Origin of the sequence: Kitasatospora sp. NPDC101183, assembly GCF_044767945.1 — a bacterium.
In the GTDB taxonomy this organism is placed as follows: domain Bacteria; phylum Actinomycetota; class Actinomycetes; order Streptomycetales; family Streptomycetaceae; genus Kitasatospora.
In genome coordinates this window covers 55,967-112,374 of the sequence record NZ_JBIWOW010000020.1, presented here as the reverse complement: position 1 = coordinate 112,374, position 56,408 = coordinate 55,967, and the positions used below count along the sequence as shown (strand labels likewise).

Genomic DNA, 56,408 nt, shown 5'->3' with positions numbered 1-56,408 from the left:
GTACGTCCAGGCCGCGGCGCCGTTGTCGACGTTCAGGGCGCCGACGGCGCTGCCGGCGTAGGCGACGACCTTGTCGGTGATGCTGAGGGTCGGCGAGGAGAGCTTGTCGGCACCGGCCTTGACCGTCCAGCTGATCTTGCCCTGGGTCAGGTCGACGACGCCCACGGTGGAGCAGTCGTAGTCACCGGTGTTGACGGCGATGGCGCCGAGGTTCTTGGCGTTGGTCCCGTACGACGCGGCGCAGTACTCCTTGCCGCCGGAGGGCACGGGGATGTTCCACGCCTCCTTGCCGTCCGTCAGGTTGAACGCGCGGATGCCGGTGCTGTCGACGCGCACGACGGCCTTGTCCGTGCCCCAGAGCGCGAGCATCTGCGAGCTGGTGTCGGAGTTGGTGCCCTTGGCGGCGTTCCAGGCGACGTTGTACGAGGCGCCGCCGCCCTTGGTGTCGTTGCTCGGGCTGGTGACGGGGCCGGCGTCGGTGCCCGCGGAGGTGGTGGTGCCGCCGGAGGCGTTGTTGTTCGGCGACGGGTCCGGCTTGGGCTGGAGCAGGACGACGAGGCCGATCACGATGGCGATGGCCAGCACGCCGCCGATGATCCCGCCCCAGAGCATGACCGGGTTGCGCTGCTTCGGCGCGGGCGGCACCGGCGCGCCGGGGTAGCCGTAGCCGGGCTGCTGCTGCGGGTACCCGTAGGCGGCGTAGCCCTGCTGGTTGGGGTCCGGGGCGCCGTAGCCGCCGGGCACCGGGTCGTACGGGCCGACCGGCGCGCCCGCGGGCGGCGGGGCCTGGCTGGGGAAGCCGGCGGCGGTGGGCGCGTACGCCGCGTAGTCGGCGCCGGCCGGCGGCTGCGCGGGCGGCGTCGGCGGCTGGGCCGGCGGTGCGGGCGGCTGGGCCGGAGCGCCCTGGCCCGGGACGGCGGCGCCGTCCATCTGCGTCATCTGGTCCGCGACGGCGGCCGGGTCGACCCCCGGCCGGCGGCCGAACGAGACGCCGCGATTGTCCTGCGGGCCGCTGCCGGGCGCGTCGCCCGCGCCCGGCGTGGGCTGATCCCCTGCCATCTGATTCCCCGTCATGTCTGGATTCGTCCCCCTGCCGGTACCGTCCTGGTTCCGGCGGGACGGGTGAGATTGGGCACCATGCTAGTGGTGCGTTCTTTTCGGCCATCGCCAGGCCTCTGCCACCCCCTTCCCTTCACCCCGGCCCCACCCCGCCACCACAGGCGCCCGCCTCGACCAGGACCCCCTAGGCTTCAGAAGTCGAAGGGGACGCCCGGCGGAGGGTTCCCCGCCCTGGGAGGGTGGATCATGTCGACGGACACACCGGGATCGCAGTCGTCCCTGCACCGGGCCAACCTGGAGCGGGTGCTGCGCGCGGTGCGGATGGCCGGCTCGCTGACACAGGCCGAGATCGCCCGGGGCACCGGCCTCTCGGCGGCCACCGTGTCCAACATCGTGCGGGAACTGAAGGAGAGCGGCACCGTCGTGGTCGCCGACACCTCCTCCGGCGGCCGCCGCGCCCGCAGCGTCTCGCTCAGCGGGGACGCGGGCATCGTGGTCGGCATCGACTTCGGCCACACCCACCTGCGGGTGGCCGTCGGCAACCTCGCGCACCGGGTCCTGGCGGAGGAGAGCGCCCCGATCGACGTGGACGTCTCCGCCGCGCAGGGCTTCGACCGGGCGGAGGCCATGGTCGAGCGGCTGCTGGAGCAGGCCGGGTTCCGTCCGGAGAAGGTGATCGGCGTCGGCCTGGGCGTGCCCGGCCCGATCGACGTGGAGACCGGCGCGCTCGGCTCGACCGCGATCCTGCCCGGCTGGACGGGCATCGCCCCGGGCCGGGAGCTGGCCGAGCGGCTCGGGATGCCGGTGCACGTGGACAACGACGCCAACCTGGGCGCCCTCGGCGAGCTGGTCTGGGGCGCGGGCCGGGGGCTGAGCGACCTCGCGTACATCAAGGTGGCCAGCGGCGTGGGCGCCGGCCTGGTGGTCAACGGCCAGATCTACTGCGGCCCGGGCGGTACGGCGGGTGAGATCGGGCACATCACCCTGGACGAGGCGGGCCCGGTCTGCCGCTGCGGCAACCGCGGTTGCCTGGAGACCTTCGTCGGTTCCCGCTACCTGCTGTCCCTGCTCGCCCCGACCCTCGGCCCGGACCTCTCCCTGCCCCGGGTGGTGGAGCTGGCGCACCAGGGGGACCTGGGCTGCCGCCGGGTGATCGCCGACGCCGGCCGCCAGATCGGGACGGGCGTGGCGATGCTGTGCAACCTGCTCAACCCGCGCCGGGTGATCCTCGGCGGGGACCTCGCCGAGGCCGGTGAGCTGGTGCTCGCCCCGATCCGGGACTCGGTGGCCCGCTACGCGATCCCCAGCGCCGCCCGCCAGCTGTCCGTCGTCCCGGGCACCCTGGGCGGCCGGGCGGAGGTGCTCGGGGCGCTGGCCATGGTGATGAGCGAGATGGGGGAGTCCGGCGCCCTCGGCCGGGGCTGAGGCCAGGCCGAGGCCAGGTCGAGGTCAGGCCGAGGTCAGGGCCGGGAGCGGACCGTACACACCCCGTCCATCGAACATCCGTACGTCAATCCAGCTTGACCGCCACCCCCGCCGCGACCTCCGGGAATGGCGGTAACCGAACGACGGCACCGGCCGCGCCGCTCGGCGTCCGGCAAGCGGACACTAGACTCGACCGGTCGGCACCGGCCGGACCGACCGGCCAGCCGCCGGACCGGGCAGCGACGCCCGCCGGACCCCCGCGGTCCGCGAACACTTGAACGAGGAGGAACGGGTGGCCCTGCTGACCCGCATTCGGGGACCGCGCGATCTCGACCGGCTCACGCCCGGACAGCTGGCCGCACTGGCCCAGGAGATCCGGACCTTCCTGGTGACCGAGGTCTCCAAGACGGGCGGCCACCTCGGCCCCAACCTCGGCGTGGTGGAGCTCACCATCGCCCTGCACCGGGTCTTCGACTCCCCGCGCGACCGGATCCTCTTCGACACCGGCCACCAGAGCTACGTCCACAAGCTGCTCACCGGCCGCCAGGACTTCTCCCGGCTGAAGATGAGCGGCGGCCTGTCCGGCTACCCCTCGCGCGCCGAGTCCGAGCACGACGTGATCGAGAACTCGCACGCCTCCACCGTCCTCTCGTACGCCGACGGGCTGGCCAAGGCCAACAGGATCCAGGGCAAGGCCGACCCGGTCGTCGCCGTCATCGGTGACGGCGCGCTCACCGGCGGCATGGCCTGGGAGGCGCTCAACAACATCGCCGACGCCAAGGACCTGCCGGTCGTCATCGTCGTCAACGACAACGAGCGCTCCTACTCGCCGACCATCGGCGGCCTGGCCAACCACCTCGCCACCCTGCGCACCACCCAGGGCTACGAGCGCTTCCTCTCCTGGGGCAAGGACGCCCTCCAGCGCACCCCGGTCGTCGGCCAGCAGCTGTTCGAGACCCTGCACGGCGCCAAGAAGGGCCTCAAGGACTTCATCGCCCCGCAGGGCATGTTCGAGGACCTCGGCCTCAAGTACATCGGCCCGATCGACGGCCACGACCTCACCGCCCTGGAGTCCGCGCTGACCAAGGCGCGCGGCTTCGGCGGCCCGGTGATCGTGCACTGCCTCACCGAGAAGGGCCGCGGCTACCACGCCGCCGAGAACAACGACGAGGACCGCTTCCACGCCGTCGGCGTCATCCACCCGGACACCGGCCTGCCGGTCAAGAACTCGGGCAAGGACTGGACCTCCGTCTTCGGCGAGGAGATGGTCGCCCTCGGCCACGAGCGCGAGGACATCGTCGCGATCACCGCCGCGATGCTCCACCCCGTCGGCCTGGCCCCCTTCGCCAAGGAGTTCCCGGACCGGATCTTCGACGTCGGCATCGCCGAGCAGCACGCCGTCACCAGCGCCGCCGGCCTGGCCACCAACGGCCTGCACCCGGTGTTCGCGGTCTACGCGACGTTCCTCAACCGCGCCTTCGACCAGGTCCTGATGGACGTCGCCCTGCACAAGCTGGGCGTCACCTTCGTCCTCGACCGGGCCGGCGTCACCGGCACGGACGGCGCCTCGCACAACGGCATGTGGGACATGTCCATCCTCCAGGTGATCCCGAGCCTGCGGCTGGCCGCCCCGCGCGACGCCGACCAGGTCCGCGCCCAGCTGCGCGAGGCCGTCCAGGTCGAGGACGCCCCGACGGTGGTCCGCTACTCCAAGGGCACCGTCGGCCCCGCCGTCCCCGCGGTCGGCCGGATCGGCGGCATGGACGTGCTGCGCGCGGCCGAGGAGCCCTCCGGCGCCCACCGCGCCGACGTGCTGGTCGTCTCGGTCGGCGCGATGGCCACCACCAGCCTGGAGGTCGCCGACCTGCTGGCCGCCCAGGGCATCACCGCCACCGTGGTCGACCCGCGCTGGGTCAAGCCCGTCGACGAGGCCCTGCCGGGCCTGGCCGCCGAGCACCGCGTGGTCGTCACCATCGAGGACAACGGCCGCGTCGGCGGCGTCGGCGCCGCCGTGGCCCAGGCCCTGCGCGACGCGGACGTGGACCTGCCGGTGCGCGACTTCGGCATCCCGCAGGAGTTCCTGGACCACGCGAGCCGCGGCGAGATCCTCGCCGAGATCGGCCTCAACGCCCCGGACATCGCCCGCAAGGTGACGGCCCTGGTCGCCAAGCTCGACGCCGCGACCCCGGTCGAGGCCTGAGCCCCGGCCCCGTGAGGCGGCGCTCTGTCACAGAACGCCACCAAACAACCTGACAATCGCACCGAAAGGCGGGACCGGCGCCACCCGCGCCGTTCCCGCCCGGTAGGTTGTCAACCGTGCCGACCACCCCCACCCGCCCCCGCCCCGCCGGGCAGGCCCCGAGCCTGGCCGAGCGCGTCCGTACCCGTGTCCGCCAGGGGTACTGGACCAGGCTGGTGCCGGTCCTCGCACTGGTCGCACTCGCCACCCACATCCCCTCCTTCGCCCGGCCCGTCTGGAGCCCGGACGAGGGCTTCCTGGCGACCCAGGCCCGGATGCTCGCCGACGGCGGCGTCCTCTACGACACCGTGGTCGACCGCAAGCCCCCGCTGCTGCCCTGGCTCTACCAGGCCTGCTTCTGGGTCTTCGGCTCCGCCTCGCTCTGGCCGCTGCGCACCCTGGCCGTCGTCGCCCACCTGGTCACCGCGATCCTGCTGGCCTCGATCGCCCGCGGCCGCTGGGGCAACCGCGCCGGAGCCGGCGCCGGGCTGCTCTACCTGCTGGTCTCCATCGGCCTCTCCCCGGAGGACACCCAGGCGGCGACCTTCGAGGTCTTCATGCTGCCCGCCATGGTGGCCGCCTTCCGCTACGCCGAGCGCCGCCGCTGGCTGGCCGCCGGCATCGCCGTCGCCCTCTGCTCGCTCACCAAGCAGACGGGCGGGGCCGTCCTGCTGCCCGTCCTGTGGATGCTGTTCCAGGACACCCGCCGCCGAGGGGTGCGCTGGCCTTCCGCCCTGTTCAAGATCGCCTTCGGCTTCACCCTGCCGATAGCGCTGGTCGCGGTCATCCTGACCAAGCCCAAGGGCTTCCTCTTCTGGGTGGTGACCGGCAGCGGCGACTACGCGACCTTCGGCGGCGCCTGGCTCCAGATGCTCGGCCGGGCGCTCGGCAACTCGGCCATCCTGGTCGCCGCCGGGCTCGGCTTCCTGTTCCCGGTCGCGCGCCGGCTCTGGCTCAAGCACCGCCACCGCCCGCTGCCCGTGGCCGGCGAGGAGCACGGCTCCACCGGGGACCTCTGGATCTGGCTGCTGTCCTCCGTGGTCGCCGTCAGCGTGGGCTTCCACTTCTTCGGCCACTACTACCTCCAGCTGATGCCCCCGCTGGTCCTGCTGGGCACCGGCGCGGTCGCGACCTCCGCCGTCCGCTGGAGGCCCGTCATCGCGTACACCACGGTCGCCGCCACGGCCTTCTGGGGCCTGGCGCTGGCCTGGCCGGGGGAGCAGCTCAACCGGAACAACGAGGTGGCCGCCGCCGTCGCCGCCCAGACCAGCCCCAAGGACACCGTGCTGGTCTGGGGCATGCACCCCGAGCTGTACTGGCTGGCCGACCGCAAGCCCGCCACCCGCTACCTGACGGCCGGCTTCCTCACCAACTACAGCGGCGGCAAGGACGGCAGCCCCAACGTGGGCGAGCAGTTCAGCGTCTCCAACGCCTGGCAGACCTTCGACAAGGAGCTGGCCAACGGCCTTCCCGAGGTCGTCGTGGACGACTCCGGCATCGCCCCGTACCAGCCGGTCATGGTCCCCCGGATCGAGAACCTGCTGGACACCCACTACGAGATGGTCGGCGTCTTCGCCGACACCGTGGTCTACCGCCTCAAGAAGTGACGAACGCCGGAGCCCCGGTGACCATCTCGGTCACCGGGGCTCCGGCGTACATACGGGCTTCGCCTAGGCGGGCACGGAGGCCACGCCGGGGGCGAGGAACGCCTTGCCGTTCACGCGCTCCGAGACGCCCTCGCGGTCCAGGTACGGGGTGATCCCGCCCAGGTGGAAGGGCCAGCCGGCACCGGTGATCATGCAGAGGTCGATGTCCTGCGCCTCGGCGACGACACCCTCCTCCAGCATCAGGCCGATCTCCTGCGCCACGGCCTCCAGCGAGCGGGCGCGGACCTGCTCCTCGGTCAGCACGGTGTCGCCGAAGCTCAGCAGCTCCAGGACCTCGGGGTCGAGGACCTGCTTGCCGTCGACCCAGGTGTAGAAGCCGCGCTTGCCGGCCTTGACGACCTTGCCGAGGTTCTCGGAGACGGTGAACCGCTCCGGGAAGGCGCCGGCCAGGGTCTCCGACACGTGCAGGGCGATGGCCGGGCCGACCAGCTCCAGCAGCACGATCGGGGACATCGGCAGGCCGAGCGGCTCGACGGCCTTCTCGACGGCGGCGATCGGGGTGCCCTCGTCGATGATGTTCTGGATCTCGCCCATGAAGCGGGTCAGGATCCGGTTCACCACGAACGCGGGGCGGTCCTTGCACAGGACCGAGGTCTTCTTCAGCTTCTTGGACACCGCGAAGGCGGTGGCCAGCGAGGCGTCGTCGGTCGAGTCGCCGCGGACGATCTCCAGCAGCGGCAGGATCGCGACCGGGTTGAAGAAGTGGAAGCCGACGACCCGCTCGGGGTGCTGCAGCTTCGAGGCCATCTCGGTGACGGACAGCGAGGAGGTGTTGGTCGCCAGTACGCAGGTCGGCGAGACGACCTTCTCCAGGTCCGCGAAGACGGTCTGCTTGACGCCCATCTCCTCGAACACGGCCTCGATGACGAAGTCCGCGTCGCCGAAGGCGGCGGCCTTGTCCAGCGAGCCCGAGACCAGGCCCTTGAGGCGGTTGGCCTTGTCCTGCCCGACGCGGCCCTTGGCGAGCAGCTTGTCGATCTCGGCGTGGACGTAGCCGACGCCCTTGTCCACGCGCTCCTGGTCGATGTCGGTGAGGACCACCGGCACCTCCAGACGGCGGGCGAACAGCAGCGCCAGCTGCGAGGCCATCAGGCCCGCGCCGACGACGCCGACCTTGCTGACCGGACGGGCCAGCGCCTTGTCCGGGGCGCCGACGGGCCGCTTGGCCCGGCGCTGCACCAGGTTGAAGGCGTAGATGCCGCTGCGCAGCTCGCCGCTCATGATGAGGTCGGCCAGGGCCGCGTCCTCGGCGTCGAAGCCGGCCTGGAGGCTGGCCTTGTCCGCGAAGTCGGCGTCCTTGACCGCCTCGATGATGTCGAGCGCCTTGTAGGCGGCTGGCGCGGCGCCGTGCACCTTGGCGTCGGCGACCATGCGGCCCCACAGGACGGCGTCGTCCCAGGCCTTGCCGCGGTCGATCGCCTCGCGCTCGACCACGACGTCGCCCTTGAGGACCTTGGCGGCCCACAGCAGCGACTGCTCCAGGAAGTCGGCCGGCTCGAAGATCGCGTCGGCGATCCCCAGCTCGAACACGTCCTTGCCCTTGAGCTGCTTGTTCTGGTTCATCGAGTTCTCGATGATGACCTTCACGGCCCGGCCGGCGCCGATCAGGTTCGGCAGGATGGTGCAGCCGCCCCAGCCGGGGACGAGGCCGAGGAAGACCTCGGGCAGCGAGAACGCCGGGACGCCCGCCGACACCGTGCGGTAGTCGCAGTGCAGGCCGACCTCGACGCCGCCGCCCATGGCCGCGCCGTTGTAGAAGGCGAAGGTCGGGACGGGCAGCGCGCCGATCCGCTTGAAGACCTCGTGGCCGCCCTTGCCGATGGCCAGCGCGTCCGCGTGCTCCTTCAGCAGCTCGACGCCCTTGAGGTCGGCGCCGACGGCGAAGATGAACGGCTTGCCGGTGATCGCCGCACCGACGATCTTGCCCTCGGCGGCCTCGGCCTCGACCTGGTCCAGCGCCTCGTTCAGCTTGAGCAGCGAGCCCGGGCCGAAGGTGGTCGGCTTGGTGTGGTCGAAGCCGTTGTCCAGGGTGATCAGGGCCAGCTTGCCGGCCTGCAGCGGCAGGTCCAGGTGGCGCACGTGGGCGGTCGTGACGACCTCGCCCGGGAACAGCTCGGCGCCGTGCTGGAGCAGCTCAGTCGTGGTGCTCATGCTCACTTACCACCCTCGAACTCAGAAGACTTTTCCGCTCCGCTCCAATGGGGGTTCTCCCAGATGACGGTCGCACCCATGCCGAACCCGATGCACATCGTGGTGAGGCCGTAACGGACGTCCGGGCGCTGCTCGAAGCGGCGGGCCAGCTGGTTCATCAGGCGCACGCCCGAGGAGGCCAGCGGGTGCCCGAAGGCGATCGCGCCGCCGTACGGGTTGACGCGCTCGTCGTCGTCGGCGATGCCGTAGTGGTCGAGGAACGCCAGGACCTGGACGGCGAAGGCCTCGTTGACCTCGAAGGCCTGGATGTCGTCGATGGTCAGACCGGCCTTGGCCAGGGCCTTCTCGGTGGCCGGCACCGGGCCGATGCCCATGACCTCGGGCTCGACGCCCACGAAGGCGTACGAGACCAGGCGCATCCTGACCGGGAGGCCGAGCTCCTCGGCGACGTCCTCGGCGGCCAGCAGCGAGGCGGTGGCGCCGTCGTTCAGACCGGCCGAGTTGCCCGCGGTGATGTTGCCGTGCGGACGGAACGGGGTCTTCAGGCCCGCCAGGGACTCCATCGTGGTGCCCGGGCGCATCGGCTCGTCCGTAGTGGCCAGGCCCCAGCCGGTCTCGCCGACCTCGGGGTTGGTGTTGCGGATCGAGATCGGCACCAGGTCGGGCTGGATGTCGCCGTTGGCGTACGCCTTCGCCGCCTTCTCCTGGGAGCGCACGGCGTAGGCGTCGCAGCGCTCCTTGGTGATGTGCGGGAAGCGGTCGTGCAGGTTCTCGGCGGTCATGCCCATGAACAGGGCGGACTCGTCGACGAGCTTCTCGGAGACGAAGCGCGGGTTCGGGTCGACGCCCTCGCCCATCGGGTGACGGCCCATGTGCTCGACGCCGCCGGCCACGACCACGTCGTACGCGCCGAAGGCGATGCCGCCGGCGGTGGTGGTCACGGCGGTCAGGGCGCCGGCGCACATGCGGTCGATCGCGTAGCCGGGGACGGACTTCGGCAGGCCGGACAGCAGGGCGGCGGTACGGCCGATCGTCAGACCCTGGTCGCCGATCTGCGTGGTGGCCGCGATGGCGACCTCGTCGATGCGCTCGACGGGCAGGTTCGGGTTGCGGCGCACGAGCTCCCGGATGCACTTGACGACGAGGTCGTCGGCACGGGTCTCGTGGTAGATGCCCTTCGGGCCGGCCTTGCCGAACGGGGTGCGGACGCCATCGACGAAGACGACGTCCCTCGCGGTACGAGGCACGGGGGCTCTCCTCCCAGGGACCAACAGTTCGAGGTGGGCAGGCTGCCGCCGTCGAAGACCCGGGCGGCGCCGCTCCACCGTCATGCTACCGGTCGGTAACCAGCCTGCCCAGGCCCCTCGGAGGGTTCGGCCCGTGTGTCCCGCGACACGTCCCACCAGCGGGCCTGCCGCACGGGGCGCGAAAGGGGGCGCCACCCGTGCGGGCGGCGCCCCCTCCGGGGCCCTGCGGTGTCCTGCGGCGTCAGTTCTGCGCGGCGGTGGCCGCGGCCGTGTCGGCGGCGGTGGCGAAGGCGGCGGCCATCGCCGGGGCCACCAGGTCGACCTGCCACTGGCGGGCGCCGAGCCGGCGCAGCGCGGCGGCCACGTTCACGGTGCTTCCGTCCGCCGGCGGCTCCCAGGACACCCGGCGGACGTGGTCCGGGGTGATCAGGTTCTCCGGCGGCAGGTTGTGCCGCTCGGCCAGCTCGCTGACGGCCGTGCGCGCGCCGGAGAGCCGGGCGGCGGCCACCGGGTCCTTCTCGGCCCAGGCGCGCGGCGGCGGCGGGCCGTCGTGCGGGGCGGCGGAGGGCGGGAGCTGGTTCTCCGGGACCTCCCGGCCGCGCTGCACGGCGGCGAGCCACTGCTCCAGCTGGCGCCGGTGGACGCGGGGGCCGAAGCCCTGGACGGCCTGGAGCGCGGCGAGGTTGAGCGGCATGGCCAGCGCGGCGTTGACGATCGCGGCGTCCGGGAGGACCCGGCCCGGCGAGACGTCGCGCTCCTGCGCCATGCGGTCGCGGGCGACCCACAGCTCGCGCACCACGGCGAGCTGGCGGCGCCGGCGGATCTTGTGCAGCTGCGAGGTGCGCCGCCACGGGTCGGTGCGCGGGGCCGGGCGGGGCGCGGCGGCGATCGCGGCGAACTCCTCCAGGGCCCACTCGAGCTTGCCCTGGGCGTCCAGCTCCTGTTCGAGTGCGTCGCGCAGCTCGACCAGCACCTCGACGTCCAGAGCGGCGTAGCGCAGCCACGGCTCGGGCAGCGGGCGGGTGGACCAGTCCACCGCCGAGTGCTCCTTGGCCAGGCTCAGCCCGAGCACGTGCTCCGTCATCGGCCCGAGGCCGACCCGGGCGAAGCCCGCGATGCGCCCGGCGAGCTCGGTGTCGAAGAGGCGCTCCGGTCTCATCCCGACCTCGGCCAGACAGGGGAGGTCCTGGGTGGCGGCGTGCACCACCCATTCGGCGTCCGCCAGGGCCTCGCCGAGGGCGCTGAGGTCGGGGCAGGCGATCGGGTCGATCAGCGCGCTGCCCGCGCCGGCGCGGCGCAGCTGGATCAGGTACGCGCGCTGCCCGTAGCGGTAGCCGGAGGCCCGCTCGGCGTCGACGGCGACCGGCCCGGTGCCCGCCGCGAACGCGGCGACGGTGGCGGCCAGCGCCTCCTCGTCCACCACGACGGGTGGGATCCCCTCCTTCGGTTCGAGGAGCGGGACCGGGGCTGCTTCTTCTGGGATGGCTGCTACGGCGTCGGTCACCCACCAAGGGTATGACGGTTTTGAGAACCAGGAGTGTTGTCGGACTGGTCAGACCGCCTTCGAGGCCGTTCCGTGTCCCGACCCGTGTCCTGACCCGTGTCCCGATCCGTGTCCCGATCGGCGCCGCGCTCCGTGTCCGCACCGTGTCCGCTCCGGGACGACTGCGGCGGTCGAGGAGGAAACGTTCCTCCTCGACCGCCGCAGCGGGACCGGACCGGCCGGCTCAGTGGATGATGCCGGTGCGCAGCGCGACCGCGACCATCCCGGCGCGGTCGCCGGTGCCGAGCTTGCGGGCGATGCGGGCCAGGTGGCTCTTGACGGTCAGTGCCGACAGGCCCATCGCCACGCCGATCGCCTTGTTGGACTGGCCCTCGGCGACCAGGCGCAGCACCTCGACCTCACGGCCCGACAGTTCGCGGTAGGCGGGCTGCTGCGGGCCCTGCGCACCGGGGGCGCCGGGAGCGCCCTGCGCACCGGCCGCCCCGGGCATGCCCGGCATCCCGGGGCGGCGCATCCGGCCGGCCAGCCCGGCGCCGAGCGGCAGGCCCGGGCGGCCCGGCATGGCGATGTTGGTGCGGGTGCCGGTGACCACGTAGCCCTTGACGCCGCCGGCCAGCGCGCTGCGGACGGCGCCGATGTCGTCGGCGGCGGAGAGGGCCAGGCCGTTGGGCCAGCCCGCGGCGCGGGTCTCGGCGAGGATCGTCAGTCCGGAGCCGTCCGGGAGGTGGACGTCGGCGACGCAGATGTCGCGCGGGGTGGAGACCCGGGGGCGGGCCTCGGCGATCGAGGACACCTCGATCACGTCCCGGACGCCGAGCGCCCACAGGTGGCGGGTGACGGTGTTTCGGACACGGGGATCGGCGATGACCACCATGGCGGTGGGCTTGGTCGGCCGGTAGGCGACCACGTTTGCGGGGTGCTCGAGAAGGACCGACACCAGGTCTCCTGCGGGGAGTGGCGGACGGAACCCCGAAGGGGGCGGTTCGGAGTGTTCCGCGTTCGGAAAGGGTCACAGTCTGCTTCGGCAGCTACCGTGCCCGGCTTTAGCGAAAGATCACGATCTAGTGAGTAACAATACGGACAAATCGCGCATATGACTGATGCGACATGCCCTGTATTCGCACAAAATCGATCACATTCCTTGCAGAACGGTCACGAACCATCGAGGTATTGACGCAGACCGGGTCCGAAGCCACACTCCGTCAGCCCTGGGGGTGGCGCCCCGGCCCCGCGGTGCCGACCGGGCCGGGCACCACCCGTCAGTGCGACCGGGGGCGTCGACGCGCGGGCATCGGGACCACTCCGCCGAGTGACGTGACCTCCGACGGCGACTGCGCGGCCGAGGGCGCGGGCGGCAGACCGGCGCTGACGCACAGCAGGTCCGCCCAGGCCGCGAGGTGCCGCTCGAAACGGCCGTCAGCCGGGGTCCAGGACGCCCGGATCTCGATCTCCGTCGAGGAGGGGCGGTCCGCCAGACCGCCGAAGTACTGCGAGGCGCAGCGGGTCACCGTGCCCGAGGGCTCCGCGTACCCGGCGCCGTGCCCCTGGAGCGCATCCAGCAGCCAGGCCCAGCCGACCTCGGAGAGCATCGGGTCGCCCGCCATGTCCGGGTCCACCTCGGCCCGGGTCATCGTCACCACCCGGAAGTCTCCGTTCCAGGCCTCCTGCCCGGCCGGGTCGTGCAGCAGCACCAGGCGGCCGTCGGCCAGCTCGTCGCCGTCCACCTCCACCGAGGCGGTCACCGCGAACGCGTACGGGGCCAGCCGGCGCGGGGCCGGTGCGGGGGAGAGCTGCACCTCGGGCCGCAGCCGCGCCCCGTCGAGGGCCTCCACGGCCGCGCGGAACTCGCTCGGCGCCCCCTCCCGACCCGTTCCGCCACCTGCTGCGCCACCCTGCGCGGGGTGCCCTCCGACCGCTGCCATGCCCCGAAGACTAGGTGGAAAACCCCGGTCGACGCCGCAACTTCCGCGTCAGCGGCGTGCCGGAACGGCAAACGCGGCCGAATCCCGCCCCGTCCCCGGGCGATCTTGGTCCCGCGCGGCCGAGGGTGGCCCGAGGAGGAGCCCCGCCGCGCATGCGAAGATTCACCCCGTGAGCGAGACAACGGCAGACATCACGGCGGCCGCCCACGACGGCCGGCCCACCCCCGCGCGCCGCGGCGCCGCGCACGACTCCGCGTTCCTGCGCGCCTGCCGGCACGAGCCGGTGCCGCACACCCCGGTCTGGTTCATGCGCCAGGCCGGCCGCTCGCTGCCCGAGTACCACAAGGTGCGCGAGGGCACCACGATGCTGGAGTCCTGCACCCGGCCCGAGCTGGTCAAGGAGATCACCCTCCAGCCCGTGCGCCGGCACAACGTGGACGCGGCGATCTTCTTCAGCGACATCGTGGTGCCCCTCAAGGCCATCGGCGTCGACGTGGAGATCCAGCCGAAGGTCGGCCCGGTCATCGCCGACCCGATCCGCAGCTTCGCGGACCTCGAGCGGCTGCGCCCGCTGGAGCCGGACGACGTCCCCTACGTCACCGAGGCCATCGGCATGCTCGTCGAGGAGCTCGGCGGGACCCCGCTGATCGGCTTCGCCGGGGCGCCGTACACGCTCGCCAGCTACCTGGTCGAGGGCGGGCCGTCCAAGAACCACGAGAACACCAAGGCCATGATGTACGGCGAGCCCGAGCTGTGGGCCGCCCTCGTGGACCGGCTCGCGGACATCACCTCGGCCTTCCTCAAGGTGCAGATCGAGGCCGGCGCCTCGGCCGTCCAGCTCTTCGACTCCTGGGTCGGCTCGCTCGCGCCGGACGACTACCGCCGCTCGGTGATGCCCGCCAGCACCAAGGTCTTCGACTCCGTCGCCCACTACGGCGTGCCGCGCATCCACTTCGGCGTCGGCACCGGCGAACTGCTCGGCCTCATGGGCCAGGCCGGCGCGGACATCGTCGGCGTCGACTGGCGGGTGCCGCTGAACGTCGCCGCCGAGCGGGTCGGGCCCGGCAAGGGGCTGCAGGGCAACCTCGACCCGGCGGTGCTGTTCGCGCCCACCCGGGTCGTCGAGACCAAGGCCCGCGAGGTGCTGCACGCCGCCCAGGCGCTCGGCACCAGCGGGCACATCTTCAACCTCGGGCACGGCGTGCTGCCGTCCATGGACCCGGACGCGCTCACCCGGCTCGTCGAGTTCGTGCACGAGGCCAGCGCGCGCTGACGTTCTCGTCGTAGCGGTGGGCGGGCCCTTCCCGGGGCCCGCCCACCGGCGTTCTCACTCCTGCCCCTCGGCCTCCTCGTCCGTCTCGGGGGCCGCCTGGGGTTCCGTGGGCTTCGGGGCGGGGCGACGGCGACGGATCACGCGGTAGGCGACCAGCGCCGGTACGCCCAGGACCAGCAGGAACGGCGCCAGGGCGGCGAGGGCCACGGACAGGCCGCGCACGATCGTCACCAGCAGGTCCCAGCCGCCGGACAGGCCGTCGCCGACGGCGGACCAGAAGCCCTTGTCCTCGTCCTTCTTCTTCACGGGCGCCGGCTCGGGCGCCGCGTCCTCGCCGCGCAGGACCAGGGTGACCGTCGAGTAGGACGTCTTCGCGGCCAGCTCCTTCTGCTGCCGCTGCAGCGACTCGAGATCCGCCTCCCGCCTGCTCAGCTCGGCCTCCAGCGCGGTGACGTCGGCCAGCGACTTCGCCTGCCCCATCAGCGCCCGGACCCGCTCCACGCTCGCCTGCTGGGACTGCACCCGGCTCGACACGTCGGCCACCTGCTGGGTGAGGTCGTCGGCCTGGCTGGTGCGGGAGAGCACCTCGCCGAGGGTGGCCAACTGGTCCAGGGAGGACTGGAAGGCGGCGGAGGGGATCTTCAGCTGCACCTGGCCGGAGGGGACGGCGCCGGCGGGGGTCTGGATCGACTCGGAGCCGACGTAGCCGCCCGCGGCGGCGGTCAACTCCCGTGCCTTGGTGAGGGCCTGGCTCACGTCCTTGGTGCGGACGGTGAGCTGGGCGGTGTACGAGATCAGACGGGAGTCGGCCGCGGGCGGTACGGGCTTGGCGCCTGTGGCGTTGGCGCCGTTCGCGGGGGCGGGTGCCCCGGTGGCGGGCGCGGCGGGTGCTGCCGCCGCGTCACCCTTGGCAGCGGCTGCGGCGCCGCTGCTCTCGCTGCGCTCCGCGCCCGCGCCGCAGCCCCCCAGCAGCAGCACCGCCGCGGCCGCTGCGGCCGCCAGTGCGCTCGCTCTGCTTCGTCCCCTCATCGGGCCCTCCCCAAGTCCGTTGGTGTTCATGGCCATTGGACGGGGCGAGGAAGCTGTGGGACCCGCCCGGGAGGTCGCAGCTCGATCACAGGTCGGACGCGGAGCGGACACCGTCGTTGTCAGTGGGGCGTGATACCCATCAGGGGCCGGTTGGGGACGAACGAAGGAGGTGCGCGTGCACAGCGTGCGGTGCGAGATCGACACCGAGTACCGCGGCGTCGAGTGGCTGGCCGATCTCGCGTGGCGGTGGTTCACCGAGGGCGCGGAGCGGCTGGAGGGTGCCGCCTTCCAAGAACTCCTGGACAGCACCGGGCTGCCCGAGGACTCGCTGAGGAGATCCATACCCTGCGGCCCGGGCGGGGCCCTGTGGGGGTTCCTGAGCACGTCCACCGTCAACCGGGCGACCGGGCGGATCACCGGGCGCAGCAGGGTCCTGACGCGGAAGAACCTCCCGCTGCTGCGTCAGTGGCTCGCCGGGGACGTCCAGTTGGCGGAGCTGGCGATCTACCGGTTGGACGAGGAGGGCATGCCGGGCGAGCAGTGGCTGCGGATCGGCGTCGCCCGGGACGACAGCAGCACGGACTGGATCAGGCTCTCGGTCGAGGCGCCGGATGGCCGCTTCGGGTCGTCCCAACAGGCCGTCTGGGCGGGCCTGTTGGGGGACTTCGCGCGCGAGGTCGACCCGTCGTACGCGCAGATCGGCTACGCGCTGTCGATCGGGCGCACCGAGCACGAGGAGCGGGTCGGGCCGCCGCTGCCCTCGATGACGCTGCCGGAGTCGCGGAGGCTGCTGCGCGGGTACGAGTGGCTGATGGTCGTCCCGAGGGAGATCGTCCAGGCGCTCGGCGGCGCCGGGGCGATCGCCGACGCGGGCTTCCACCGGGTGGAGGAACTGCCGCAGGGCGCGGTGCTGCTCCAGGTGACGCCCGGGTTCGAGGACTTCGCCGGGCCGGAGATCGAGCGGACGTGGCGGCTGCTGAGGCCCGCGCTGCGGCCGGGGACGCCGAAGCGGTTCAGCTCGGACGCCGAGGAATGGAGTCCGCCGAGCCGGATCTGGTACGCCGACGCCGTCTGACCAGCTACAGCTCCTCGGGGGAGCGGACGACCTCGATCCCGGCCCGGCGCAGGAGCGCGGCCGTCACGCCGTCCCCGGGGCGCAGCGCGCCGCCGAACGTCCCGTCGTACACCTGGCCGCACCCGCAGGACGGGCTGCGTGCCATCAGCACCGCCCGCCGTGCACCCGACTGCTCGGCCGCCGCGAGCGCGGCCCGCGCCCCGGCCACGAACTCCTCGGTGCAGTCCGCCCCGGTCGCGTCCACCACCCGCGCCCGCCCGTCCAGCACATCGGCCCCGTCCCCGCCCACGATCTCCGCAGCGGGCCGGGGCGTCGGCATCCCACCCGCCCCCTCGGGGCAGACCACGACGCCCCGCCCCTCCGCCACCAGACGTACGGCGGCGGGATCGGTCTTCGCCCGCCCGTCGTAGCGGCAGGGGACTCCGGCCATGCAGGCGCTCACGAGGATGGGTTCCATGGAATCCAGCGTACGGAGTAGGCCGGCGGCATTACGTTGGCCCCGTGGACGAACTGCCGGAGTGGATGTATCCGCCACGGGACGAGGGCTGGTTCGCCGAGGACCTCGACCACCTGCCCGAAGCGCCCAAGCACACCGAACTGATCGACGGCGTGCTGGTCTTCCGAGGCTGGCCGCAGACCTCCTGGCACAGCCGCGTCGGCTCGCGGCTGACCTGTGCGCTGGACGAACGCGTGCCGGACGGGCTCTCGGCGGTCTCGGGCATGACGATCACCCTCGACCGACGCAACCGGGTCGAGGCGGACACGCTGGTCACCCGCGCTGCCTACGACGGCGATCGCACCTGGTTCGCCCCGGAGGAGGTGCCGTTGGTCGTCGAGGTCGTCCTGCCCGAGACCGCGCACCGCGACCACGGGGTCAAGCTCCGAAAGTACGCGGAGGCGGGCATCCCGCACTACTGGGTGGTCGAGAACGAGGGTCGGCAGCCGGTGGTGCACGTGTACGAGTTGGGGCCGGGTGCCGCGTACGTGCCCGCGGGGATCTTCCGGGGTGTGCTGGAACGCCGGGTGCCGTTCCCGATCGCGATCGATCTCACCATGCTGGTGGATTGAGGTCCTCACCGAGCTGGTTGCGCCAGACCCGGAACTCGGTCGGGTCGCAGGCGCCTTCGGTGTAGTACGGGAAGTCGAGGGACACCGTGACGATCTCGTCGTCGCCGGTGCCGTCCGTGGTGAGGGCGATGCAGTCGAAGAGGGCAGGGAAGGGGAAGGGCGAGTCCGAACCGATCCAGGTACCCGGCCCGAGGGCCTCGTCCGTGTCGAAGTTCGGGGTCTTGGCGACGATCGGTCGGCGGATACCGTCGGCGTCGGTGAAACGGACCTCGACGAGCCCTGGCTGCGGGTCGTCGCCGACCCATCGGACAGCCTCGCCCCGTATGAACGTCATGGCGCGGACGGTACCGGGGCGGGGTGGTGGGGGCATCCGGTTTACGGGGCGTGCAGGGGATTGAGGGGTTCGTGTAAAGACCTGGGAGACTGCGGAGCATGTCGCAAGCACGGGTCGTCGTCGTCGGTGGTGGGATCGCGGGGTTGGCTGCGGCCGCGTTTTTGAGCGGTGGGGCCGGGGGGCCTTCGCGGGCTCGGGTGACGGTGGTGGAGGGGGCTGCGCGGGTCGGGGGGAAGGTGTGGGGCGGGGAGGTCGGCGGGGTCCGGGTGGACCTCGGGGCCGAGTCGGTGCTGGCGCGGCGGCCGGAGGCCGTGGAGCTGGCGCGGGCCGTCGGGCTGGGGGAGGAGCTGGAGCCGCCGAGCACAGCGAAGGCCGCGATCTGGACCAGGGGCGCGCTGCGGCCGCTGCCGGGCGGGCAGGTGATGGGCGTCCCCGGTGATCTGGAGGCGCTGGCCGCCTCCGGGGTGCTGACCGAGGCCGGTCTGGAGCGGGCCCGGCACGAGCGGCCCGCCGAGGTCGGCGAGGACGTGGCGATCGGCCGGTACGTGGCCGAGCGGCTGGGCCGGGAGGTGGTGGACCGGCTGGTGGAGCCGCTGCTCGGCGGGGTGTACGCCGGTCGCGCCGAGGAGATCTCGCTGCGCGCCGCCGTCCCGCAGCTGCTGCCGATCGCGCGCGGCGGGGGTTCCCTGGTCGAGGGGGTGCACGCGCTGGCCTCCCGGCCGCAGACCGTCGGCACCCCCGTGTTCGCGGGCCTGCGGGGGGGCCTGGGCACCCTGCCGGAGGCCGTCGCCGCGGCCTGTACGAAGGCGGGCGTGGAGATCCGCACCGACACCCCGGTGCGGGAGCTGCGCCGCACCCCCGAAGGCTGGCGCGTCGTGCTGGACGGCGAGGTGCTGCACGCGGACGCCGTGGTGCTGGCCGTCCCCGCGCCGGCCGCCGCCGCGCTGCTGCGCGCCGACGCCCCGGGTGCGGCCGCCGAGCTGGACACCGTCGAGTACGCGGGCATGGCGCTGGTCACCCTGGCCTTCCGCCGCTCGGATCTGACCGAAGTCCCCGGTGGCAGCGGCTTTCTGGTGCCGCCGGTGGACGGGCGCCGGATCAAGGCGTCGACGTTCTCCTCCAACAAGTGGGGCTGGCTGGAGCGTTCGGCCCCGGACGCGTTCCTGCTGCGCACCTCGCTGGGCCGCCACCGCGAGGAGGAGGCGCTGCAACTGCCGGACGAGGAGCTGGTCGCCCGCTCGCTGGCGGACCTGGAGGAGGCGATCGGCCTGACCGCCCGGCCGTACGACACCTTCGTCTCGCGTTTCGCCGCCGGGCTGCCGCAGTACCCGGTCGGCCACCTGGAGAAGGTGGCCCGCGTCCGGGCGGCGGCGGGCCGGGTGGGGGCCCTGGCGCTGTGCGGCGCCGCGTACGACGGGGTGGGCATCCCGGCGTGCATCGCTTCGGCCGCCGCAGCCGCGGAGGCCGTCGGCCAGCTGTTGACCCCGGAGGCGGGGGACGGTTCCACGGAGAGGACAATGGGCGCATGACTGAGAGCGTTGAGCGGCAGCCGGAGCAGCAGCCGGAAAAGAAGAAGGCGCGCGACCTGAACCAGGTCATCCGCTACACGATGTGGTCGGTGTTCAAGCTCAAGGGCGCGCTGCCCGAGGACCGCAGCGCCCTGGCCGCCGAGGTGGACGAGCTGTTCGCGCAGCTCGCGGCCAAGGACGTGACGGTGCGCGGCACGTACGACGTGTCGGGCCTGCGCGCGGACGCCGACATCCTGGTCTGGTGGCACGCGGAGGACTCGGACGACCTCCAGGACGCGTACAACCGCTTCCGCCGTACGGGCCTGGGCCGCGTGCTGGAGCCGGTCTGGTCGAACATGGCGCTGCACCGCCCGGCCGAGTTCAACAAGTCGCACATCCCGGCGTTCCTCGCCGACGAGCGCCCGCGCGACTACGTCTGCGTGTACCCGTTCGTCCGCTCCTACGAGTGGTACCTGCTGCCGGACGCCGAGCGGCGCGCGATGCTCGCCGAGCACGGCCAGATGGCGCGTGGCTACCCGGACGTGCGGGCCAACACGGTGGCCTCGTTCGCGCTGGGCGACTACGAGTGGCTGCTCGCCTTCGAGGCGGACGAGCTGCACCGGATCGTCGACCTGATGCGCGACCTGCGTCCGTCCCGGGCGCGGCTGCACGTGCGCGAGGAGGTGCCGTTCTTCACCGGTCGGCGCCGCCCGGTGAGCGAGCTGCTGAACGGTCTCGTCTGAGCCGTCGACACGCCTGAGGCCGGCCCCCGTTCAAGGGGGGCCGGCCTCAGGCGTGTCGGGGGAGCGGGCCGGCGAACTCGCGCAGCACGCGGGCGTAGTGGCTGCCGAGGTCGACCCGGGTGACGTCCTCGTAGCGGATCTTGGTCGGCGCCCGGTGCCAGCAGGCCTCCGGGTCGACCTCGTGCAGCCGCAGCGAGGCGGGGCGCAGCGCGGCGACGGCGCCGAGGCGGAAGGCGTCCGGGGCCTGCCGCTCGGCGTGCACGGCGAGCAGGCCGTACTCGGCGCCGGCGGCGTCGAGCAGCGCGGGCACGTCGTCCAGCGGCAGGTCGGCGCCGGGCGGGCGGACGGGCCACAGGCCCCGGCGGCGCAGATGGCGGACGGTCAGGGTCTCGGGGCCGCCCTGGTCGCGGACCTTGCGCAGGTCGGCGGTGCGTACGGCCGTCCAGCCGTCGAGGCGGTGGTCGGTGCAGGCGGCGAGCAGCGTCCAGACCGGGCCGCTGCCGAGGACGAAGCCGTCCAGCCGGTCCGCCCGGGGGATGGCGCGGTGCAGCCGTACGAGTCGGCCCTCGGTCAGGGCGCGGTCCAGTGCGGCGCGGTGCTTGTCGTCCATGCGGGGGAGTCTGCCCTGTTCAGGGGCCTTTTCGCAGCCGGTTTCGCAGCCGGCTTCGCGGGCGGCGGACTACAGGCGGACTACAGGCGGTGCGGCCGCAGGGCGGCGCGCAGTCGGGCGTCGGGCAGGACGGCGGGGCCGTTCATGGCGACGGCGGTGAGCAGGTCGCGCTCCTCGTCGTCGGTGAGGCCGTGCTGGCGGGCCGGGCGCAGCTCGCGCAGCACCTCCTGGCCGACGGGGGAGGCCCAGCGGGTGTACGGGTACACGTCGACCCGGGCCATCAGCAGGGTGCCGGAGGTGAGGATCAGCGGCAGCGAGAACCAGGCGAGCGGGGCGATCAGCTCGCCGCCGGTGAAGCCGCACAGCGCCATGGCGGCGGCCAGCAGCAGCAGCGTCAGCAGCAGCGCGTGCCGCACCTGGCGGACGACCACGACGGTGTTGCGCTGGACGAGCGCCGGCGTGGCCAGGCCCGCCAGCGACAGCCGGGCGCCGATCTCCCGCACGGTGGGGTGCTCGCCCATCGCGCGGCGCAGCTCGTCCGTACGGCACTGGCCCTCGGGGCCGACGGCGGCGACGACGGCGCGCTCCAGGCGGCTGCGGCCCCTGGGGTCGACGACGGTCGTCCAGCCGGTGTGCGCCAGGTGCAGCCGGCCGCGCCCGGCCATCAGGACGAGGGCGAGTTCGACGACCCGGTCGGGGCCGCCGGCCAGGTACGCGGTCTCGTACAGCCCGATCCCGACGGCTTCGGGTGGGCGCAGCGCGTCCTGGTCGGCGAGGGCGTCGGCGGTGGCGGTCATCCGCACCAGCCTCAGGCAGGAGAGCACCGCCGCGACACAGGCCGGGATCAGGAACAGCAACCACATGGCCTTGTTCTATGCCCGGGCGGACGGCCCGGGGAACGGCTTCCCGGGCCGCGATACCGAACTGTGACCGTCGGCGGTGCTGTTTGTCGTGCCGCCGTCAGGAGCCACAGCCGCCGCCGCAGCTGGAGCCGCAGCTCGACGAGGACGACCCGCAGCTGGACGAGGAGGAGCCGCAGCTGGAGGACGAGGACCCGCAGCTGGACGAGGAGGAACCGCAGCTGGAGGACGAGGAGCCGCAGCTGGACGAGGAGGAGCCGCCGTCGGAGGAGCCGCCGCACCAGGTGCTGGAGGCGTTGCAGCCGCTGCTGGAGCTGCACGAGGAGCCGGAGTTCCCGGAGTTCGCCGAGTTCGCCGAGTTCGAGGAGGAGAACCCGGCCGCCTTCGCCGCGGCCTGCTGCTGCGCCGCCGCGTCGAGCATCGACTGCTGCAGCCCCTCGTCACCCAGCTCGGTCCCGGCCGCGACGATCCCGCCGAGGGCGATCGCGCCGAGCAGCGCGCCGCCGGCGGCCGCCGGGTAGAGGCCCTGGCTCGGGGTCCAGGCGCGGCCCGGGTCCATCAGCGCGATCTGGCGGCGCCCGGCAGGGGTGATGCGGGCCCGGTCGGTCCGGCTGGTGAGCAGGAAGCCGAGGCCGACGAACAGCAGCACGGCCGGGGTCTCGATGCCGGGGCGGTCGTAGCCGGGCCGGTGGTCGTCGACGAGGAAGGAGAGGACGGCGCAGGCGACGACGGCCGCCATCGCGGCCCAGAGCCACCGGCGCGCCCGGCCCAGGGCGGCGATCAGGTCGGGGCGGCGCATCAGGCCGCGGGCGGCGAGCTCGTCGCCGAGCGCCTGGACGGCGGCGGAGCGCATCACGTCGGCGCGCAGCCCGGCGAGGGAGCGGCTGCGGCTCGGCCCGGCCGCGTCCATGAGGGCCTGCTCGACGGCGTCGTACGGGCGGTCGCGGGTGAGGGTGACGGTGCCGTCGCGGCTGACGACGAGGCGCTCGGCCTGGTGCATCCGGACGAGCACGGTGTCGAAGACCCGGCCGGGGCCGCCGGCCAGGAAGGCGGCGCTGAGCAGCGGCAGGCCGCGCCCGGGCAGGCCGAGCGGGTTGTCGACCCGCAGGGCCCGGCGGCGGGCGAGGAGGACGTGGACGCCGGCGGCGAGCAGCATGGCGGCCGGGATCAGGTAGTAGGTGTCGTGCCACATGGGCTGGTTCCCCCCGAAGCTGGTGCGTGGTGCTAGCCGCGCAGGGCGCGGCGCAGGCGGGCGAGCGGGCCGGGCGGCCGCTCGGGGGCCGGGTGGAGCCACTGCTCCAGGGCCCGGCGGTGGTCGGCGGCGGACGGGCCGCCGGAGGTGAGCGCCCACTCGGCGAAGGCCCGGGCGTCGGCGCGGTAGCCGCCGGTCTGCGGGTGGGTGCGGGCGTAGTCGAGGAACAGCGGGCCGTACGCGCTCCCGAGCAGCCGGGGCAGCTCGGGGGCGACCTTGGCGGCGGTGTCGCGCCGCTTGGCGGCCAGGCCGGTGGACTGGGCGCGGACCTGGGCCGGATCGAAGCCGTCCGGGGCGGGCCCGGCGGCCAACAGGGCGGCCAGCAGCGCGTGCTGGCGCCGGGCCAGGTCCGTACGGTCGGCCTCGGTGGCGGGCTCGCAGCCCCTCGCGGCCGTCGGCGTGGAGCGGACGGCCGCCCGCGGGGTGCTCCCCTCCAGCACCCCGCGGACGGCGTCCAGTTCGCCGGCCAGCTCGCTGGGCGGCGGGAAGGCGGCGTCCCGCTCCAGCAGGACGCCGGGCGGTTCGACGCGGGAGCACAGTTCGGCCAGCACCTCCAGCACCGGTTCGGTGACGGGGTGGGCGTGGGTGTCGTGCCAGACGCCGTCGACGAGGACGCCGCCGGCGACGTGGACGTAGGCGAGGGCCTCCAGCGGCAGCCTGTCGAGCTCGGCGGCCGGGTCGAGGCCGAGGTTGACCCGGTTGGTGTGCAGGTTGGCGACGTCGATCAGCAGCCGGACGCCGGTGCGCTCCACCAGCTCCGAGAGGAACTCGCCCTCGGTGAACTCGTCGTCGGGCCAGGCGAGTTGGGCGGCGATGTTCTCCAGGGCGAGCGGGACGGGCAGCTGCTCCTGGGCGATGCGGACGTTCTCCGCGATCACCCGCAGCGAGGCCCGGGTGCGCGGGACGGGCAGCAGGTGGCCGGCCTCCAGGCCGCCGGCGCGGACGAAGGCCAGGTGCTCGCTGACCAGCGGGGAGCCGAGCGCGAGCGCCAGCTCGCCCAGCTTCGCCAGCCGCCCGGCGTCGGGCCGTTCGGCGCCGCCGAGGCCGAGGCCGACGCCGTGCGGGACGACGGTGACCCCGCGGGCGCGCAGCACCGTCAGGGACTCGGGCAGGTGGTCGGCGCAGAGGTTCTCGGCCACCACCTCGACCCAGTCCAGGCCGGGCTGGCGCTCCACCACGGTGTCGATCTCGCTGCGCCAGCCGAGGCCGACGCCCAGTCGGGCCGGGGTGTCGGTGAGCGGTCGTTCCAGGGCAGGGGAGGTCATCGGTTTCGCCCCCTTCGGAGGGCTGGACGGGAGGGCCGCCAGCGGGTGCGTGGCGTCGTCGCCAGGGCCGCGCGGCCGTGTTGGAGAGGATGTCCCCGGGCACGGCGGCTGCCAAGCCCCGCCCGGTCTTCTCAGAGCATTATTTGAGCTTGCCGCCCGGCTTCCGGAACCGGGCTGTCGGCAACGTAGCAGGTGGGAGGGGTCGGGGGAAAGAAAACCGGAGGCGCTTGGCGGCAGGCGGCCGGTAGCGTGCGAACCCATGACTTCTCTGACGATCCGTGACTTCCGCCCCGAGGACGCCGGGGCCGCCCTCGCCGCCCACCGGGCCGGCCGCGAGCACCTGGTGACCACCGCCGAGACGCTGGTCTGGCGCACCGCCCTGGAACAGCCCGGCGCCCACGCGCGCACCCTCGTCGCCGAGCTGGACGGCCGGGTGGTCGGCTCGCTGCGCTGCGCCGTGACGACCGGCACGACCCGGACGGGCCTCGGCACCGGCAACGGCAGCGTGCTGCCCGCCTTCCGGCGGCGCGGCGTCTTCACCGCCCTGCTCGCCGAGGCCGAACGCCACCTCGCCGCGCACGGGGTGACCGAGCTGCACGGCTGGGTGGACGAGGAGCCCGCCTCGCTGGCCTTCGCCGCCGCCCGGGGCTTCCGGCTCGGCAGCTCCGCCCAGTTCGCCGGGCGGGACCTGGCGCTGCCGCTGCCGCCCGCGCCCGAGACCCCGGCCGGGGTGGAGCTGCGCCCGGCCACCGACTGGACCGAGGACCCGTACCCGCTGTTCGTGATCGAGGCGGACGCCGTCCTGGACGAGCCGGGCGAGGTGACCTCGGACGCCCTGGACTACGAGGAGTGGCTCGACGGGGACTGGTCGCGGCCCGACCTCGACCGGCCCCTGACCGTCGTCGCCGTGGTCGACGGCGAGCCGGCCGCGATGTCCCTGGCGCAGACGGACGGGGAGGGCGGCTACTGGTCGGCCTTCACCGCCTGCCGCCGGGAGTTCCGGGGGCGCGGCCTGAGCAAGCTCGCCAAGCGGGAGTCGCTGCGCCTGGCCGCGGCGGCGGGCCACCGGCACGCGTACACCTCCAACGACCTGACGAACGCGCCCATGCTGGCGATCAACCGCTGGCTGGGGTACGAGCGCTGCGCGGGGGAGCGCAAGGGCATCAAGACCTTGGGGTGAGTGGGATGTTTTCGTTCCGGTGTCCACCGAACGTCCCGAACCCTGAGACGATTGGTCTCGACCACAGGGTGCGAATCGGGACGCTTCGGGAGAGTCTGGGGCACGAACTCCTAGCCGTCGTACAGGTTTTGCCCCACCCTTGACACAACATGGGCATAATCGCGCACATGACGATCAACCGCGCGAACGTCAGCGCGATCGCCGAGGACCTGTACGTATGGCTCCCCCCGAAGCGGGGCTGGGGCCTGGCCAACTGCGGCCTGCTGGCCTCCGGGACGACCGCGCTCTGGATCGACTCCCCGTACGACGCCTCGCTGGCCGAGGAGTTCCTCGCCGCGAGCCGACGGCTGCTGCCCGCCGGGGTGGAGATCGACCGCGTGGTCGTCACCCACGCCAACGGCGACCACCTCTGGGGCGCCGGGGTGCTCCCCGACGCCGAGGTCATCGCCACCCGCGAGGCCCTGGAGCACATCCACTGGGAGCCCACCCCGCAGCAGACGCAGGCGCTGCTCGCCAACAGCGACCCGGACTCCCCGCTCGGCGGCTACCTGCGCGAGCACTTCGGCCGCTTCGACTGGTCCGCCACCGAGCCGGTGCGCCCCGACACCGTCTTCACCGGCGAGCTGGAGCTGACCGTCGGCCCGTACCCGGTGCAGATCTTCAGCCTGCCCGCCGCCCACACCGGCGGCGACCTCATGGTCCACCTCCCGCACCAGCGCGCCGTGTTCACCGGCGACGTGATCTTCTCCTCCAGCCCCGAGCAGCCCGGCGACCACCCCTCGCACTGGGCCGGCCCCCTGGAGAACATCATCGGCGCCTGCGAACAGGCCCTCGCCACCGGCGCCGAGATCTTCGTCCCCGGCCACGGCCCCGTCCTCGACCGCGACGGCGTCCACGGGCACATCGCCTACCTCGCGTACGTCCGCGAGCGCGCCCACGCCCTGCACGCCGCCGGGATACCCGCGCTGGACGCCGCCCGGCGGGTCATCGCCGAGCAGCGCCACCCCGAACTCGGCCTGCCCGAGCGGCTGGTGCTCACCGTCGCCGCCGAGTACCGGCACCTCGACGGCTCCGCGACGCCCGCCATCCTGGACGCGCTGACCGAGGTCGCCGTCGTCGCGCGCGAACTCGCCCAGGACTCCGGCGGCCGCATCCCGCGCCCGCGCACCGGCGCCTGACCCCACCCCACCACCCGGCCCCGAGCGAGCACCCCTACAAGGAACCCGATGACGCTGATCGCGCTGATCGCCCTGGCGCTGGTCGCCGCCGTGTCCGCCGCCCTCCTCGCCCGGGGCCGGGCCCGGGCCACCGCCCGCGCCAAGGCCGCCGACACCGCCCGCGGCCACGCCGAGGAGCGCACCCGCGCCGCCGAGGGCCGGCTCGTCCGGGCCGAACAGCAGCTGCGCGAGGCCCAGGAGGACGCCCGGCGCTCCACCGAGCGGACCCGCCACGCCGAAGAGGCCCACCGGGTCGTGGAGCGGCAGCTGCACGCCGCCCAGGGCGAGACCCGGGAGGCCGAGCGGCACGCCGACGCCGAGACCGCCCGCGCCGACCGGGCCGAACAGGACCTCGCCGAGGCCGGGGAGCGGCTGGCCGCCACCGAGGCGCGCCTCGCCGCCCTGCTCACCGAGATCGGCCACCTCGCCCAGCAGCGCGTCGCCGCCACCGCCGTCCGGCTCAGCCACGCCAGCGCCCCGCTCGTCGGCCCGCTGGACGCCGCCGCCGTCGGGCCGGAGGCCGTCCGCGCCCTGCAGTCCGTCCTGGACGCCGCCCACGCCGCCCTCGCCGACGAGCGCGAGCGCGTCGACGCCGCCGCCCGCGCCACCATGCGCGGCGCCACCTCCCGCATCCAGACGCTGCTCTACCAGATCCAGAACCTCGTCCAGCAGCTCCAGCACGAGAACGACGACCCCCGGCTGCTGGAGCTCGACTTCCGCAACGAGGTCGCGCTGCGCCGCATCCAGACCGTCGCCGTGCTCTGCGAGGCCTGGCCCGGCCTGGCCCGCACCGACTCCCCGCTCGCCGAGGTCGTCGTCGGCGCGCTCTCCCGGGTGCCCGGCTACGCCCGGATCAAGGTCGCCAACCACCTGCGCGAGCAGCGCCTGGCCGTCGTCGCCCGCGCCGCCGAGCCGATCGCCGTCACCCTCGCCGAACTCCTCGCCAACGCCACCGCCTACTCCCACCCCGAGACGGACGTCCCCGTCACCGTCCAGCAGGGCGGGCGCGGCGCGCTGGTGATCATCGACGACAGCGGCATCGGCATGGAGGAGGACCAGCTGCGCCGCGCCCGGCGCCTGCTGGCCGGCCCGTCCGACGTCCTGCTCACCGAACTCGGCAGCCCGCCCAAGACCGGCTTCGCCGTCATCGGCAAGCTCGCCCGCCAGTACGGGTTCTCCTGTCACGTCGAGCCCTCGCCGTACGGCGGCATGCGGACCATCCTGCGCATCCCGGCCGCGCTGGTCACCGTCGTGGACGAGGAGCAGCAGCTCTCCGTCCTCACCCCGCTGCCGCTGCGCGCCGGCACCGGGCCGGCGCCCGCGCCCACCGTCGTCGGCGTCCCCCCGATGCGCGACGCCGGCGAGCGGGAGCAGCCCGAGCTCGACGACGCCCACCACCAGCCCGGGCCGCCCATGCGGGTCGTGCCGGCGGTGTCGGACGACGACGGCAGCGGGCTGCCCAGCCGGCGGCGGCGACGGCCGCTGGCGGCGGGGGAGAACGGGGCCGGCCCGGGCGTACCGGCTTCGGAGGATTCCTCCGCTGCCGCGCCCGCCGCGCCCGCCCGAACCGCCGAACGCGCCGCCGAGAGCTGGCAGGCGCTCCAGCGGGGCACCGGCGCCGGACGGGCCGCCGTCGCGGAGCACGCGGCCCGCGAGGACGAGACCACGAGCACCAGCAGCACCGGCGACACCACCGCCGGCCGCGACACCGGTGACACCACCACCGGCCAGACCTTAGAAGGAGCCGAGCAGTGAGCAGCCCGACCCCCGTCGACGAGATCTCCTGGGTCCTCACCCCCCTGCTGGAACTGCCGGGGGTGCTCCACGCCGTCATCGCCACCGGGGACGGCCTGGTCGAGGGCGCCTCGGACGGCCTCGGACGGGCCTCGGCCGAGCGCGTCGCGGCCATGACCGCGACCCTGCACGCCGCCGCCCGGGCCTTCACCACGGCCTTCACCGACTCCGAACGGCCGGGGCTGGCCCAGACCGTCGTCGAATCCGACCTCGGCTACGCGATCGTCGTGCCGGCGGGGGAGAACACCTCGCTCGCCGTCTTCGCCGGCCCCGAGGCCCAACTGGGCAACGTGGCCTACCAGATGCAGATCCAGGTGGCCGCCCTCGGTCGCGCGCTCGCCAGCCCCACGCGGCAGCGGAACGCGGCCGTCGCGCGGTCATGAGCGCCGTACCCAGGAGGCGGATGGTGCCCGCCTACCTCGCGACCGGAGGTCGTACCCGCCCCGGCACCGAGGGCTTCGAGCGGCTGACCGTGCTCTTCGCCGGCCGCACCGAACCGCCCACCGGGCTGGAACCCGAACACCTCCGGCTCTGGGACCTGCTGCGCCCCGGCGCACTGACCGTGGTGGAGGCCGCGGCGCACCTGAGCCTGCCGGTCAGCGCCACGATCTTCCTCGCGGCCGATCTGGTCGAGGCGGGCTGCCTGCACTCCCGCGCGCCGATCCCGCCCGCCCAGCAGACCGACCGCTCCGTCGTCGAGAGGCTCCTCGTTGGACTCCGTGCTCTCCGGTGACCCGGACGGCCCGCCCGTCGGCTTGCCCGAGGGACGGCCGAACCGGGTGGGCTACCTGCCCGACCGGGACCAGACCCTGATGAAACTGCTGGTCGCCGGCCCGTTCGGGGTCGGCAAGACCACGCTCATCCGCACCCTCTCGGAGATCGCCACCCTCCACACCGAGGAGGCGATGACGGAGACCGGGCGGCCGGTGGACGACCTTGCGGGCGTGCCCGAGAAGGTCACCACCACCGTCGCCGTCGACTTCGGGCGGCTCACCCTGCCCGGCAACGTCGTGCTCTACATGTTCGGCACCCCCGGCCAGCGGCGGTTCTTCCCGCTCTGGCAGGACATCGCGCGCGGCGCGGTCGGCGCCCTGGTGCTCGCCGACACCCGGCGGCTGGCCGACTCCTTCGAGATCATGGACATGATCGAGGAGCAGGGCCTGCCGTACGCCGTCGCCGTCAACTGCTTCCCCGAGTCCCCGCTCCACCAGGTCGAGGTCCTGCGCGGCAGGCTCGACCTCCACCCGGCCACCCCGCTGCTGCTCTGCGACGCCCGCGACCGCGACAGCAGCCTCGACGCGCTGATCTCGCTGGCCGAGCACGTCCTCGACACCCTGCCCGCCGCTCAGGAGACCTCGTGACCCCGGCCGCCCCCACCCCGATCCACGGTCCGGCCTTCGCCGCCGACCCGCAGGCCGTCTACGAGCGGCTGCGCCGCCACGGCGCGGTCGCCCCGGTGGAGGTCGCCCCCGGCGTCGAGGCGCTGCTCGTCACCGACTACCAGGCCGCGCTGGACCTGCTGCGCGACACGGACACCTTCTCCAAGGACTCCCGCGCCTGGCAGCAGACCGTCCCGCCGGACTCCCCGCTGCTGCCGGTGCTCGGCTACCGGCCCACCGCCCTGTTCAGCGACGGCGAGACGCACGCGCGCTACCGCGCCGTCATCACCGACGCGCTGGCGCTGTTCGAGCCGCACCGGCTCCAGCGGCAGGTCGCCGAGGCCGCGCACCAGCTGATCGGCCGCTTCGAGTCCGCCGGCCACGCCGACCTCATCGCCGAGTACGCCCGGCAGTTGCCCGCCTTCGTGCTCACCACCTGGTTCGGAGTGCCCGAGGAGAATCAGGCGCGGCTCGTCGGCGCCATCACCGGCCTCATCGAGTCCGGGGCGCGGGCCGCCGCCGCGTACGCGGACCTCGTCGCCGTCGTCACCGAGATGGTCGCCGAACGCCGCGAACAGCCCCGGCACGACCTCACCACCTGGTTCGTCACCCACCCCGCCGGGCTGGACGACCAGGAGGTGATCCGGCAGATCACCCTCACCATGATCGCCGGGCACGAGCCGACCACCAACCTCATCGGCAACGCCCTGCTGCGGCTGCTCACCGACGCGCGGTACGCGGGCTCGCTGTTCGGCGGGGCGATGACGGCGCACCAGGCGATCGACGAAGTGCTGTGGCACGAACCGCCGTTGGCCAACCTCTCGGCGCACTACCCGAGGTACGACCTCACGTTCCACGGGCGGGAGATCAAGGCGGGCACGCTGATCCTCGTCTCGTACGCCGCCGCCAACTCCCAGGCGGCGCCGCCCCTGGACGGGCCCGAACTGCGCAGCGGCGAGAGCGCCCACCTCGCCTGGGCCGCCGGGCCCCACGCCTGCCCGGCACGGGACCCCGCCCTGCTGATCGCCATCACCGCCATCGAGCAGCTCACCAGCCGCCTCAGCGACCTCACCCTCGCCACCCCGGCCGACCAACTCCTCTGGCGCCCCGGCCCCTTCCACCGCGCCCTCGTCCACCTCCCGGCCCACTTCGCCCCTGTCACCCCCTGACCGGGGGGCGCTCAACGAGGTAAGAATCCACTGTGGGACTTTGGGCCGGGCCCGGCCGGATCGACCGGGCCCGCCCCAAGCTGTGGATATTCGATTCGCGGAAGAGTGAAAACTTTTGGGGGCGGCCCGAGTGCTCGCACTCGGGCCGCACCCAAATCTATGCCACCCACCCACCCCCGGGAGAGCGCCCGCAAGCGGCAAACTCAGTGGAATCGGGCAGCGGAAAAATGAACTCTGAGAATTGGGTGGGGTGGCCCGGCCGGATCGGCCGGGCCACCCAAAAGGACAAAGTCCCCCACTCGCCCGCCCTCGCCGGAAGCAGAGTCCGCGCAGGAAGTCGACCGGGCCGACTTCCTGCGCAGAACAAGGGAGGTGAGGGCAGTTGGGGTTGATGCAGTTCTTCGCTGCCCGCCGGAAGCTTCCGGCGGGCAGCGAAGAACGAACCGACTGGGTTCCGCGAAAACCGCGGAAGCCTCTTGTGGGCCCGAGCGCAACCACCCGGGCCCACAAAAGTACCGAGTTCCCCACCCGCCCACCCTTGCCGAAAGCGCACAGCACCGGCGGCCCCGGACAGTGTTGGCCGGGGCCGCCGGGAGTGGAGCTCTGCACAGGAAGTCGGCCAGGCCGACTTCCTGTGCAGAGCTCCAGCGGGTAGCGGGACGAGTGTGTGGTGGATCAGGGGCGGCAGGTCAGGATGCCGTCGAGGCATGTGGTGGTGAACGAGATCTGGGATTCGATGACGGCGGTGACGATCCCGGTGGCCCGGTGGAGGGTTTCGTGGAAGGGGGCGCCGCTCTGGTCGACCCAGGCTTCGTGGGAGGCGAGGTGGGCGATGGCCCGCGTGGGATTTACACCGCTCGGGTGGCGTTGAGGCGGCATTGGGTGAGGGCGTAGGCGAGGCGGGGGTCGGGGGAGGGCTGCGCGAGGAGGAGTTCGTCGGCGGTGACGAGGGTGGTCCAGTAGCGGTTGGGGTCGCCGGAGTTGGGGTGGGTGGTGGTGAGGGAGAGGTAGGCGGTGGTGAGGTTGCCGGTGGTGAACCAGCGGGTGAGGCCGTGCTGGTGGCCGGCGCGGATGCCGCCGTGGGTGGTGATGGCGGTGGTGAGCAGGTCGATGATCGCGAGTTCGCGGTCGTCGAGCTGCGTGGGGACGTCGAAGACGCCGAGGGCTTCGAGGAGTTCGCCGGTGTCGGCTTCGGAACCGGGGCGGGGGTTGGCGAGGAGGGCGTGGTAGCAGTCGTCGAGGCGGTGGTTGGTCTCGGTGGCCGGGATGGCGAGGGCCGCGCAGACGGCGCGGGCAGAGCGGAGGGGTTGGCGGGTTCGGCGGGCGAGGTTGGCGTACGCCTCGGCGGGGGTGGCGCCGGTGTGGAGGAGGTGCCTGGCGGTGAGGGCGAGTCGCATGAGCGTCGTCTCTCAGCTGATGGGGGCGACGAGCGCCCAGACGAACTTGCCGATGCCACCAGCTCGGGGGCAGCAACCCCAGCGCTCGGAGAGCGCGTTGATGAGGAACATCCCGCGTCCGCGCTCGTCGTCGGGCTTCGACGGCCGGAGGGTGGGTCGGCCGGTGCCCGCGTCGTGGACCTCGATGCGGAGAAGGCCGCCCACCAGGTCGAACCGAACCTCGATGTGGCGGTCGTCGGGGGCGTCGGAGTGCTGGACGGCGTTGGCGAACAGCTCGTTGAGGAGCAGCTCGGCCACGTCGCCGTATCGATCGCCTTCAGAGAGGCAGGACAGGTACGCCCGGAGGAGGTGCCGCGCGATGGGCGTCGAGTCCGTACGGGACTTGAGGCGCGCGGTGAACGAGCGGGGGTGGTGGGACGTGGAGCAGGTTTCGAGCATGGCGAAGTACCTCGGGGCAGGAAGGAAGGAACAGGGCCGCCCCGGTCCCACGCTGACGTGAAATCAGACGGGCGCGAACAGGCCGATGTGCGCCGGGGTCAACGCTCCGGCTCCTAGTGACTCCCCGGCGGTGGCTGCGGTCTGTATGGAATTGATCACACACCGCCAGCGTCGCGGTGACAATGCTGTGGTGCGATCCAGAAGCGATCCCATCCCCGAGGAGCGCCTTGATGTCCGATCAGCTGCGCCACGATATGAGGCAAGCCCGCCGTGCTTCCGGCATGGGCTGGGCTGAGTTCGCTCGAGCCTGCGGGTTCGGTGTGGCGTACCTGCGCAATGTGGAGAACGGCAACCGCCGGGTGACCGAGTCGGTGGCCGTCGCCTACGACAGGGTTCTCGAGGCGGACGGGACCTTCGCCGCTGCTCTTGCCGATGCCGCGCCCGTGGACGTTTCTTGGAACCAAGCCGGGGCGACTCTGGCGGTTCTCACGAGCCTGATGGAGGGAAGACGAGTGGATCGCCGAGGATTCCTTGCTGCCGGCGTTGCCCTGTCAGCGTCGACAGGCAATTGGGCTGCGGCTATAGGGCGCAATCTCCAGGAGCCACGGGCCGTGGAGGTCGACAGCTCGTCCCTACTGGCGGGTCTGGAGGGTCGGCTCAATCTCCTGCGCCATGTCGACGACGAACTCGGCAGCGGCGAGGTCTTCACGGCTGCGCGCAGCGACCTTGCCCTGGTGGTGGCGGCGATCAAGTCCCGGCGTTACAAGGACGATCTCCTGGCACGCTTGTACGCGATCGCCACCGAGGCCGCTCGCCAGGTCGGCTGGGCGGCCTTCGACCAGGGGCGTGTCGGCCTGGCTCAGTCCTATTTCGACGCCTCCCTGCGAGCCTCCGCGACGTGCGGCGATGTGGTCGCCGGCGCCTACACACTGTCCTTCGCCGCCATTCAGTGCTACTCCTCCCCGGGCCTGGCCAACCGGGCGGTGTCGTTCGTGGACACGGCCCGTGCCCAGACGCGTGGCCGGAGCACCCCACGGATGGAGGCGATGCTCGCCGCTCGTGCCGCCCGGGCGTGGTCGAAGGACGGGGCGAAGGAGGAGACCAAGCACCAACTTCACCTGGCACGGTCGGCGTTGGACAAGGGACGGAGGGAGGACGACCCCGGATTCCTCTACTGGGTGGACTACGGAGAGATCGAGATGATCGCCGGCTCGTCCGCTCTCGAGCTGGGAGACCCTGCCGAGGCCCTGCGGCGGTTCGAAGCAGGCATGCAGGCGTACCCGGGTGACGAGCAATACCCCCGCAGTCACGCCATCTACCTCGCCCGCGCTGCGGAAGCGCACCTCGCGCTGCACGACCTGGACGCCGCCGTGGCCAAGGGGCGGCACGCGGCAGCCTGCCTCGGATCGGTCGACTCCGCGCGCTCCGCTTCCCAACTGCGGGGCCTTCGCAAGAAACTGGCGCCGCACGCCGGTCACGCGGGGGTTCGAGACTTCCTAGAGGCTGGGCAGGCGCAGGAGTTCGCGTAGGCGGCGGACGACGACGTCTTCGTCGAGCCCCAGGACCGGGGTGAGGCCGAACTTCCGGGCAGCGGCGAGGTTCTCCTCGCTGTCGTCGACGAAGAGGCACTCCTCGGCGCTGACACCCAGCCGCTCCAGCACGATCCGGAAGGCCTCGGGCTCGGGCTTGCGTACTCCGATCTCCTCCGACAGCACGACCGCGTCGAAGGTGCCATGGAGGTCGAAGCCCGCGTACGGGTCGTATGGGTGCCGGCCGAGGCTGTTGGAGAGCACCGCCGTCCGCACCCCCGCCGCGTGGGCCTGCCGGGCGAGCTGGAGGACGGGGTACGCGGGGAAGGCGTCGTGGAGGTACCTGGCCATCAGGTTGTCCGGCTTCACGCCCATCAGGGCGGCGAACCCCGCGTTCCAGTTCTCCTGACCGATCCGGCCGAGTTCGAGGCGTCGGAAGAGGTCCTGCCCGCGCGGGTCCGACCAGGCGCGCAGGAAGGTTCCGGGGGCGATCCGCTCCCGGTCCTCGAACCAGGTGATGACCTCGACCATGTTCGACGTCAGGACGCCGAAGAAGTCGAAGACCACTGCACGAAACGAAACCGAAGCCGCTGCCGCCCGATCCATCCGCTCAGCGTAGCGGGGCCGTGGATGCTTCCACGGCCCCGCTGTCGCAAAGGGCTACTCGGCGGGCTTCAGGGTCAGGGAGATGCTGTTGATGCAGTACCGCTGGTCCGTCGGGGTGCCGTAGCCCTCGCCGTCGAAGACGTGGCCGAGGTGGCCGCCGCACTTCGCGCAGCGGACTTCGACGCGGCGCATGCCGAGCGTCGTGTCCTCGATGTACTGGACGCGGTCCTCGGCGAGGGGGGCGTAGTAGGACGGCCAGCCGCAGTGGCTGTCGAACTTGGTCTCGGAGCTGAACAGTTCGGTCCCGCAGGCGCGGCAGCTGTAGACGCCGACGGTCTTGGTGTCGGTGTACTCGCCGACGAAGGGGCGTTCGGTGCCCGCCTCGCGGAGGACGTGGTACTCCTCGGGGCTGAGCTGGGCGCGCCAATCGGCGTCGGTCTTCTCGATCTCGTAGCTCATCACGGCTCCTGAAAGCGAAGGTCAGACGTTGGAGGCAACGTTCGCGAGGTGCTTCAGAATTTCGGGGCCGAGGTTGGTGACGTCCCCCGCGCCCATGGTGAGCAGCAGGTCGCCGGGGCGGGCGAGGCCCGCGAGCAGGGCGGGGGCGGCGGCGAAGTCGTGCTCGGGGGTGACGTCGGCGTCGGCACGGCGGGCGGCGTCGATGATCAGCTCGCTGGTGACGCCGGGGATCGGGTCCTCGCGGGCCGGGTAGATGTCGAGGACGACGGAGGCGTCGGCGAGGGCGAGGGCGGCGCCCATCTCCTCGGCGAGCTGCTGGGTGCGGCTGAACAGGTGGGGCTGGAAGACGACGAGGACGCGGCCTTCGGTGGCCTCGCGGATGGCCTCCAGGTCGGCGGTCATCTCGGTGGGGTGGTGGGCGTAGGAGTCGATCACCTGGACGCCGCCGGCCTCGCCCTTGAGCTGGAGGCGGCGGCGCACGCCGGTGTAGGCGCCGAGGGCCTTGGCGAGGTCCGCGGCCGGGACGCCGAGGGCGCGGGCGGCGGCGAGGGCGGCGACGGCGTTGTGGGCGTAGTGGCGGCCGGGCACCGAGACGGTGAAGGTCAGCTCGGCACCGTCCAGCAGGACGGTGACCTCGCTGGTCATTCCGCGCGGGACGACCGACAGGACGCGCAGGTCGGCGTCCTCGGCGGCGCCGACCGTCACGACGTTGAGGCCCTCGCGGCCCGTGACGCGGGCGGTCAGCTCGCGCGCGCCCTCGTGGTCGGCGGAGACGACCAGGGTGCCGCCGGGGACGATCCGGGCGACGAAGGTCTCGAAGGACTCGTGGATCTCGTCGATCGAGGCGTAGTTGGCGTGGTGGTCGAGCTCCACGTTGAGCACGATCGCCACCTCGGGCGCGTACTTGTGGAAGCTGCGGTCGCTCTCGTCGGCCTCGGCGACGAAGATCTCGCCGACGCCGTGGTGGGCGTTGGAGCCGGGCGCGTCGAGGTCGCCGCCGATGGCGTAGGACGGGTCGAGGCCCAGCTCGCCGAGGGCGACGGCCAGCATGCTGGTGGTGGTGGTCTTGCCGTGGGTGCCGGCGACGGCCAGGGCGCGGCGCCCGCCCATGAGCGCGGCCAGCGCGTCGGAGCGGTGCACGACCGGGATGCCGCGTTCGCGGGCGGCGGCCAGCTCCGGGTTGTCGGCGCGGATGGCGCTGGAGACGACGATGCTGCTGGCGCCGTCCGGCACGTGCTCGGCGGCGTGGCCGACGTGCACGGTGGCACCGAGGGCGCGCAGCGCGAGGACGGTCTCGGACTCCTTGGAGTCGCTGCCGGAGACGCTGGCGCCGCGGACCGCGAGGATCTTCGCCAGGCCGGACATGCCGGCGCCGCCGATGCCGATGAAGTGCGGGGCGTGCAGGTCGTGCGCGGCGTCGTTCAAGGCTGGGCTCCGTACGGGCGAGGCTGGGCGGGGGCTGGGTGCGGGCGGGTCGGGCCAGATGCGAATCGTCCTCGCGGACCGGCCGCAAGGACGATTCTGCACCACCGGTGCCGAGAGTCAGGAGTCGCTGGCGAAGAGCCTGAGCACCGGGACACCGACCTTGTGCCGGGCCTGGGAGGCCCAGTCGCGGTGGAAGAACTCCTCGACGAAGTGCGGGGAGGTGAGCACGACCACCTCGTCCGCCTCCTGCTTCCGGACCACCTCGCGCAGGCGCTCCAGGGGCTTGTCCTCCACCAGTTCGCCGATCGCCTCGGCCCCGGCCGCGCGCAGGTGGCGCAGGCTGTGCTCCAGCGATTCGGTGGCCACGGTCGGGCCGCTCTCGGACTCGTCGTGCTCGTGCACCACCTTGTCCAGGTGGCCGAGGGCGACGTCGTCGAGCGCCCGCAGCAGTTCGTCCTGCTTGCCGCGCGGCTGCATCAGGACGACGAAGGACACCTTCTCGTCGCTGTGGAGCGTGGTGACGAGCTCCACGTCCGCGTCGGAGAGAGCCTTCTCGATCATCAGTACCGTCTTGAACACGTGAGTCCCTTCCAGTGGCCGGCCCCCGGGCCCCGGCATCGCATAACGGGATCACGATCAGGGGGTCACGGGGTGTTCCGAACCCGGGTGACGCAGGTAGCGGGTGAAGAGGAATCCTTTCTGCTCGATCAATGAGACCAGCCGCATCCGCTGCACGTCAGGCATTTCCGCATCGTGGATGATCCTCGGCGCGTCGCCGCCCGTGATCAGCGGGGCCAGTGACAGGCACAGTTCGTCCAGCAGACCGGCCGAGGCCAGCTGCCCCAGCAGCCGGGGGCCGCCCTCGCTCAGCAGCCGCGTCCAGCCCCGCTCGACCAGGGCCGCCACGCCCGCCCGCAGGTCCACCGAGCCGCGCCCGGCGAGCACCAGGTCGGCCACCTCGGCGACGGCCCGGCGGCGCTCCTCGGGGGCGTCCTCGACGGTGATCACCACCGTCCTGACCAGCGGTCCGGTGAACAGCGGCGCGGTCAGGTCCAGCTCCAGCGAGCGGGTCACGACGGCGATCGCCGGGGCCGGGGCCTGCCCCGCCGCCGCCCGGGCGGCCACGAACTCCGTACGGGCCCGGGCCGGGCGGTAGCCCTCGGTGCGGACGGTCTGCGCGCCGACCAGCACCACGTCCGACAGGGCCCGCAGCACGCCGAAGATCCGCTTGTCGGCGTCCCCGGACAGGCCCTCGGACACACCGTCGAGCTTCGCCCCGCCGTCCAGCCCGGCGACCATGTTGGCGCGCAGCCAGGGCAAACCCCGATTCACCTGGTCGGGGTACGCGTAGAGGGCGGACAGGCCCCCCAGGGAGGACGGATCGTCGACGGGCCGGTCGAGCGGGTTGATCAGCAGCTGCATGCCCCAAGTCTTCCACCGGAGGTCGTGCCGGGGCCCATCCGGGCAGGCGTACCCTCTACTGATGTGCCCGCAGCCTCCCGCCCCACCGCCGACGCCGATCCGATAGCCGCCGCGAGCCCGGACGGCCCGCCGCAGCCCGGTTCCCCGCAGCCCGGTTCGCCGCAGCCGACGTCCGGTTCGCCGATCGCGCTGACCGCCCGCCGCCCGGTGGTGCCCGCCGAGCGCCTGGTCGCCGAGATGGTCCCGCCGCCGCGCTTCTCCCAGGTGAGCTTCGGGACGTACATCCCGGACCAGACCCAGCCCAGCCAGTACGAGGCCGTGCAGGTCCTGGAGCAGTTCGCGACCACCCTCGGCAGGGGAAACGGTTCCGCACCCAAGCGCGGCTGGTTCCGCCGCAGCGCCCCCGCGCCCACCGGCCCGGCCGGCGTCTACCTCGACGGCGGCTACGGCGTCGGCAAGACCCACCTGCTCGCCTCGCTCTGGCACGCCGCCCCCGGCCCCAAGGCCTTCGGCACCTTCGTCGAGCTGACCAACCTCGTCGGCGCGCTCGGCTTCCAGCAGGCCGTCCGGACCCTCTCCGGGCACACCCTCCTCTGCATCGACGAGTTCGAGCTGGACGACCCGGGCGACACCGTCCTCGTCTCCACCCTGCTCGGCCGCCTCGTCGACAACGGCGTCAAGCTCTGCGCGACCTCCAACACCCTGCCCGAGAAGCTCGGCGAGGGCCGCTTCGCCGCCGCCGACTTCCTGCGCGAGATCCAGGGCCTGTCCGCCCACTTCCGCCCGATGCGCATCGACGGCCAGGACTACCGCCACCGCGGCCTGCCCGCCGCCCCGCCGCCCTACACCGACGAGGCCGTGGAAGCCGCCGCCACCCGCACCCCGGGCGCCTCCCTGGACGACTTCGACGCCCTCCTCGCCCACCTCTCCGCCGTCCACCCCAGCCGCTACGGCGCCCTGCTGGACGACGTCACCGCCGTCCACCTGCGCGGCGTGCACCAGGTCGACGACCAGTCCACCGCCCTGCGCCTGGTCGTCCTCGCCGACCGCATGTACGACCGCGAACTCCCCATCACCGCCTCCGGCCTCCCCTTCGACCAGGTCTTCCCCGAGGACATGCTCCGCGGCGGCTACCGCAAGAAGTACCTCCGCGCCATATCCCGCCTCGTCGCCCTCGCCCGGGACAGCGCCAAGGCGTGACCGCGTAACCTCCGCCCCGGTCGAGCGTTCCCCTGCGTGGGGAAGAGTGGGGAAGAGGGGGACGCATGACCGGAGATCGGGCACGGTACGGCATCGAGGTCGAGCCCGAGGTTCGCACCTGGCTGCGCGGCTGCTCGCTCGCCGAGTACCGCGCGGCCGAGCGTGCCGCGGACCGCCTCGCCGAGGACGGCGAGCTGCTGCCGTTCCCGCTGGCCAGCCACTTGGGCGGCCCCTGCGGGAACTGCGGATCGGGCCGAACCGGGTCACGTACTGGCTCGCCCCCGGGCGAAGGGCTGTGCTCCTGACCGTCTTCCGCAAGACTAGGAACCGCGAGACGGACGAGGTCGAGCGCGCCCGCCGAGCTCAGAAGCTGTGCGAGGCCGAGCACGGTCCGGCCGGCGATCACGAGTTCTACGACAGGGACGAGGAGGAGCGATGAGCAGCGGCTACCACACCCGTTGGGTCGTACCGCCGGAGCACCGCGAGAGCGAGGAGTACCGGGCGGCCGGGCGGCGGATGGCGCTGGCCGAGGCCGTGTACGCCCGCCGTTCCGCGCTCGGGTGGACGGTCGAGCAACTCGCCGAGAAGGCCGGCCTGGACGAGGAGACCGTGGAGAGCATCGAGGAGAGCGGCCTCGACCCGACGCTGCCGCTGATCGAGCGCCTCGCCGCGGCCTTCGACGCCGCCGTGCGCATCGACCCCGCCCGCGAGCCCGCGATCAGGTTCGAGGCGCACGCGGCCTGACCGATCCGGCCACGCTTGTCGGTGGTGGGTCGTACGGTTGATGCGTGCGTCCCATCACGAGTATTGAGCGGTCCGTGGCGCCCTTCGAGGTCGTCAGTCCCTTCCAGCCCAACGGAGACCAGCCGGCGGCCATCGCCGAGCTGGAGCGGCGCATTCGGGGAGGGGAGAAGGACGTCGTCCTGCTGGGCGCCACCGGTACCGGCAAGTCGGCCACCACGGCGTGGATGATCGAGAAGCTGCAGCGCCCCACCCTGGTGATGGCGCCGAACAAGACGCTGGCCGCGCAGCTGGCGAACGAGTTCCGCGAGCTGCTGCCGAACAACGCCGTCGAGTACTTCGTCTCGTACTACGACTACTACCAACCCGAGGCGTACGTCCCCCAGACGGACACCTACATCGAGAAGGACTCCTCGATCAACGAGGAGGTCGAGCGGCTGCGCCACTCGGCCACCAACTCGCTGCTCACCCGGCGCGACGTGATCGTGGTCGCCTCCGTCTCCTGCATCTACGGCCTCGGCACGCCGCAGGAGTACGTGGACCGGATGGTCCGGCTCAAGGTCGGCGAGGAGATCGACCGGGACGACCTGCTGCGCCGCTTCGTCGACATCCAGTACGCCCGCAACGACGTGGCCTTCACCCGCGGCACCTTCCGGGTGCGCGGGGACACCATCGAGATCTTCCCGGTGTACGAGGAACTCGCCGTCCGCATCGAGATGTTCGGCGACGAGATCGAGGCGCTCTACACCCTGCACCCGCTCACCGGCGAGATCATCAGCCAGGACGAGTCGATCCACGTCTTCCCCGCCACGCACTACGTCGCCGGCCCCGAGCGCATGGAGCGCGCGATCAACGGCATCGAGACGGAGCTGGAGCAGTCGCTCGCGCGGATGGAGAAGCAGGGCAAGCTGCTGGAGGCCCAGCGGCTGCGGATGCGCACCACCTACGACATCGAGATGCTGCGCCAGATCGGCACCTGCTCCGGCGTCGAGAACTACTCGATGCACTTCGACGGCCGCGAGCCCGGCTCCCCGCCGAACACCCTGCTCGACTACTTCCCCGAGGACTTCCTGCTCGTCATCGACGAGTCGCACGTCACCGTCCCGCAGATCGGCGCGATGTACGAGGGCGACGCCTCGCGCAAGCGGACCCTCGTCGAGCACGGCTTCCGGCTGCCCTCCGCGATGGACAACCGCCCGCTCAAGTGGGAGGAGTTCCTGGAGCGCATCGGCCAGACCGTCTACCTGTCGGCGACGCCCGGCCCGTACGAACTCTCGCGCGGCGACGGCCAGGTGCAGCAGATCATCCGCCCGACCGGCCTGATCGACCCCGAGGTGATCGTCAAGCCGACCGAGGGCCAGATCGACGACCTGGTGCACGAGGTCCGCAAGCGGGTCGAGCGGGACGAGCGCGTGCTCGTCACCACGCTCACCAAGAAGATGGCCGAGGACCTCACCGACTACATGCTCGGCCTCGACATCCGCGTCCGGTACCTGCACAGCGACGTGGACACCCTGCGCCGCGTCGAGCTGCTGCGCGAGCTGCGCGCCGGCCGGTACGACGTGCTCGTCGGCATCAACCTGCTGCGCGAGGGCCTCGACCTGCCCGAGGTGTCGCTGGTGGCGATCCTGGACGCGGACAAGGAGGGCTTCCTGCGCTCCGGCACCTCGCTCATCCAGACGATCGGCCGCGCGGCCCGCAACGTCTCCGGCCAGGTGCACATGTACGCGGACCGGATCACCCCCTCGATGGAGAAGGCGATCGAGGAGACCAACCGCCGCCGGGCCGTGCAGCAGGCGTACAACAAGGAGCACGGCATCGACCCGCAGCCGCTGCGCAAGAAGATCGGCGACATCCTGGACACCCTCACCCGTGAGGACGTGGACACCGAGGAGCTGCTCTCCACCGGGTACCGCGGCTCCGGCAAGGGCAAGGCCCCTGTGCCGGCGCTGGGTTCGGAGCGCAAGCCCGCCAAGTCCCTGCCGGCAGCCGAACTCGCCGACCTCATCCAGGAGATGACCGACCGGATGCACCGGGCCGCCGCGGACCTGCAGTTCGAGGTGGCGGCGCGACTGCGCGACGAGGTCAAGGAGTTGAAGAGGGAGCTGCGGCAGATGCGCGAGGCCGGGGTGGCGTAGCCGCTCGCGGGCGAACCGAAACCGGTCAAGCCCAGAGGTGTCTCAGGCTTGCCACAAATGGGGAAACCCGAGGGGGGAGAGCGGTCCGCAGGCCCTAGGCTGGCCTGCGGCATCGCACCCTCGGGACGGGCGCGGGCCTTGCAGAAGAGGGGGCCTCAGCCGGGGGACGGCAACGGGGTGTTCCACCGTGACGCCGGGCGGCCCGCCGCGCGGCCGTGCAGAGAGGACAACGCCGTGTCCGTGAACCTGGCCAAGGGCCAGCAGGTCAGCCTCCGGAAGGGGACGGGCACCTCCCTGGCCGTGGTCCGGATGGGCCTGGGCTGGGAGGCCGCCCCCAAGCGGGGCCTGTTCGGCAGCCGTACCCGCAAGATCGACCTGGACGCCTCGGCGCTGCTCTACGCCGAGCGGACGCCCTCGGACGTGGTGTTCTTCCAGCACCTGGAGTCCACGGACGGCTCCGTGCGCCACACCGGGGACAACCTGGAGGGCGGCTCGGGGGACGCGGACGACGAGGCGATCCTCGTCGACCTGCTGCACGTGCCGGCGCACATCACCCAGGTGGTGTTCACCGTGAGCTCGTACACCGGCCAGACCTTCGCGGAGGTCCGCAAGGCGCACTGCCGGCTGGTCGACGAGACGACGGGCGAGGAGCTGGCCCGCTACGAGCTGGCGGGCGGCGGGCCGCACACCGGGCAGATCATGGCGAAGGTGTTCCGCGACGGCGAGGGCGGCTGGATGATGCAGGCCATCGGCGCCCCGGCGAAGGGGCGGACCTTCCAGGACCTTCTGCCGGCCATCGAGCCGTTCCTCTGAGGCCCGCGGACTCTCGGGAGCCTTGGCGTTCCTTTACCTTCTTTACCTTTCTTTGCCTTCCTGTTACTCTTCCTGGCAGCGGAGGGGAGTATTCCTCGACAGCCGACCCCGTCATCACGAGTGCCCGTCGCGGTACTCCGGGGCGCTGGCCCGATGGGCGGAAGAGACCTCCGGCAGTGACGATGACTGTCTCGCCTACCTGCCGGAGGAGCAGTAGTGGACGTTTCCATGACCATGTGGGCCACCACGGTCGGTGTGTTGATCGCACTGATCGTGGCGGACTTCTTCATCGGAGGGCGTAAGCCGCACGAGGTCTCCCTCAAGGAGGCCGGCATCTGGACGGCCGTCTGGGTGGCCCTCGCAGTGCTCTTCGGCGGCTTCCTCTGGTGGCACTCCGGCGCGCAGCCGGCCGGTGAGTTCTTCGCCGGGTACATCACCGAGAAGTCGCTCAGTGTCGACAACCTCTTCGTGTTCATCCTGATCATGGGCAAGTTCGCGGTGCCCCGGATCTACCAGCAGCGCGTGCTGATGTTCGGCGTGATCATCGCCCTGGTGCTGCGGGCGGTCTTCATCGCCGGCGGCGCGGCGTTGGTCTCGCAGTTCTCCTGGGTGTTCTTCATCTTCGGCGCCTTCCTGATCTGGACGGCCTGGAAGCTGATCAAGGAGGCCCGTGCCGACGACGAGGACGAGGAGTTCGAGGAGAACCGCGTCCTCAAGTCGATCACCCGGCGCTTCCCCGCGACCGAGGACTACCGGGGCACCAAGCTGATCGTCCGCGAGGGCGGGCGCCGGCTGATCACCCCGATGCTGATCGTGATGCTGGCGATCGGCACCACGGACGTGCTGTTCGCCCTCGACTCGATTCCGGCCATCTTCGGCCTCACCCAGGACCCGTACATCGTCTTCACGGCCAACGCGTTCGCCCTGATGGGCCTGCGCCAGCTGTACTTCCTGATCGGCGGCCTGCTGAAGAAGCTGGTCCACCTGAGCTACGGCCTCTCGGTGATCCTCGGCTTCATCGGCGTGAAGCTGGTCCTCCACGCCGCTCACGAGGCCGGCGCGAGCTGGGCCCCGGAGATCGGCATCCCGGTCTCCCTGGGCGTCATCGTCCTGGTCCTGGCCGTCACCACGGTGACCAGCCTGATGGCCTCCAAGAAGCAGCAGGAGGCCGAGCGCGAGAAGCTCGACGCCTGACCCGCACCACGTACGGGCCCCGCCGCCGGATGCGATCCGGCGGCGGGGCCCTCGTGCTGTGCGGGGCTCACCAGCCGCGCTCGCGCCACTCCTCCAGGTGGGGGCGCTCGGTGCCGAGGGTGGTGTCGTTGCCGTGGCCGGGGTAGACCCAGGCCTCGTCGGGGAGGGGGGTGAAGACCTTCTCGGTGACGTCGCGGTAGAGGGTCCTGAACGCCTCCGGGTCGCCCCAGGTGTTGCCGACGCCGCCGGGGAAGAGGCAGTCGCCGGTGAAGACGTGGGGGTGGCCCTGGGGGTCGTCGTAGATCAGCACGACGGCGCCCGGGGTGTGGCCGACCAGGTGGCGGACGGTGAGCTCGACGTCGCCGACGCGCAGGACGTCGCCGTCCGCGAGCAGCAGCTCGGTGGGGACGTCGATGCCCTCCGCGTCGTGCTCCCCGGCGGCGGTGCGGGCGCCGGTGGTGGCGACCACCTCGGCGAGGGCGCCCCAGTGGTCGTGGTGGCGGTGGGTGGTGACGACCGTCTCCAGGTCGTCGCCGACGGTCTCCAGCAGCACCGCCGCGTCGGCCGCCGCGTCGATCAGCAGCTGCTCGTCGGTGGCCCGGCAGCGCAGCAGGTAGGCGTTGTTGTCGAACGGGCCGACGGCCACCTTGGTGATGATCAGGTGGGCCAGCTCCCGCACGTCCGGCGGTCCGCCGACCTTGACCGCTCCGTGGTACGTCATTCGTCCGCTCCCTCTCCAGTCGCTCCTGGGATCATCCTCGCGCCCTCAGCCCATCGGGGGAAGCTGGGGGAGCGGGGCGTCGGCGCGGAGGTCGGTGCCGTCGGAGCGGCCGGAGAGCCAGGCGGCGAGGGCGCGGACGGGGGCGTTGACGGTCACCGATGGGGTGCCGCTGCCGATGACGGCCCGGTCGGCGGTGTCGGACGACGAGAGGGAGACGGCGGGCAGGTCGGCCTCGTCGGCGAGGCTGTCCGCGAGGCGGCGGAACTGGGCGAGGGCGAAGTCCTCCGGCCACTGCGCCGGGGTGTAGCCGGCCGCGAGGTCGACGTGGTGGAACTCCAGCTCGATCAGGCGCTTCAGCGGGATCTCGTACGCCGGGAAGAGGTAGCCGGAGCGGTGCCTGACCTCGCTGCCCCAGAACTCGGCCGTCGTCGCGGCGGCAGCGGCGGCGAACCGGGCGTGGGAGTCGCGCAGGTCGGCGAGGTGGACGTCGAGGGGGCGGGGCGCGTCGCGCTCGATGTCGGCGTCGCGGGCCTCGCCGCCGGCGTACTGGGGGAGCCCGTGGAGCAGGTTGACCAGGGAGTCGGCGTTGCGGGCGAGGTGGGCGAGCACGTGCCCACGGGTCCAGCCGGGGAGGCCGGAGGGCTCGGCGACGGCCTCGGGGTCCATCCCGGCGAGGGTGGCGAGCAGGCGGGCGGTGGCCTCCTCGACCTGCTTCAGCCAGGAGTCGGCGGCGGACTGCGGGTCGGTCATCGGATCTGCCTTCGGTACGGGAGGGCGCGTTGCCCACACGGGGGTTCGCTCGTTGACCAGTCGACGCTATCGCCGAACCACCGCCCTGAGCAGGGGGTTTTCGGTCCGGGTGCGAATGGTCGGGGAGGCGTCCTCACTCGTTCGGGTGGACTCGACTGGACAGAGTCGAGAATCGAACGTCTGAGCTATAGGCTGGCTGCCGCATCCTTGAAGAAGAACCGCGAAGAAGAACCGCAGAAGAACCGCCCCCGAAGCCAGCCGTCTCGTCCCGGAGAAAGGCGCCAGAAGCTGTGGCCGACCGTCTCGTCGTCCGCGGTGCACGCGAGCACAATCTCAAGAACGTCTCGCTCGACCTGCCCCGCGACTCCCTCATCGTCTTCACGGGCCTCTCCGGCTCCGGCAAGTCCTCGCTCGCCTTCGACACGATCTTCGCCGAGGGCCAGCGCCGCTACGTCGAATCGCTGTCCTCCTACGCCCGCCAGTTCCTGGGCCAGATGGACAAGCCCGACGTGGACTTCATCGAGGGCCTCTCCCCGGCCGTCTCGATCGACCAGAAGTCCACCAACCGCAACCCCCGTTCGACCGTCGGCACGATCACCGAGGTCTACGACTACCTGCGCCTGCTGTTCGCCCGCATCGGCAAGCCGCACTGCCCGCACTGCGGCCGCCCGATCGCCAAGCAGTCGCCCCAGGCCGTCGTCGACAAGGTGCTGGAGCTCGCCGAGGGCACCCGCTTCCAGGTCCTCAGCCCGGTGGTGCGCGAGCGCAAGGGCGAGTTCGTCGACCTCTTCGCCGACCTGCAGTCCAAGGGGTACTCCCGCGCCCGGGTGGACGGCGAGACGATCCAGCTCGCCGAGCCGCCGAAGCTCAAGAAGCAGGAGAAGCACACCATCGAGGTGGTCATCGACCGCCTCACCGTCAAGGAGAGCGCCAAGCGCCGCCTCACCGACTCGGTGGAGACGGCCCTGCGGCTGGCCGGCGGCATGGTCGTGCTCGACTTCGTCGACCTCCCGGAGGACGACCCCGAGCGCGAGCGGATGTACTCCGAGCACCTCTACTGCCCGTACGACGACGTGTCGTTCGAGGAGATGGAGCCGCGCTCGTTCTCCTTCAACTCGCCCTTCGGCGCCTGCCCGGACTGCTCGGGCCTGGGCAACCGGATGGAGGTCGACCCGGAGCTGGTCGTCCCCGACCCGGAGCGCTCGCTCGCCGAGGGCGCGATCAACCCCTGGTCGGCCGGGCACATGAAGGAGTACTACGCCCGCCTGATCGACGCGCTGGCCGAGGAGCTCGGCTTCCGCACCGACATCCCCTGGGCCGGGCTGCCCGCCCGCGCCAAGAAGGCGCTGCTGTACGGGCACAAGCACCAGGTGCAGGTGAAGTACCGCACCCGCTTCGGCCGCGAGCGCTCGTACAGCACGGGCTTCGAGGGCGCCGTCCCGTTCATCCAGCGCCGGCACACCGAGGCGGAGAGCGACAGCAGCCGCGAGCGCTTCGAGGGCTACATGCGCGAGGTGCCCTGCCCGACGTGCCGCGGGACCCGGCTCAAGCCGGTGGTGCTCGCCGTCACCGTCCAGGACAAGTCGATCGCCGACGTCTCCTCGATGTCGATCAGCGACTGCTCCGAGTTCCTGGGCGCGATGAAGCTCAACGACCGGGACAAGCAGATCGCCGAGCGCGTCCTCAAGGAGGTCAACGAGCGGCTGCGCTTCCTGGTCGACGTCGGCCTGGACTACCTCTCGCTGGACCGCGCGGCCGGCACCCTCTCGGGCGGCGAGGCCCAGCGCATCCGGCTGGCCACACAGATCGGCTCCGGCCTGGTCGGCGTGCTGTACGTGCTGGACGAGCCGTCCATCGGCCTGCACCAGCGCGACAACCACCGCCTGATCGAGACGCTGGTGCGCCTGCGCGACATCGGCAACACCCTGATCGTGGTCGAGCACGACGAGGACACCATCAAGACCGCGGACTGGGTGGTGGACATCGGCCCCGGCGCCGGCGAGCACGGCGGCAAGGTGGTGCACTCCGGCTCGCTCAAGGAACTCCTCGCCAACAAGGAGTCGCTGACGGGCCAGTACCTCTCCGGCAAGCGCTCCATCCCGATCCCGCAGACGCGCCGCGACCGGGACAAGAAGCGGCAGTTGACGGTCCACGGCGCCCGCGAGCACAACCTCAGGGACGTCACCGTCGGCTTCCCGCTGGGGACGCTCACGGCGATCACCGGCGTCTCCGGCTCCGGCAAGTCCACGCTGGTCAACGACATCCTGTACACCCACCTCGCCCGGGAGCTCAACGGCGCTCGCAGCGTGCCCGGCCGGCACACCCGGATCACGGGGACGGACCTGGTGGACAAGGTCGTGCACGTCGATCAGTCGCCGATCGGCCGCACCCCGCGCTCCAACCCGGCCACGTACACGGGTGTGTTCGACCACGTGCGCCGGCTCTTCGCCGAGACGCAGGAGGCCAAGGTCCGCGGGTACCTGCCGGGCCGGTTCTCGTTCAACGTCAAGGGCGGCCGCTGCGAGAACTGCACCGGCGACGGCACGATCAAGATCGAGATGAACTTCCTGCCGGACGTCTACGTGCCGTGCGAGGTCTGCCACGGCGCCCGGTACAACCGGGAGACGCTGGAGGTCCACTACAAGGGCAAGTCCATCGCCGAGGTGCTGGACATGCCGATCGAGGAGGGCCTGGCCTTCTTCGAGGCCGTCCCGGCGATCGCCCGGCACCTGCGCACGCTCAACGACGTCGGCCTCGGCTACGTCCGGCTCGGCCAGTCCGCGCCGACGCTCTCCGGCGGCGAGGCGCAGCGCGTCAAGCTCGCCTCGGAGCTGCAGAAGCGCTCCACCGGGCGGACGGTCTACGTGCTGGACGAGCCCACCACCGGCCTGCACTTCGAGGACATCAGCAAGCTGATCACGGTGCTCAGCGGTCTGGTCGACAAGGGCAACACGGTGATCGTGATCGAGCACAACCTCGACGTGATCAAGACCGCCGACTGGGTCGTCGACATGGGCCCCGAGGGCGGCTCCGGCGGCGGCACGATCGTCGCCGAGGGCACCCCGGAGCAGATCGCCGCCGTCCCGGCGAGCCACACCGGCAAGTTCCTGCGGGACATCCTCCCGGGGGACTTCGCGGACGCCCCGGTGGCCGCCCCCGCCAAGAAGGCGCCGCGCAAGCGGGCCGCCGCGGCGAAGAAGTAGCCGCGCGCCACGGGCCGGCCGCCCCCTCGGGAGGGGCGGCCGGCCCGTGGGCCTGTCATAGACTTCCGGGCGGCCCCGAGCCGGGCCGCCGACCGACGAGCCGATGAGACGAGCAGGAGCGCACCGATGTCCGAGGCCCCCGAGACCAGCCCCGCCGCCTCCCGCCGCACCCTGCTCTGCGGGGCGGCCGTCCTGGCGGCCGGCGGCGCCGTGGCGCTCACCGGCTGCGGCTCGTCGAGCGGCTCCTCCTCGGGCGGGAGCAGCGCCCCCAAGGGCCCGGTGGACCTCGGCCCGGCCACCGACGTCCCGGTCGGCGGCGGCAAGGTCTTCCGCGAGCAGAAGATCGTGGTCACCCAGCCCGCCGAGGGCCAGTTCAAGGCCTTCAGCGCCAAGTGCACCCACGCCGGCTGCGTCGTCGACCAGGTCAAGAAGTTGCAGATCCAGTGCCCCTGCCACGGCAGCCGGTTCTCCATCGCCGACGGCTCCGTCGAGGAGGGCCCGGCCCCCAGCCCGCTGCCCGCCTACACCGTCGCCGTCGAGGGCGGGAACCTCAAGGTGACCGCGAGCTGAAGCAGTTGATCTGGTTGATCTCCCTCCAGCCGGAATCGGTACGGTGGACCCATGGCTGACCCGAGCACCTACCGCCCGGCGCCGGGCGCGATCCCGACCTCCCCGGGCGTCTACAAGTTCCGCGACGCCCACGACCGGGTCATCTACGTCGGCAAGGCCAAGAACCTCCGCCAGCGCCTGACGTCCTACTTCCAGGACCTCTCCGGCCTGCACCCGCGCACCGCGACCATGGTCACCACCGCCGCCTCGGTGGAGTGGACGGTCGTCGGCACCGAGGTCGAGGCGCTGCAGCTGGAGTACTCCTGGATCAAGGAGTTCGACCCCCGCTTCAACGTCAAGTACCGCGACGACAAGAGCTATCCGGAACTCGCCGTCACCCTCAACGAGGAGTACCCGCGCGTCCAGGTCATGCGGGGCGCGCACAAGAAGGGCGTGCGCTACTTCGGCCCGTACGGCCACGCCTGGGCGATCCGCGAGACCGTCGACCTGCTGCTGCGCGTCTTCCCCGTCCGCACCTGCTCCAACGGCGTCTTCAAGCGCGCCCGGCAGGTCGGCCGCCCCTGCCTGCTCGGCTACATCGGCAAGTGCGCCGCCCCCTGCGTCGGCAAGGTCACCGAGGAGGAACACCGGGCGCTGGCCGAGGACTTCTGCGACTTCATGGCCGGACGCACCGGCAACTTCCTGCGCCGCCTGGAGGCGGAGATGCAGGAGGCCGCCGAGGAGATGGAGTACGAGAAGGCGGCCCGGCTGCGCGACGACATCGGCGCCCTCAAGCGCGCGATGGAGAAGAACGCCATCGTCTTCACCGACGCCACCGACGCCGACCTCCTGGCCGTCGCCGAGGACGAACTCGAAGCCGCCGTGCAGATCTTCCACGTCCGCGGCGGCCGGGTGCGCGGCCAGCGCGGCTGGGTCACCGACAAGGTCGAGGACGTCGACACCCCCGGCCTCGTCGAGCACGCCCTCCAGCAGCTGTACGGCGGCTCCGGCGAGTCCGTCCCTCGCGAGGTGCTGGTGCCCGCCCTGCCCGAGCCCTCCGGCCCGATACGGGACTGGCTCGGCTCCCTGCGCGGCAGCCAGGTCGACCTGCGCATCCCGCAGCGCGGCGACAAGAAGGACCTCATGGCCACCGTGCAGCGCAACGCCCAGCAGGCGCTGGCGCTGCACAAGACCAAGCGGGCCTCCGACCTCACCACCCGCAGCCGCGCCCTCCAGGAGATCGCCGACGCGCTGGAGCTGGACTCCGTCCCGCTGCGCATCGAGTGCTACGACATCTCCCACCTCCAGGGCGAGGACGTGGTCGCGTCCATGGTCGTCTTCGAGGACGGCCTGGCCCGCAAGAGCGAGTACCGGCGCTTCCAGATCAAGGGCTTCGCCGGCCAGGACGACGTCCGCTCGATGCACGAGGTCATCGGCCGCCGCTTCCGCCGCTACCTCCAGGAGCGCGAGCAGACCGGCGAGTGGGCCGTGCCCGAGGAGGACGACGACCAGGCCGAGGACGGCACCCGCACCGAGGACGGCCGCCCCAAGCGCTTCGCCTACCCGCCCCAGCTGCTGGTCGTCGACGGCGGCCAGCCGCAGGTCGCCGCAGCCAAGCGGGCCCTGGACGAGCTGGGCATCGACGACGTCGCCCTGTGCGGCCTCGCCAAGCGCCTGGAGGAGGTCTGGCTGCCCGGCGAGGACGACCCCGTCGTGCTGCCCCGCTCCAGCGAGGGCCTCTACCTGCTCCAGCGGGTGCGCGACGAGGCCCACCGCTTCGCGATCACGTACCAGCGCGCCAAGCGTTCCAAGCGACTCACCGCCGGGGAACTGGACTCCGTCCCGGGCCTCGGAGAGACTCGCCGCCGGGCGCTGCTCAAGCACTTCGGCTCGCTGAAGAGGCTCCGGGCCGCCACCGTCGACGAACTCTGCGAGGTACCCGGCATCGGACGCCGCACGGCGGAGACTGTTGCGGCGGCGTTGTCGTCCCGTACACCCGCGGCACCTGCGGTCAACACCGCGACCGGCGAGATCATCGAGGACGGGGTCGACGAGACTGCCGCGCCGGTGGCCGCAGCACCCCAGAAGGCACCATCCCAGGAGACGCCATGACGGTCGACGCCGCCCGTCAGCCGGCCCGATCCGCCGCCCCGGCCCGCCAGAACGGGCCCAGGGAGCGCGCGGCGGCCGTACGCGTCCTCCCCAGTAGAAAGACCGAGAGCGGGGAACCGAAGTGACCGTGTCAGACGTGGCCGAGAACGCGCCGGAGCTGGTGATCATCTCCGGCATGTCCGGAGCCGGCCGCTCCACCGCGGCCAAGTGCCTGGAGGACCTCGGCTGGTTCGTGGTCGACAACCTGCCGCCCGCCCTGATCCCGACCATGGTCGACCTCGGCGCCCGCTCCCAGGGCAACGTCGCCAGGATCGGCGTGGTCGTGGACGTGCGCGGCCGCCAGTTCTTCGACGACCTCCTCACCTCCCTCGACGAGCTGGAGAAGCGGGGCGTGCGCCTCCAGGTCGTCTTCCTCGACTCCTCCGACGAGGCCCTGGTGCGCCGCTTCGAGAGCGTGCGCCGCCCGCACCCGCTCCAGGCGGACGGCCGGATCGTCGACGGCATCGCCCAGGAGCGCGACCTGCTGCGCGACCTGCGCGGCGAGGCCGACCTGGTGATCGACACCTCCAACCTCAACGTGCACCAGCTGCGCGCCAAGCTCGACGCCCAGTTCGCCGACCACGACGAGCCCGAGCTGCGCGCCACCGTGATGTCCTTCGGCTTCAAGTACGGCCTGCCCGTCGACGCCGACCTCGTGGTGGACTGCCGCTTCCTGCCCAACCCCCACTGGGTGCCCGAGCTGCGGGCCCGCACGGGCACGGACGCGGACGTCGCCGACTACGTCTTCCAGCAGCCCGGGGCCAACGAGTTCCTGGACGGCTACGCCGATCTGCTGCGCATCATCGCCGAGGGCTACCGCCGCGAGGGGAAGCGCTACATGACGCTTGCCGTAGGCTGCACCGGTGGCAAGCACCGCAGCGTCGCCATGTCCGAGCGTCTGACCAAGCGTCTCATCGCCGACGGAGTCGAGACGGTGCTCGTCCACCGTGACATGGGACGGGAGTAGTCCGCCTCCTTCTCGCCGGGCCGCCGGTGGAGCCGGTGGCGGGGGAGGAACGCGAGGTGATTCGTGGCGGGAGTGGCGGGATTCGGATCCGGGCGGCAGCCGCTGGGCCGGGGAGGTGACCGGGCGGTCAGCCCGGCCCGGCCCCCGGCGCCCAGCCGGCCGCGCAGCAGCCCCGCCCGGGCCAACCCCGCCCCCCGCATCACCGCGCTCGGCGGCGGCCAGGGCCTGTCGGCCTCGCTGTCGGCGCTGCGCCGCCTGACCAGCGACCTCACCGCCGTCGTCACCGTCGCCGATGACGGCGGCTCCAGCGGACGGCTGCGCGAGGAGCTGGGGGTGCTGCCCCCGGGCGACCTGCGCAAGGCGCTGGCCGCGCTGTGCGGGGACGACGACTGGGGCCGCACCTGGTCCGAGGTGATCCAGCAGCGCTTCACCGGCAACGGCGAGCTGGGCGGCCACGCGGTGGGCAACCTCCTGATCGTCGCCCTCTGGGAGAAGCTGGGGGACCCGGTGGCCGCCCTGGAGTGGGTCGGCCGGCTGCTCAACGTCCAGGGCCGGGTGCTGCCGATGTCGGCCGTCCCCCTGGACATCGAGGCGACGGTGCGCGGCCACGACCCGGCCCGCCCCGTCGAGGTCGGCGCCGTACGGGGCCAGGCCAGCGTCGCCGCGACCCCGGGCACCGTGCAGTCGATCCGGCTGGTGCCCGAGGAGCCGCCCGCCGTCCCCGAGGCCGTCGCGGCCGTGCGGGAGGCGGACTGGGTGGTGCTCGGCCCCGGCTCCTGGTTCACCAGCGTGCTGCCGCACCTGCTGGTGCCCGAGCTGGCCGAGGCGCTGGTGCAGACCCGCGCCCGCCGCCTGCTCACCCTGAACCTGGCCCCGCAGCCCGGCGAGACGGAGGGCTTCACCCCGCAGCGGCACCTGGAGGTCATCGCCGACCACGCTCCGGACCTCGCCGTGGATGCGATCCTTGTGGACGAGCGCGCCGTCACGGGTGGCGCCTTCGGCCAGGCGGACCTGGCCGGATTGGAGAAGGCGGCCGGGCGGATGGGCGCGGCTCTGGTGCTCGGCTCGGTGGCCCGGACCGACGGCACCCCGCGACACGACCCCGAGCTGTTGGCCGCCGCGTACGACCGGATTTTCCGGACACATGGAAGGATCGGGCCATGGCGATGACTCCAGCGGTGAAGGACGAGATCAGCCGGCTCCCGGTCACCAGGGCCTGCTGTCGCAAGGCGGAGGTGTCGGCGATCCTGCGGTTCGCGGGCGGACTGCACATCGTGAGCGGCCGCATCGTGATCGAGGCGGAGCTGGACACCGGTGCCGCGGCGAGGCGGCTGCGCAAGGACCTGCTGGAGATCTTCGGGCACTCCTCCGACCTCGTGGTGATGGCCCCCGGCGGTCTGCGGCGCGGCAGCCGCTTCGTCGTGCGCGTCGTCAAGGACGGCGAGCTGCTCGCGCGCCAGACCGGGCTCGTGGACGGCAGGGGCCGCCCGATCCGGGGCCTGCCCCCGGCGGTCGTCTCCGGGGCCACCTGCGACGCCGAGGCGGCCTGGCGCGGGGCCTTCCTGGCGCACGGCTCGCTCACCGAGCCGGGCCGGTCCTCCTCGCTGGAGATCACCTGCCCCGGCTCCGAGGCCGCGCTCGCCCTCGTCGGCGCCGCCCGCCGGCTCGGCATCCCGGCCAAGGCCCGCGAGGTGCGCGGCGTCGACCGGGTCGTCATCCGCGACGGTGACGCGATCGGCGCGCTGCTGACCCGCCTGGGCGCGCACGAGTCGGTGCTCGCCTGGGAGGAGCGCCGGATGCGCCGCGAGGTGCGGGCCACCGCCAACCGCCTGGCCAACTTCGACGACGCCAACCTGCGCCGCTCGGCCCGTGCCGCGGTGGCGGCCGGCGCCCGGGTGCAGCGCGCGCTGGAGATCCTCGGCGAGGAGGTGCCCGAGCACCTGGCCGCGGCCGGCCAGCTGCGGATGCAGCACAAGCAGGCCTCGCTGGAGGAGCTGGGCGCGCTCGCCGACCCGCCGCTGACCAAGGACGCGGTGGCCGGCCGGATCCGCCGCCTGCTGGCGATGGCCGACAAGCGCGCCTCCGAGCTCGGCCTGCCGGGCACCGAGTCGAGCCTCACCGACGAGATGGCGATGAACTGACCGCCGTGGTCCAGACCGCCACCCGGGCCGTCACCTTCCGTGACCACCTCAGGGCCGGTGCCCCGCCTCGCGCGGAGCACCGGCCCTGAGCCGTTCCGGGGCAGGGGCAGGGGCAGGGGCAGGGGCAGGGGCAGGGTGGGGCCGGGGTGGGGCTGGGTGGGGGCTGAGGGCGAACAGTCAAATTGGTAGAGACCACTGGCCCGGGACCAACTGCCCGGCGCACGAGGGACGGACGGCCTGAAATGGGGGTTGCCGTGCGCCACGCCCAGTCTCAGGAAGCGGCGCGATGTGCCCTCCCAGCCTCGGGAGAGGTAGGGTCATAGGCGGTCGGGGACTTCCCAAATCTCATCCCCGTCGGCTCAGCGCCGGCGTACCTAACGAGGAGATCGGTTCGTGACGATCCGGGTAGGCATCAACGGCTTCGGCCGCATCGGCCGCAACTTCTTCCGCGCCGTCAAGGCCCAGGGCGCGGACATCGAGATCGTCGGTGTCAACGACCTCACCGACACGAAGACCCTGGCCCACCTGCTGAAGTACGACACCACCCTGGGCACCTTCCCGGGCGAGGTCTCGCACACCGAGGACAGCATCACCGTCGACGGCCACACCTTCAAGGTGACCGCCGAGCGTGACCCCGCGAACCTGCCGTGGGCCGAGCTGGGCGCCGACATCGTCGTCGAGTCCACGGGCATCTTCACCAAGGCCGACGCCGCGAAGAAGCACATCACCGCCGGTGCCAAGAAGGTCATCATCTCGGCGCCCGCGACGGACGAGGACGTCACCGTCGTCCTGGGCGTCAACGACGAGAAGTACGACGCGGCCAACCACCACGTCATCTCCAACGCCTCCTGCACCACCAACTGCGTGGCGCCGATGGCGAAGGTGCTGAACGAGAACTTCGGCATCGTCAAGGGTCTGATGACCACCGTCCACGCGTTCACCAACGACCAGGTCACCCTGGACTTCCCGCACAAGGACCTGCGCCGTGCTCGTGCGGCGAGCCAGAACATCATCCCGACCTCGACCGGTGCCGCCAAGGCGACCGCCCTGGTCCTGCCCGAGCTGAAGGGCAAGCTGGACGGCACCTCGCTGCGCGTCCCGGTCCCGACCGGCTCGATCACCGACCTGGTCGTCACCCTCGAGCGCGAGGTCACCAAGGACGAGGTCAACGCGGCCTTCCAGAAGGCCGCTCAGGAGGGCTCGCTCAAGGGCATCCTGGCCTACACCGAGGACCCGATCGTCTCCTCGGACATCGTGAACGACCCGCACTCCTGCATCTTCGACTCGCAGCTGACCATGGTCCAGGGCAACCAGGTCAAGGTGCTCGGCTGGTACGACAACGAGTGGGGCTACTCGAACCGCGTCGTCGACCTGGTCACCCTCGTCGGTGGGCAGCTCTGACCTTGCGGGAGCTGACGTGATGTAGGGGCGAGGGCCCGGACGGCGACCGCCGACCGGGCCCTCGCGCCGCGCTCAAGGACTTCCCAGGCGGCCCCTGCGCCGTGCCGCCTCACTGCGCATCCCCATCTCCCCAGGAGACCGAAGAACCCGTGAAGACCATCGAAGACCTCGACGTCGCAGGCAAGCGCGTCTT

Annotated in this window: 53 protein-coding genes (2 of these 53 running past the window's edge); 30 read left to right on the top strand and 23 right to left on the bottom strand. The window is 72.4% G+C overall.

From position 1 onward, the window contains the following. Positions 1-1,059, bottom strand: the 5' portion of a protein-coding gene (locus ACIRRS_RS26950) for a hypothetical protein (protein WP_402975750.1). 723 nt of this gene lie to the left of the window's left edge; the window shows 1,059 of its 1,782 coding nt (coding positions 1-1,059); the start codon lies at positions 1,057-1,059; the stop codon falls past the left edge of the window. 246 nt (positions 1,060-1,305) lie between these two features. Here ACIRRS_RS26950 and ACIRRS_RS26945 point away from each other — a divergent pair, with 246 nt between their 5' ends. The 3 genes from ACIRRS_RS26945 to ACIRRS_RS26935 all read left to right on the top strand — a co-directional run bounded on the left by ACIRRS_RS26945 (position 1,306) and on the right by ACIRRS_RS26935 (position 6,330). Continuing rightward, the gene (locus tag ACIRRS_RS26945) at positions 1,306-2,484 is read left to right on the top strand and encodes an ROK family protein (RefSeq protein WP_402975748.1); all 1,179 of its coding nucleotides are present in this window, start codon (positions 1,306-1,308) and stop codon (positions 2,482-2,484) included. 292 nt (positions 2,485-2,776) lie between these two features. Next, positions 2,777-4,684, top strand: coding sequence for a 1-deoxy-D-xylulose-5-phosphate synthase (gene dxs, locus ACIRRS_RS26940; protein WP_402975747.1), 1,908 nt, complete (start codon positions 2,777-2,779; stop codon positions 4,682-4,684). A gap of 116 nt (positions 4,685-4,800) precedes the next feature. Then, on the top strand, positions 4,801-6,330 hold the full coding sequence (locus ACIRRS_RS26935) for an ArnT family glycosyltransferase (protein WP_402975746.1): 1,530 nt from the start codon (positions 4,801-4,803) through the stop codon (positions 6,328-6,330). Positions 6,331-6,393: 63 nt separating this feature from the next. Here ACIRRS_RS26935 and ACIRRS_RS26930 read toward each other — a convergent pair whose 3' ends face one another. From ACIRRS_RS26930 to ACIRRS_RS26910, 5 genes are all read right to left on the bottom strand, one after another. Next, positions 6,394-8,541: a 3-hydroxyacyl-CoA dehydrogenase NAD-binding domain-containing protein gene (locus ACIRRS_RS26930; protein ID WP_402975744.1), complete on the bottom strand. Its 2,148-nt coding sequence runs from the start codon at positions 8,539-8,541 to the stop codon at positions 6,394-6,396. A 2-nt stretch (positions 8,542-8,543) separates the two neighbouring features. After that, positions 8,544-9,788 carry a thiolase family protein gene (locus tag ACIRRS_RS26925; RefSeq protein ID WP_402975742.1) on the bottom strand — a complete coding sequence of 415 codons (1,245 nt, stop codon included), beginning with the start codon at positions 9,786-9,788 and terminating at the stop codon, positions 8,544-8,546. Between the two features lie 241 nt (positions 9,789-10,029). Next, entirely contained in the window at positions 10,030-11,292 is a 1,263-nt protein-coding gene (locus ACIRRS_RS26920; protein WP_402975740.1) for a ribonuclease D, read from the bottom strand. A gap of 223 nt (positions 11,293-11,515) precedes the next feature. Next, complete coding sequence (locus ACIRRS_RS26915) at positions 11,516-12,229, bottom strand: LuxR C-terminal-related transcriptional regulator (RefSeq protein ID WP_402975738.1); 714 nt, start codon at positions 12,227-12,229, stop codon at positions 11,516-11,518. Between the two features lie 322 nt (positions 12,230-12,551). Next, positions 12,552-13,214, bottom strand: coding sequence for a DUF3000 domain-containing protein (locus ACIRRS_RS26910; protein WP_402975736.1), 663 nt, complete (start codon positions 13,212-13,214; stop codon positions 12,552-12,554). 190 nt (positions 13,215-13,404) lie between these two features. Between ACIRRS_RS26910 and hemE the strand changes: the two genes are divergently transcribed. After that, positions 13,405-14,487: a uroporphyrinogen decarboxylase gene (gene hemE, locus ACIRRS_RS26905; protein WP_402975798.1), complete on the top strand. Its 1,083-nt coding sequence runs from the start codon at positions 13,405-13,407 to the stop codon at positions 14,485-14,487. Positions 14,488-14,541: 54 nt separating this feature from the next. On the opposite strand, the gene ACIRRS_RS26900 is transcribed toward hemE, so the two are convergent. Further along, on the bottom strand, positions 14,542-15,516 hold the full coding sequence (locus ACIRRS_RS26900) for a DUF4349 domain-containing protein (RefSeq protein ID WP_402975734.1): 975 nt from the start codon (positions 15,514-15,516) through the stop codon (positions 14,542-14,544). Between the two features lie 175 nt (positions 15,517-15,691). Here ACIRRS_RS26900 and ACIRRS_RS26895 point away from each other — a divergent pair, with 175 nt between their 5' ends. Next, on the top strand, positions 15,692-16,591 hold the full coding sequence (locus ACIRRS_RS26895) for a hypothetical protein (protein WP_402975732.1): 900 nt from the start codon (positions 15,692-15,694) through the stop codon (positions 16,589-16,591). 4 nt (positions 16,592-16,595) lie between these two features. On the opposite strand, the gene ACIRRS_RS26890 is transcribed toward ACIRRS_RS26895, so the two are convergent. After that, the gene (locus ACIRRS_RS26890; protein ID WP_402975730.1) at positions 16,596-17,048 is read right to left on the bottom strand and encodes a DUF523 domain-containing protein; all 453 of its coding nucleotides are present in this window, start codon (positions 17,046-17,048) and stop codon (positions 16,596-16,598) included. 44 nt (positions 17,049-17,092) lie between these two features. Here ACIRRS_RS26890 and ACIRRS_RS26885 point away from each other — a divergent pair, with 44 nt between their 5' ends. Next, positions 17,093-17,659 carry a Uma2 family endonuclease gene (locus tag ACIRRS_RS26885; protein ID WP_402975728.1) on the top strand — a complete coding sequence of 189 codons (567 nt, stop codon included), beginning with the start codon at positions 17,093-17,095 and terminating at the stop codon, positions 17,657-17,659. On the opposite strand, the gene ACIRRS_RS26880 is transcribed toward ACIRRS_RS26885, so the two are convergent. After that, positions 17,640-17,993 carry a hypothetical protein gene (locus tag ACIRRS_RS26880; protein WP_402975726.1) on the bottom strand — a complete coding sequence of 118 codons (354 nt, stop codon included), beginning with the start codon at positions 17,991-17,993 and terminating at the stop codon, positions 17,640-17,642. The genes ACIRRS_RS26885 and ACIRRS_RS26880 overlap by 20 nt on opposite strands. Before the next feature lie 98 nt (positions 17,994-18,091). Between ACIRRS_RS26880 and hemG the strand changes: the two genes are divergently transcribed. Next, positions 18,092-19,522, top strand: coding sequence for a protoporphyrinogen oxidase (gene hemG, locus ACIRRS_RS26875; protein ID WP_402975724.1), 1,431 nt, complete (start codon positions 18,092-18,094; stop codon positions 19,520-19,522). Next, entirely contained in the window at positions 19,519-20,244 is a 726-nt protein-coding gene (hemQ, locus tag ACIRRS_RS26870; protein ID WP_402975722.1) for a hydrogen peroxide-dependent heme synthase, read from the top strand. Before hemG ends, hemQ begins: the two co-directional genes overlap by 4 nt. Before the next feature lie 46 nt (positions 20,245-20,290). Here hemQ and ACIRRS_RS26865 read toward each other — a convergent pair whose 3' ends face one another. From ACIRRS_RS26865 to ACIRRS_RS26850, 4 genes are all read right to left on the bottom strand, one after another. Further along, positions 20,291-20,854: a hypothetical protein gene (locus ACIRRS_RS26865; RefSeq protein WP_402975720.1), complete on the bottom strand. Its 564-nt coding sequence runs from the start codon at positions 20,852-20,854 to the stop codon at positions 20,291-20,293. A gap of 80 nt (positions 20,855-20,934) precedes the next feature. Then, positions 20,935-21,717 (bottom strand): TIGR04222 domain-containing membrane protein, encoded by a 783-nt coding sequence (locus tag ACIRRS_RS26860; RefSeq protein ID WP_402975718.1) that lies wholly within the window; start codon positions 21,715-21,717, stop codon positions 20,935-20,937. Between the two features lie 97 nt (positions 21,718-21,814). Further along, entirely contained in the window at positions 21,815-22,906 is a 1,092-nt protein-coding gene (locus ACIRRS_RS26855) for a TIGR04222 domain-containing membrane protein (RefSeq protein ID WP_402975716.1), read from the bottom strand. Positions 22,907-22,938: 32 nt separating this feature from the next. Continuing rightward, entirely contained in the window at positions 22,939-24,231 is a 1,293-nt protein-coding gene (locus tag ACIRRS_RS26850; protein ID WP_402975714.1) for a DUF692 domain-containing protein, read from the bottom strand. A gap of 259 nt (positions 24,232-24,490) precedes the next feature. Between ACIRRS_RS26850 and ACIRRS_RS26845 the strand changes: the two genes are divergently transcribed. The 7 genes from ACIRRS_RS26845 (at position 24,491) to ACIRRS_RS26815 (ending at position 30,970) form a co-directional block, all read left to right on the top strand. Next, complete coding sequence (locus tag ACIRRS_RS26845) at positions 24,491-25,411, top strand: GNAT family N-acetyltransferase (RefSeq protein ID WP_402975713.1); 921 nt, start codon at positions 24,491-24,493, stop codon at positions 25,409-25,411. 167 nt (positions 25,412-25,578) lie between these two features. Continuing rightward, a complete protein-coding gene (locus ACIRRS_RS26840) occupies positions 25,579-26,589 on the top strand; it encodes an MBL fold metallo-hydrolase (protein WP_402975711.1) in 1,011 nt (336 codons plus the stop codon). 48 nt (positions 26,590-26,637) lie between these two features. Next, positions 26,638-28,383, top strand: coding sequence for an ATP-binding protein (locus tag ACIRRS_RS26835; RefSeq protein WP_402975710.1), 1,746 nt, complete (start codon positions 26,638-26,640; stop codon positions 28,381-28,383). Further along, on the top strand, positions 28,380-28,805 hold the full coding sequence (locus ACIRRS_RS26830; RefSeq protein ID WP_402975708.1) for a roadblock/LC7 domain-containing protein: 426 nt from the start codon (positions 28,380-28,382) through the stop codon (positions 28,803-28,805). The genes ACIRRS_RS26835 and ACIRRS_RS26830 overlap by 4 nt, the downstream gene beginning before the upstream one ends. After that, a complete protein-coding gene (locus ACIRRS_RS26825) occupies positions 28,802-29,155 on the top strand; it encodes a DUF742 domain-containing protein (protein WP_402975706.1) in 354 nt (117 codons plus the stop codon). The genes ACIRRS_RS26830 and ACIRRS_RS26825 overlap by 4 nt, the downstream gene beginning before the upstream one ends. Before the next feature lie 79 nt (positions 29,156-29,234). Further along, positions 29,235-29,783: a GTP-binding protein gene (locus ACIRRS_RS26820; RefSeq protein ID WP_402975797.1), complete on the top strand. Its 549-nt coding sequence runs from the start codon at positions 29,235-29,237 to the stop codon at positions 29,781-29,783. Continuing rightward, a complete protein-coding gene (locus tag ACIRRS_RS26815; RefSeq protein WP_402975704.1) occupies positions 29,780-30,970 on the top strand; it encodes a cytochrome P450 in 1,191 nt (396 codons plus the stop codon). Before ACIRRS_RS26820 ends, ACIRRS_RS26815 begins: the two co-directional genes overlap by 4 nt. A 675-nt stretch (positions 30,971-31,645) precedes the next feature. On the opposite strand, the gene ACIRRS_RS26810 is transcribed toward ACIRRS_RS26815, so the two are convergent. From ACIRRS_RS26810 to ACIRRS_RS26800, 3 genes are read right to left on the bottom strand one after another with little or no spacing between them, the layout of a single operon-like run. After that, entirely contained in the window at positions 31,646-31,849 is a 204-nt protein-coding gene (locus ACIRRS_RS26810) for a hypothetical protein (RefSeq protein ID WP_402975702.1), read from the bottom strand. Continuing rightward, entirely contained in the window at positions 31,819-32,367 is a 549-nt protein-coding gene (locus tag ACIRRS_RS26805; protein ID WP_402975700.1) for a hypothetical protein, read from the bottom strand. Before ACIRRS_RS26805 ends, ACIRRS_RS26810 begins: the two co-directional genes overlap by 31 nt. Before the next feature lie 12 nt (positions 32,368-32,379). Further along, the gene (locus ACIRRS_RS26800; RefSeq protein ID WP_402975698.1) at positions 32,380-32,805 is read right to left on the bottom strand and encodes an ATP-binding protein; all 426 of its coding nucleotides are present in this window, start codon (positions 32,803-32,805) and stop codon (positions 32,380-32,382) included. Positions 32,806-33,035: 230 nt separating this feature from the next. On the opposite strand from ACIRRS_RS26800, the gene ACIRRS_RS26795 reads away from it, so the two are divergent. Beyond that, positions 33,036-34,334 carry a helix-turn-helix domain-containing protein gene (locus tag ACIRRS_RS26795; protein ID WP_402975696.1) on the top strand — a complete coding sequence of 433 codons (1,299 nt, stop codon included), beginning with the start codon at positions 33,036-33,038 and terminating at the stop codon, positions 34,332-34,334. Here ACIRRS_RS26795 and ACIRRS_RS26790 read toward each other — a convergent pair. The 5 genes from ACIRRS_RS26790 to ACIRRS_RS26770 all read right to left on the bottom strand — a co-directional run bounded on the left by ACIRRS_RS26790 (position 34,302) and on the right by ACIRRS_RS26770 (position 38,246). Further along, the gene (locus tag ACIRRS_RS26790; protein ID WP_402975694.1) at positions 34,302-34,901 is read right to left on the bottom strand and encodes an HAD family hydrolase; all 600 of its coding nucleotides are present in this window, start codon (positions 34,899-34,901) and stop codon (positions 34,302-34,304) included. The two genes, ACIRRS_RS26795 and ACIRRS_RS26790, sit on opposite strands and share 33 nt — an antisense overlap. Before the next feature lie 93 nt (positions 34,902-34,994). Next, entirely contained in the window at positions 34,995-35,399 is a 405-nt protein-coding gene (gene msrB / locus ACIRRS_RS26785; RefSeq protein WP_402975692.1) for a peptide-methionine (R)-S-oxide reductase MsrB, read from the bottom strand. Between the two features lie 21 nt (positions 35,400-35,420). Then, on the bottom strand, positions 35,421-36,824 hold the full coding sequence (murC, locus tag ACIRRS_RS26780) for a UDP-N-acetylmuramate--L-alanine ligase (RefSeq protein ID WP_402975690.1): 1,404 nt from the start codon (positions 36,822-36,824) through the stop codon (positions 35,421-35,423). 117 nt (positions 36,825-36,941) lie between these two features. Continuing rightward, entirely contained in the window at positions 36,942-37,403 is a 462-nt protein-coding gene (locus ACIRRS_RS26775; protein ID WP_402975688.1) for an indole-3-glycerol phosphate synthase, read from the bottom strand. A 57-nt stretch (positions 37,404-37,460) separates the two neighbouring features. Next, positions 37,461-38,246, bottom strand: coding sequence for a pyrimidine reductase family protein (locus ACIRRS_RS26770; RefSeq protein ID WP_402975686.1), 786 nt, complete (start codon positions 38,244-38,246; stop codon positions 37,461-37,463). A 183-nt stretch (positions 38,247-38,429) separates the two neighbouring features. Between ACIRRS_RS26770 and zapE the strand changes: the two genes are divergently transcribed. From zapE to ACIRRS_RS26740, 6 genes are all read left to right on the top strand, one after another. Continuing rightward, entirely contained in the window at positions 38,430-39,446 is a 1,017-nt protein-coding gene (zapE, locus tag ACIRRS_RS26765) for a cell division protein ZapE (protein ID WP_402975795.1), read from the top strand. Positions 39,447-39,511: 65 nt separating this feature from the next. Then, entirely contained in the window at positions 39,512-39,751 is a 240-nt protein-coding gene (locus ACIRRS_RS26760) for a hypothetical protein (protein WP_402975684.1), read from the top strand. A 130-nt stretch (positions 39,752-39,881) separates the two neighbouring features. Next, positions 39,882-40,190 (top strand): helix-turn-helix domain-containing protein, encoded by a 309-nt coding sequence (locus tag ACIRRS_RS26755; RefSeq protein WP_402975682.1) that lies wholly within the window; start codon positions 39,882-39,884, stop codon positions 40,188-40,190. Between the two features lie 44 nt (positions 40,191-40,234). After that, positions 40,235-42,325, top strand: a complete 2,091-nt coding sequence (uvrB, locus tag ACIRRS_RS26750; RefSeq protein WP_402975680.1) for an excinuclease ABC subunit UvrB — start codon at positions 40,235-40,237, stop codon at positions 42,323-42,325. A gap of 234 nt (positions 42,326-42,559) precedes the next feature. Beyond that, positions 42,560-43,138, top strand: a complete 579-nt coding sequence (locus ACIRRS_RS26745; RefSeq protein ID WP_402975678.1) for a TerD family protein — start codon at positions 42,560-42,562, stop codon at positions 43,136-43,138. A gap of 216 nt (positions 43,139-43,354) precedes the next feature. Continuing rightward, entirely contained in the window at positions 43,355-44,332 is a 978-nt protein-coding gene (locus ACIRRS_RS26740) for a TerC family protein (RefSeq protein ID WP_402975676.1), read from the top strand. Positions 44,333-44,399: 67 nt separating this feature from the next. On the opposite strand, the gene ACIRRS_RS26735 is transcribed toward ACIRRS_RS26740, so the two are convergent. Next, the gene (locus ACIRRS_RS26735) at positions 44,400-45,053 is read right to left on the bottom strand and encodes an MBL fold metallo-hydrolase (RefSeq protein ID WP_402975674.1); all 654 of its coding nucleotides are present in this window, start codon (positions 45,051-45,053) and stop codon (positions 44,400-44,402) included. A 45-nt stretch (positions 45,054-45,098) separates the two neighbouring features. After that, a complete protein-coding gene (locus ACIRRS_RS26730) occupies positions 45,099-45,803 on the bottom strand; it encodes a maleylpyruvate isomerase family mycothiol-dependent enzyme (protein WP_402975672.1) in 705 nt (234 codons plus the stop codon). A gap of 290 nt (positions 45,804-46,093) precedes the next feature. Between ACIRRS_RS26730 and uvrA the strand changes: the two genes are divergently transcribed. The 8 genes from uvrA to ACIRRS_RS26690 form a co-directional block, all read left to right on the top strand. After that, on the top strand, positions 46,094-49,006 hold the full coding sequence (gene uvrA, locus ACIRRS_RS26725; RefSeq protein WP_402975670.1) for an excinuclease ABC subunit UvrA: 2,913 nt from the start codon (positions 46,094-46,096) through the stop codon (positions 49,004-49,006). Positions 49,007-49,132: 126 nt separating this feature from the next. After that, entirely contained in the window at positions 49,133-49,576 is a 444-nt protein-coding gene (locus ACIRRS_RS26720) for a Rieske (2Fe-2S) protein (RefSeq protein ID WP_402975668.1), read from the top strand. A gap of 51 nt (positions 49,577-49,627) precedes the next feature. Next, positions 49,628-51,667, top strand: a complete 2,040-nt coding sequence (uvrC, locus tag ACIRRS_RS26715) for an excinuclease ABC subunit UvrC (protein ID WP_402975666.1) — start codon at positions 49,628-49,630, stop codon at positions 51,665-51,667. A gap of 121 nt (positions 51,668-51,788) precedes the next feature. Then, positions 51,789-52,673 carry an RNase adapter RapZ gene (gene rapZ, locus ACIRRS_RS26710; RefSeq protein ID WP_402975664.1) on the top strand — a complete coding sequence of 295 codons (885 nt, stop codon included), beginning with the start codon at positions 51,789-51,791 and terminating at the stop codon, positions 52,671-52,673. A 72-nt stretch (positions 52,674-52,745) separates the two neighbouring features. Next, positions 52,746-53,843: a uridine diphosphate-N-acetylglucosamine-binding protein YvcK gene (yvcK, locus tag ACIRRS_RS26705; protein WP_402975662.1), complete on the top strand. Its 1,098-nt coding sequence runs from the start codon at positions 52,746-52,748 to the stop codon at positions 53,841-53,843. Continuing rightward, complete coding sequence (gene whiA, locus ACIRRS_RS26700) at positions 53,834-54,814, top strand: DNA-binding protein WhiA (protein ID WP_402975660.1); 981 nt, start codon at positions 53,834-53,836, stop codon at positions 54,812-54,814. Before yvcK ends, whiA begins: the two co-directional genes overlap by 10 nt. A gap of 393 nt (positions 54,815-55,207) precedes the next feature. Continuing rightward, a complete protein-coding gene (gene gap, locus ACIRRS_RS26695) occupies positions 55,208-56,215 on the top strand; it encodes a type I glyceraldehyde-3-phosphate dehydrogenase (RefSeq protein WP_402975658.1) in 1,008 nt (335 codons plus the stop codon). Positions 56,216-56,364: 149 nt separating this feature from the next. Beyond that, positions 56,365-56,408, top strand: the start of a protein-coding gene (locus ACIRRS_RS26690; RefSeq protein ID WP_402975656.1) for a phosphoglycerate kinase. The gene runs 1,159 nt beyond the window's last position; 44 of the gene's 1,203 nt are visible here — the first part of the coding sequence; it begins with the start codon at positions 56,365-56,367; its stop codon lies beyond the right edge, outside the window.

Excerpts from the sequence above, each read along its gene's own strand:
- ACIRRS_RS26810 (WP_402975702.1), bottom strand. The coding sequence starts at position 31,849 with ATGCCGCCTCAACGCCACCCGAGCGGTGTAAATCCCACGCGGGCCATC.
- ACIRRS_RS26720 (WP_402975668.1), top strand. The coding sequence starts at position 49,133 with ATGTCCGAGGCCCCCGAGACCAGCCCCGCCGCCTCCCGCCGCACCCTG.
- ACIRRS_RS26755 (WP_402975682.1), top strand. The coding sequence starts at position 39,882 with ATGAGCAGCGGCTACCACACCCGTTGGGTCGTACCGCCGGAGCACCGC.
- ACIRRS_RS26735 (WP_402975674.1), bottom strand. The coding sequence starts at position 45,053 with ATGACGTACCACGGAGCGGTCAAGGTCGGCGGACCGCCGGACGTGCGG.
- uvrC (WP_402975666.1), top strand. The coding sequence starts at position 49,628 with ATGGCTGACCCGAGCACCTACCGCCCGGCGCCGGGCGCGATCCCGACC.
- ACIRRS_RS26800 (WP_402975698.1), bottom strand. The coding sequence starts at position 32,805 with ATGCTCGAAACCTGCTCCACGTCCCACCACCCCCGCTCGTTCACCGCG.
- ACIRRS_RS26820 (WP_402975797.1), top strand. The coding sequence starts at position 29,235 with ATGAAACTGCTGGTCGCCGGCCCGTTCGGGGTCGGCAAGACCACGCTC.
- ACIRRS_RS26850 (WP_402975714.1), bottom strand. The coding sequence starts at position 24,231 with ATGACCTCCCCTGCCCTGGAACGACCGCTCACCGACACCCCGGCCCGA.
- ACIRRS_RS26825 (WP_402975706.1), top strand. The coding sequence starts at position 28,802 with ATGAGCGCCGTACCCAGGAGGCGGATGGTGCCCGCCTACCTCGCGACC.
- ACIRRS_RS26805 (WP_402975700.1), bottom strand. The coding sequence starts at position 32,367 with ATGCGACTCGCCCTCACCGCCAGGCACCTCCTCCACACCGGCGCCACC.
- ACIRRS_RS26910 (WP_402975736.1), bottom strand. The coding sequence starts at position 13,214 with ATGGCAGCGGTCGGAGGGCACCCCGCGCAGGGTGGCGCAGCAGGTGGC.
- ACIRRS_RS26845 (WP_402975713.1), top strand. The coding sequence starts at position 24,491 with ATGACTTCTCTGACGATCCGTGACTTCCGCCCCGAGGACGCCGGGGCC.
- hemG (WP_402975724.1), top strand. The coding sequence starts at position 18,092 with ATGTCGCAAGCACGGGTCGTCGTCGTCGGTGGTGGGATCGCGGGGTTG.
- ACIRRS_RS26900 (WP_402975734.1), bottom strand. The coding sequence starts at position 15,516 with ATGAGGGGACGAAGCAGAGCGAGCGCACTGGCGGCCGCAGCGGCCGCG.
- ACIRRS_RS26760 (WP_402975684.1), top strand. The coding sequence starts at position 39,512 with ATGACCGGAGATCGGGCACGGTACGGCATCGAGGTCGAGCCCGAGGTT.
- ACIRRS_RS26880 (WP_402975726.1), bottom strand. The coding sequence starts at position 17,993 with ATGACGTTCATACGGGGCGAGGCTGTCCGATGGGTCGGCGACGACCCG.
- ACIRRS_RS26770 (WP_402975686.1), bottom strand. The coding sequence starts at position 38,246 with ATGCAGCTGCTGATCAACCCGCTCGACCGGCCCGTCGACGATCCGTCC.
- hemQ (WP_402975722.1), top strand. The coding sequence starts at position 19,519 with ATGACTGAGAGCGTTGAGCGGCAGCCGGAGCAGCAGCCGGAAAAGAAG.
- ACIRRS_RS26840 (WP_402975711.1), top strand. The coding sequence starts at position 25,579 with ATGACGATCAACCGCGCGAACGTCAGCGCGATCGCCGAGGACCTGTAC.
- ACIRRS_RS26855 (WP_402975716.1), bottom strand. The coding sequence starts at position 22,906 with ATGTGGCACGACACCTACTACCTGATCCCGGCCGCCATGCTGCTCGCC.
- ACIRRS_RS26865 (WP_402975720.1), bottom strand. The coding sequence starts at position 20,854 with ATGGACGACAAGCACCGCGCCGCACTGGACCGCGCCCTGACCGAGGGC.
- whiA (WP_402975660.1), top strand. The coding sequence starts at position 53,834 with ATGGCGATGACTCCAGCGGTGAAGGACGAGATCAGCCGGCTCCCGGTC.
- ACIRRS_RS26930 (WP_402975744.1), bottom strand. The coding sequence starts at position 8,541 with ATGAGCACCACGACTGAGCTGCTCCAGCACGGCGCCGAGCTGTTCCCG.
- ACIRRS_RS26835 (WP_402975710.1), top strand. The coding sequence starts at position 26,638 with ATGACGCTGATCGCGCTGATCGCCCTGGCGCTGGTCGCCGCCGTGTCC.
- ACIRRS_RS26890 (WP_402975730.1), bottom strand. The coding sequence starts at position 17,048 with ATGGAACCCATCCTCGTGAGCGCCTGCATGGCCGGAGTCCCCTGCCGC.
- ACIRRS_RS26860 (WP_402975718.1), bottom strand. The coding sequence starts at position 21,717 with ATGTGGTTGCTGTTCCTGATCCCGGCCTGTGTCGCGGCGGTGCTCTCC.
- ACIRRS_RS26795 (WP_402975696.1), top strand. The coding sequence starts at position 33,036 with ATGTCCGATCAGCTGCGCCACGATATGAGGCAAGCCCGCCGTGCTTCC.
- msrB (WP_402975692.1), bottom strand. The coding sequence starts at position 35,399 with ATGAGCTACGAGATCGAGAAGACCGACGCCGATTGGCGCGCCCAGCTC.
- ACIRRS_RS26945 (WP_402975748.1), top strand. The coding sequence starts at position 1,306 with ATGTCGACGGACACACCGGGATCGCAGTCGTCCCTGCACCGGGCCAAC.
- ACIRRS_RS26730 (WP_402975672.1), bottom strand. The coding sequence starts at position 45,803 with ATGACCGACCCGCAGTCCGCCGCCGACTCCTGGCTGAAGCAGGTCGAG.